General features: G+C 63.8%; 56 protein-coding genes, 2 tRNA genes and 3 pseudogenes (1 of these 61 cut by a window edge). 14 read left to right on the top strand and 47 right to left on the bottom strand.

All coding sequences use genetic code 11. From position 1 onward, the window contains the following. A partial coding sequence (locus tag E3O62_RS10095) for an IS3 family transposase (protein ID WP_166786460.1) occupies positions 1-280 on the top strand: 280 nt, incomplete at its 5' end. Positions 281-392: 112 nt separating this feature from the next. On the opposite strand, the gene E3O62_RS10100 is transcribed toward E3O62_RS10095, so the two are convergent. The 4 genes from E3O62_RS10100 to E3O62_RS10115 form a co-directional block, all read right to left on the bottom strand. Continuing rightward, on the bottom strand, positions 393-1,385 hold the full coding sequence (locus E3O62_RS10100; protein WP_134394147.1) for a magnesium transporter CorA family protein: 993 nt from the start codon (positions 1,383-1,385) through the stop codon (positions 393-395). 223 nt (positions 1,386-1,608) lie between these two features. Continuing rightward, a complete protein-coding gene (locus E3O62_RS10105; protein WP_134398411.1) occupies positions 1,609-2,193 on the bottom strand; it encodes a hypothetical protein in 585 nt (194 codons plus the stop codon). Between the two features lie 34 nt (positions 2,194-2,227). Beyond that, positions 2,228-2,698, bottom strand: coding sequence for a class F sortase (locus tag E3O62_RS10110; RefSeq protein WP_166786461.1), 471 nt, complete (start codon positions 2,696-2,698; stop codon positions 2,228-2,230). 263 nt (positions 2,699-2,961) lie between these two features. After that, positions 2,962-3,732, bottom strand: a complete 771-nt coding sequence (locus E3O62_RS10115) for a hypothetical protein (RefSeq protein WP_134398413.1) — start codon at positions 3,730-3,732, stop codon at positions 2,962-2,964. Between the two features lie 199 nt (positions 3,733-3,931). Between E3O62_RS10115 and E3O62_RS10120 the strand changes: the two genes are divergently transcribed. Beyond that, a complete protein-coding gene (locus E3O62_RS10120) occupies positions 3,932-4,114 on the top strand; it encodes a hypothetical protein (protein WP_134398414.1) in 183 nt (60 codons plus the stop codon). Between the two features lie 44 nt (positions 4,115-4,158). On the opposite strand, the gene E3O62_RS10125 is transcribed toward E3O62_RS10120, so the two are convergent. Genes E3O62_RS10125 through E3O62_RS10145 form a run of 5 tightly spaced genes read right to left on the bottom strand, consistent with a single transcriptional unit; the run spans position 4,159 to position 12,255 of the window. After that, positions 4,159-5,379, bottom strand: a complete 1,221-nt coding sequence (locus E3O62_RS10125) for an MFS transporter (protein WP_134398415.1) — start codon at positions 5,377-5,379, stop codon at positions 4,159-4,161. 27 nt (positions 5,380-5,406) lie between these two features. Further along, entirely contained in the window at positions 5,407-6,162 is a 756-nt protein-coding gene (gene narI, locus E3O62_RS10130; RefSeq protein ID WP_134398466.1) for a respiratory nitrate reductase subunit gamma, read from the bottom strand. Next, a complete protein-coding gene (gene narJ, locus E3O62_RS10135; RefSeq protein ID WP_347232330.1) occupies positions 6,162-6,809 on the bottom strand; it encodes a nitrate reductase molybdenum cofactor assembly chaperone in 648 nt (215 codons plus the stop codon). Before narJ ends, narI begins: the two co-directional genes overlap by 1 nt. Then, on the bottom strand, positions 6,806-8,527 hold the full coding sequence (gene narH, locus E3O62_RS10140) for a nitrate reductase subunit beta (RefSeq protein WP_134398416.1): 1,722 nt from the start codon (positions 8,525-8,527) through the stop codon (positions 6,806-6,808). Before narH ends, narJ begins: the two co-directional genes overlap by 4 nt. Then, positions 8,527-12,255 carry a nitrate reductase subunit alpha gene (locus E3O62_RS10145; protein ID WP_134398417.1) on the bottom strand — a complete coding sequence of 1,243 codons (3,729 nt, stop codon included), beginning with the start codon at positions 12,253-12,255 and terminating at the stop codon, positions 8,527-8,529. Before E3O62_RS10145 ends, narH begins: the two co-directional genes overlap by 1 nt. Positions 12,256-12,606: 351 nt before the next feature. Here E3O62_RS10145 and E3O62_RS10150 point away from each other — a divergent pair, with 351 nt between their 5' ends. Further along, positions 12,607-13,455: an alpha/beta fold hydrolase gene (locus tag E3O62_RS10150; RefSeq protein ID WP_134398467.1), complete on the top strand. Its 849-nt coding sequence runs from the start codon at positions 12,607-12,609 to the stop codon at positions 13,453-13,455. Positions 13,456-13,743: 288 nt separating this feature from the next. After that, positions 13,744-14,154: an ester cyclase gene (locus E3O62_RS10155; RefSeq protein ID WP_134394109.1), complete on the top strand. Its 411-nt coding sequence runs from the start codon at positions 13,744-13,746 to the stop codon at positions 14,152-14,154. A gap of 307 nt (positions 14,155-14,461) precedes the next feature. Here the strand turns inward: E3O62_RS10155 and E3O62_RS17140 are convergent, their stop codons facing one another. The 4 genes and pseudogenes from E3O62_RS17140 to E3O62_RS10170 form a co-directional block, all read right to left on the bottom strand. Beyond that, on the bottom strand, positions 14,462-14,599 hold the full coding sequence (locus E3O62_RS17140; protein ID WP_370448912.1) for a hypothetical protein: 138 nt from the start codon (positions 14,597-14,599) through the stop codon (positions 14,462-14,464). Positions 14,600-14,619: 20 nt separating this feature from the next. Then, a pseudogene (locus tag E3O62_RS17565) lies at positions 14,620-14,886 on the bottom strand (transposase); the annotation flags it as partial. An 81-nt stretch (positions 14,887-14,967) separates the two neighbouring features. Continuing rightward, a pseudogene (locus E3O62_RS10165) lies at positions 14,968-15,513 on the bottom strand (IS30 family transposase); the annotation flags it as partial. Between the two features lie 312 nt (positions 15,514-15,825). Continuing rightward, positions 15,826-16,353 carry a hypothetical protein gene (locus tag E3O62_RS10170; protein WP_134398420.1) on the bottom strand — a complete coding sequence of 176 codons (528 nt, stop codon included), beginning with the start codon at positions 16,351-16,353 and terminating at the stop codon, positions 15,826-15,828. Positions 16,354-16,565: 212 nt separating this feature from the next. Between E3O62_RS10170 and E3O62_RS10175 the strand changes: the two genes are divergently transcribed. Beyond that, positions 16,566-17,072: a hypothetical protein gene (locus tag E3O62_RS10175; protein ID WP_134398421.1), complete on the top strand. Its 507-nt coding sequence runs from the start codon at positions 16,566-16,568 to the stop codon at positions 17,070-17,072. Between the two features lie 154 nt (positions 17,073-17,226). On the opposite strand, the gene E3O62_RS17570 is transcribed toward E3O62_RS10175, so the two are convergent. From E3O62_RS17570 to E3O62_RS10190, 3 genes are all read right to left on the bottom strand, one after another. Then, positions 17,227-17,808 (bottom strand): GNAT family N-acetyltransferase, encoded by a 582-nt coding sequence (locus E3O62_RS17570; protein ID WP_134398422.1) that lies wholly within the window; start codon positions 17,806-17,808, stop codon positions 17,227-17,229. 61 nt (positions 17,809-17,869) lie between these two features. Beyond that, entirely contained in the window at positions 17,870-19,141 is a 1,272-nt protein-coding gene (locus E3O62_RS10185) for an MFS transporter (protein WP_174720132.1), read from the bottom strand. A 24-nt stretch (positions 19,142-19,165) separates the two neighbouring features. After that, positions 19,166-19,753 (bottom strand): helix-turn-helix domain-containing protein, encoded by a 588-nt coding sequence (locus tag E3O62_RS10190; protein WP_134398423.1) that lies wholly within the window; start codon positions 19,751-19,753, stop codon positions 19,166-19,168. A 91-nt stretch (positions 19,754-19,844) separates the two neighbouring features. On the opposite strand from E3O62_RS10190, the pseudogene E3O62_RS10200 reads away from it, so the two are divergent. Both E3O62_RS10200 and E3O62_RS10205 read left to right on the top strand, forming a co-directional pair. Continuing rightward, positions 19,845-20,612, top strand: a pseudogene (locus tag E3O62_RS10200) (tyrosine-protein phosphatase). A gap of 405 nt (positions 20,613-21,017) precedes the next feature. Then, positions 21,018-22,415, top strand: coding sequence for an integrase core domain-containing protein (locus E3O62_RS10205; protein WP_134398426.1), 1,398 nt, complete (start codon positions 21,018-21,020; stop codon positions 22,413-22,415). Between the two features lie 383 nt (positions 22,416-22,798). Here E3O62_RS10205 and E3O62_RS10210 read toward each other — a convergent pair whose 3' ends face one another. The 4 genes from E3O62_RS10210 to E3O62_RS10225 form a co-directional block, all read right to left on the bottom strand. Further along, positions 22,799-23,239 (bottom strand): MmpS family transport accessory protein, encoded by a 441-nt coding sequence (locus E3O62_RS10210; protein WP_134398427.1) that lies wholly within the window; start codon positions 23,237-23,239, stop codon positions 22,799-22,801. Positions 23,240-23,706: 467 nt separating this feature from the next. After that, a complete protein-coding gene (locus E3O62_RS10215; RefSeq protein WP_134398428.1) occupies positions 23,707-23,910 on the bottom strand; it encodes a hypothetical protein in 204 nt (67 codons plus the stop codon). A gap of 93 nt (positions 23,911-24,003) precedes the next feature. Then, entirely contained in the window at positions 24,004-24,285 is a 282-nt protein-coding gene (locus tag E3O62_RS10220) for a hypothetical protein (RefSeq protein ID WP_134398429.1), read from the bottom strand. A 9-nt stretch (positions 24,286-24,294) separates the two neighbouring features. Continuing rightward, positions 24,295-24,585, bottom strand: a complete 291-nt coding sequence (locus tag E3O62_RS10225) for a sigma factor-like helix-turn-helix DNA-binding protein (RefSeq protein ID WP_166786463.1) — start codon at positions 24,583-24,585, stop codon at positions 24,295-24,297. 25 nt (positions 24,586-24,610) lie between these two features. Here E3O62_RS10225 and E3O62_RS16580 point away from each other — a divergent pair, with 25 nt between their 5' ends. Both E3O62_RS16580 and E3O62_RS10230 read left to right on the top strand, forming a co-directional pair. Beyond that, entirely contained in the window at positions 24,611-24,775 is a 165-nt protein-coding gene (locus E3O62_RS16580; protein ID WP_166786464.1) for a hypothetical protein, read from the top strand. A gap of 10 nt (positions 24,776-24,785) precedes the next feature. Beyond that, on the top strand, positions 24,786-25,295 hold the full coding sequence (locus tag E3O62_RS10230; protein WP_134398431.1) for an N-acetyltransferase: 510 nt from the start codon (positions 24,786-24,788) through the stop codon (positions 25,293-25,295). A gap of 665 nt (positions 25,296-25,960) precedes the next feature. On the opposite strand, the gene E3O62_RS10235 is transcribed toward E3O62_RS10230, so the two are convergent. The 3 genes from E3O62_RS10235 to E3O62_RS10245 form a co-directional block, all read right to left on the bottom strand. Next, on the bottom strand, positions 25,961-26,173 hold the full coding sequence (locus E3O62_RS10235) for a hypothetical protein (protein ID WP_134398432.1): 213 nt from the start codon (positions 26,171-26,173) through the stop codon (positions 25,961-25,963). 344 nt (positions 26,174-26,517) lie between these two features. Further along, positions 26,518-26,850: a hypothetical protein gene (locus tag E3O62_RS10240; protein ID WP_134398433.1), complete on the bottom strand. Its 333-nt coding sequence runs from the start codon at positions 26,848-26,850 to the stop codon at positions 26,518-26,520. Between the two features lie 197 nt (positions 26,851-27,047). Continuing rightward, on the bottom strand, positions 27,048-27,770 hold the full coding sequence (locus E3O62_RS10245; RefSeq protein ID WP_134398434.1) for an AAA family ATPase: 723 nt from the start codon (positions 27,768-27,770) through the stop codon (positions 27,048-27,050). Between the two features lie 685 nt (positions 27,771-28,455). Between E3O62_RS10245 and E3O62_RS10250 the strand changes: the two genes are divergently transcribed. Both E3O62_RS10250 and E3O62_RS10255 read left to right on the top strand, forming a co-directional pair. Next, positions 28,456-28,755 (top strand): helix-turn-helix transcriptional regulator, encoded by a 300-nt coding sequence (locus tag E3O62_RS10250; RefSeq protein WP_241973430.1) that lies wholly within the window; start codon positions 28,456-28,458, stop codon positions 28,753-28,755. After that, positions 28,752-29,831 (top strand): hypothetical protein, encoded by a 1,080-nt coding sequence (locus E3O62_RS10255; RefSeq protein WP_134398436.1) that lies wholly within the window; start codon positions 28,752-28,754, stop codon positions 29,829-29,831. Before E3O62_RS10250 ends, E3O62_RS10255 begins: the two co-directional genes overlap by 4 nt. 132 nt (positions 29,832-29,963) lie before the next feature. On the opposite strand, the gene E3O62_RS10260 is transcribed toward E3O62_RS10255, so the two are convergent. From E3O62_RS10260 to E3O62_RS10275, 4 genes are all read right to left on the bottom strand, one after another. Further along, entirely contained in the window at positions 29,964-30,650 is a 687-nt protein-coding gene (locus E3O62_RS10260; RefSeq protein WP_134398437.1) for a hypothetical protein, read from the bottom strand. A 291-nt stretch (positions 30,651-30,941) separates the two neighbouring features. Next, a tRNA-Ile gene (locus tag E3O62_RS10265) sits at positions 30,942-31,015 on the bottom strand. A 99-nt stretch (positions 31,016-31,114) separates the two neighbouring features. Then, positions 31,115-32,371 carry a glycosyltransferase gene (locus tag E3O62_RS10270; protein ID WP_241973422.1) on the bottom strand — a complete coding sequence of 419 codons (1,257 nt, stop codon included), beginning with the start codon at positions 32,369-32,371 and terminating at the stop codon, positions 31,115-31,117. A gap of 174 nt (positions 32,372-32,545) precedes the next feature. Beyond that, a complete protein-coding gene (locus E3O62_RS10275) occupies positions 32,546-33,460 on the bottom strand; it encodes a DMT family transporter (protein ID WP_134398439.1) in 915 nt (304 codons plus the stop codon). A gap of 40 nt (positions 33,461-33,500) precedes the next feature. On the opposite strand from E3O62_RS10275, the gene def reads away from it, so the two are divergent. Further along, positions 33,501-34,067, top strand: coding sequence for a peptide deformylase (gene def, locus E3O62_RS10280; RefSeq protein WP_134394114.1), 567 nt, complete (start codon positions 33,501-33,503; stop codon positions 34,065-34,067). Between the two features lie 40 nt (positions 34,068-34,107). Here def and E3O62_RS10285 read toward each other — a convergent pair whose 3' ends face one another. The 15 genes from E3O62_RS10285 to recO form a co-directional block, all read right to left on the bottom strand. Then, entirely contained in the window at positions 34,108-34,986 is an 879-nt protein-coding gene (locus E3O62_RS10285; RefSeq protein WP_134394115.1) for a sensor histidine kinase, read from the bottom strand. Between the two features lie 88 nt (positions 34,987-35,074). Beyond that, a tRNA-Asn gene (locus E3O62_RS10290) sits at positions 35,075-35,147 on the bottom strand. 64 nt (positions 35,148-35,211) lie between these two features. Continuing rightward, positions 35,212-36,219 (bottom strand): D-isomer specific 2-hydroxyacid dehydrogenase family protein, encoded by a 1,008-nt coding sequence (locus E3O62_RS10295; protein WP_134398440.1) that lies wholly within the window; start codon positions 36,217-36,219, stop codon positions 35,212-35,214. Then, positions 36,203-37,114, bottom strand: a complete 912-nt coding sequence (locus E3O62_RS10300) for an ATP-binding cassette domain-containing protein (protein WP_134394117.1) — start codon at positions 37,112-37,114, stop codon at positions 36,203-36,205. The genes E3O62_RS10295 and E3O62_RS10300 overlap by 17 nt, the downstream gene beginning before the upstream one ends. A gap of 4 nt (positions 37,115-37,118) precedes the next feature. Then, positions 37,119-38,807 (bottom strand): ABC transporter ATP-binding protein, encoded by a 1,689-nt coding sequence (locus E3O62_RS10305; RefSeq protein WP_134394118.1) that lies wholly within the window; start codon positions 38,805-38,807, stop codon positions 37,119-37,121. Then, entirely contained in the window at positions 38,804-39,880 is a 1,077-nt protein-coding gene (locus E3O62_RS10310; protein ID WP_134394119.1) for an ABC transporter permease, read from the bottom strand. Before E3O62_RS10310 ends, E3O62_RS10305 begins: the two co-directional genes overlap by 4 nt. Before the next feature lies 1 nt (position 39,881). Beyond that, a complete protein-coding gene (locus E3O62_RS10315) occupies positions 39,882-40,970 on the bottom strand; it encodes an ABC transporter permease (protein ID WP_134394120.1) in 1,089 nt (362 codons plus the stop codon). A 110-nt stretch (positions 40,971-41,080) separates the two neighbouring features. Continuing rightward, complete coding sequence (locus E3O62_RS10320) at positions 41,081-42,718, bottom strand: ABC transporter substrate-binding protein (RefSeq protein WP_134394121.1); 1,638 nt, start codon at positions 42,716-42,718, stop codon at positions 41,081-41,083. A gap of 166 nt (positions 42,719-42,884) precedes the next feature. Beyond that, positions 42,885-44,747, bottom strand: a complete 1,863-nt coding sequence (gene dnaG, locus E3O62_RS10325; RefSeq protein WP_134398441.1) for a DNA primase — start codon at positions 44,745-44,747, stop codon at positions 42,885-42,887. Between the two features lie 94 nt (positions 44,748-44,841). After that, positions 44,842-46,092, bottom strand: a complete 1,251-nt coding sequence (locus E3O62_RS10330; protein ID WP_241973424.1) for a deoxyguanosinetriphosphate triphosphohydrolase — start codon at positions 46,090-46,092, stop codon at positions 44,842-44,844. Next, the gene (dusB, locus tag E3O62_RS10335; protein WP_134398442.1) at positions 46,085-47,257 is read right to left on the bottom strand and encodes a tRNA dihydrouridine synthase DusB; all 1,173 of its coding nucleotides are present in this window, start codon (positions 47,255-47,257) and stop codon (positions 46,085-46,087) included. Before dusB ends, E3O62_RS10330 begins: the two co-directional genes overlap by 8 nt. A 45-nt stretch (positions 47,258-47,302) precedes the next feature. After that, complete coding sequence (locus E3O62_RS17340; RefSeq protein ID WP_255570036.1) at positions 47,303-47,428, bottom strand: hypothetical protein; 126 nt, start codon at positions 47,426-47,428, stop codon at positions 47,303-47,305. Further along, on the bottom strand, positions 47,425-48,084 hold the full coding sequence (locus E3O62_RS10340) for a DsbA family protein (protein WP_134398443.1): 660 nt from the start codon (positions 48,082-48,084) through the stop codon (positions 47,425-47,427). The genes E3O62_RS17340 and E3O62_RS10340 overlap by 4 nt, the downstream gene beginning before the upstream one ends. 40 nt (positions 48,085-48,124) lie before the next feature. Then, positions 48,125-48,955, bottom strand: a complete 831-nt coding sequence (locus E3O62_RS10345; RefSeq protein WP_134398444.1) for an isoprenyl transferase — start codon at positions 48,953-48,955, stop codon at positions 48,125-48,127. Further along, positions 48,952-49,674: a DNA repair protein RecO gene (gene recO, locus E3O62_RS10350; RefSeq protein WP_134394127.1), complete on the bottom strand. Its 723-nt coding sequence runs from the start codon at positions 49,672-49,674 to the stop codon at positions 48,952-48,954. Before recO ends, E3O62_RS10345 begins: the two co-directional genes overlap by 4 nt. Positions 49,675-49,752: 78 nt before the next feature. Between recO and E3O62_RS10355 the strand changes: the two genes are divergently transcribed. Then, positions 49,753-50,451, top strand: coding sequence for a trimeric intracellular cation channel family protein (locus E3O62_RS10355; protein ID WP_241973425.1), 699 nt, complete (start codon positions 49,753-49,755; stop codon positions 50,449-50,451). 110 nt (positions 50,452-50,561) lie between these two features. After that, positions 50,562-51,302 (top strand): hypothetical protein, encoded by a 741-nt coding sequence (locus E3O62_RS10360; RefSeq protein ID WP_174720133.1) that lies wholly within the window; start codon positions 50,562-50,564, stop codon positions 51,300-51,302. Between the two features lie 137 nt (positions 51,303-51,439). Here the strand turns inward: E3O62_RS10360 and leuA are convergent, their stop codons facing one another. The 5 genes from leuA to E3O62_RS10385 all read right to left on the bottom strand — a co-directional run. Beyond that, positions 51,440-53,212, bottom strand: coding sequence for a 2-isopropylmalate synthase (gene leuA, locus E3O62_RS10365; RefSeq protein WP_134398445.1), 1,773 nt, complete (start codon positions 53,210-53,212; stop codon positions 51,440-51,442). Between the two features lie 217 nt (positions 53,213-53,429). Continuing rightward, positions 53,430-54,332 carry a GTPase Era gene (gene era / locus E3O62_RS10370; protein WP_104099992.1) on the bottom strand — a complete coding sequence of 301 codons (903 nt, stop codon included), beginning with the start codon at positions 54,330-54,332 and terminating at the stop codon, positions 53,430-53,432. Beyond that, entirely contained in the window at positions 54,325-55,641 is a 1,317-nt protein-coding gene (locus E3O62_RS10375; protein WP_134394129.1) for a hemolysin family protein, read from the bottom strand. Before E3O62_RS10375 ends, era begins: the two co-directional genes overlap by 8 nt. After that, positions 55,638-56,105, bottom strand: coding sequence for an rRNA maturation RNase YbeY (gene ybeY / locus E3O62_RS10380; RefSeq protein ID WP_134394130.1), 468 nt, complete (start codon positions 56,103-56,105; stop codon positions 55,638-55,640). The genes E3O62_RS10375 and ybeY overlap by 4 nt, the downstream gene beginning before the upstream one ends. Beyond that, a protein-coding gene (locus E3O62_RS10385) for a PhoH family protein (RefSeq protein ID WP_134398469.1) crosses the window boundary here: on the bottom strand, positions 56,102-56,653 show its 3' portion. 465 nt of this gene lie beyond the right edge of the window; only the last 552 of its 1,017 coding nucleotides appear in the window; its start codon lies off the right edge, out of view — the gene reads right to left on this strand; it ends in the stop codon at positions 56,102-56,104. Before E3O62_RS10385 ends, ybeY begins: the two co-directional genes overlap by 4 nt.

Genomic DNA, 56,653 nt, shown 5'->3' on the forward strand with positions numbered 1-56,653 from the left:
CCGCTCCAACGCGTTCCTGCGGGTGCTGAAGAACGACGGCATCACCGGGTCGATGGGCCGCGTCGGCGCATGCGGTGACAACGCGGCGATGGAGTCGTTTTTCGCCCTGCTTCAGAAGAACGTCCTCGATCGGCAGCGGTGGTCAACCCGGGAGGAACTGCGCCTGGCGATGGTGGTCTGGATCGAGCGCACCTACCACCGCAAGCGCCGGCAACGCCGCCTCGGTAAGCTCACCCCGATCGAGTTTGAGACAATAAACGTGGCCCTCAAGGCCGCCTGAAACCACTAACCCTTTGAGNCCTGAAACCACTAACCCTTTGAGCCAACTGAACTCGGGGCAGTCCCATCAGGATGGGGCGGGAGAGCACCGCACGTGAGTGCGGGCCAGGATCCTAGATCCAGTCGTTGCGTTTGAAGAGGAAAAACAACACCGTGGAGAAGCCCACGATCAACGCTACCGAAGTGAAGAAGCCTCCGATCTCTCCGAAGCCGGGGTAGGGCACGTTTTGGCCGTAGAAGCCGGTGACGGCCGTCGGTACGGCGATGATGGCGGCATAGCCGGTCACCTTCTTGGTGATCACGTTGAGCCGGTTTCCCTGGAGGGCCAGATTCGCTTCGAGGATACTCGTGGCGAGGTCGCGCAGGCTCTCCGTCCATTCCATAGCGCGCAGTACATGGTCGTAAACGTCCTGAAAGTATGGACCCATTTCGTCGGCCACAAGGTGAAGGTCGCGGCGGAGGAGCGTGTTCACCACTTCGCGCATCGGCAGGATCACCCTCCGGAGCGTTACCAGGCTCTTCCGGAGCGCGAAAGAACTTCGTTGCAGGGCTTCCTGGTCGGCCGAGGGCACGAACAGCTGGTTCTGGAGCTCTTCGATTTCCTCGTCGAGGGTTTCTACCGCCTCGAAGTAGCCGTCGACGAGGTAGTCCAGCAGTCCGTGCAACAGGAAGGCGACACCATGCTTCGCCAAGTCGGGGGAAGAGTCCCATCTTGCAACCACAGCGTCCAAATCGATGCTTTTCTCTTTGTGCACGGTAACCAGCGCGCGGGCCGTGATGAAGGCGGCAATCTCGTCGGTGGTAACCGCTTTCGAGGCCGGATCGAAGCCGACAGCGTAAGCAGACAAGAACGAGTGATCGGGATAGTGATCGAGCTTCGGCCGCTGACGCAGTTTTGTAGCGTCTTCGACGGCCAACTCGTGCAACCCCAGCTCCTCGGTGAGTAGTGCGAGGTCGGCACCATCCGGGGTACAGAGGTCCACCCAAACCACGGTGTTGGGCAACTCAAGATGTTCGGACACATCGCCCAGCGCAAAGTTCTCGTCGATGAGGACACCATCGCGGTAACAGCGGGTACGAGGAGTGGGCACGGCACAGTCAACCATGTCCACCCGTGATCTTCTGGGACCTCGATTTCGCGATTCACGAAGGTGCATCGGGCGACAATCCTTGCCCAAACGGCATGGTCTTCGCACTGTTACGTCTCTGGCATGCGCAAGGACCCAGTCCCTGGTGGCCACACGGATCCCCGCCAACCTCCGGCTGGATCATCGGACCCGAGTCCCGCTGGAGGCGGCCGGGGCTTGGCTCATGTGATGCGCGGCCGGATTAGTGTTCGGTCCAGCAGCCCAGGATGGCAGTAGCTACTTGATAGGAAAACGCGGTGCGGGTGACGCCATGCGGCCCGACCTTCTCCGTCAACTTTCTGGCGTCAACTTGTAACGTCATGTTGTCTTTGAGGAAGACGACCACGCCGCCTGTAGTTTCGTAAGCAGGCAATCCGAGATTCGCGAGTCCTTCAATGGGTTGGACTGGGGCGAGGTTTCCCTGCATCGTGTCGAAGTAGCTGCGGGCAGACGCTGCGTCCGAGGATTCCTGCACCGAGATCACGAATTCTCCATCAGTCAGATGGTAGGTGCAGGTGTATTGGCGAGTGATCCAGCTGTCGACGGAGTGTGGCGGGGCGGCGAGAGCCAGCGCACGTGTGATGTTGTCGCGTGTTTCGGTGCCACAAATCATCTGTGATGCTGCGGACGGTCCTGCCTCCGCGGTGTCTGCCGAGCTCGACTGCGGAATCGGGGAGGCCGACGTGCCTGGCATGGACATTCCGGGGGCCATTGTGTTCACGGCGCCGGAGGAGGTGGTGGCGCATCCAACCAGCAAAGCCGTGGAAGCCACCGCGATCGCAAGCACCCAGACACGCCTGTTGATACGCGTCGTCGTCCTGCTACGCCGCATGGCTGGACACCAAGCTGGCATAGACAACAACATTATCCGGGTACGTGCGAGTGGTTTCGTCGAACTCTCCACCGCAGGTGATCAGCCGTAGTCCCGCATGATCGGTGTTGCCGTAGACGGCGAACTGCGGAAAGTCATCTTTCGGGTATTCCTCCACCCCGTCGACCACGAATACCGCCACTGTCGCATCGGCCCGGGTAACCAAAACCTCGTCGCCGGGACGCATCTCACCAAGTCGGTAAAACACCGCGCGCCCCTGCACCCTGGAGTCGACGTGACCCAGGATGACGGAAGGTCCGACCGCGCCAGGGGTGGGCGAACCGGTATACCAGCCGGCCGGAGAGGCCTCATCCAACGACGGCGTCTGCACCGTGCCGTCAGGATTTTGTCCCAATTGCATCAGGACAGAGTCCACTTCAATCGCGGGGACATTGATCTGGATGGGCTCGGAGGCGGTCAAGGTCGGACCGACAACCTGGTCAACCCGCGGAGTCGGCTGAACAGAGATGGGCTCCGGTGAGGGTGTAGCGGAGACGGACTCCGGCGATGGGGCTGACACGGCAGCCGAGGCTGGCGGTCGAGGAGGAGGAGGAGGGTTGCCCCACAGGGCAAAACCGGTCGCCGAAGAGCCGACGATGAAGAGCAGAACCGCCGCCGCGGTAGCCAGACGGCTACCGCGGCGAGGCTTTTCAGCCGGGATAATCACCGGGGATCAAACCGATCTCAGCCTCGGGCGGCAAGGCGCCGACGAATCATCACCGCGCCACCTGCCGCGGCCAGGGCTCCGGCACCAAGGGCGAGAAGACCCATGTCAGCACCGCTTGACGTGCTGCCACCGCCGGTTTCCACGCCACCATCAGGCATGTTCGCCTGCGACGCACTCAGGGCGCCGCACAGAGCCGGCGACGTTGCTGCCAGGGGCAGACTCGGAACCAAGTCACTCTTTGCGTCCTGTGCAGCTTTCGTCAACGTGGCCGGGTCCAGCCCGTGGACCACCACAACCGCCGTGCCTGCCTCAAGCGAGGCCGCGGTGGCGGCATCCAGAGTGAAGGTTCGGTTGTAGTCGTAGTTTGCACCCATCCCGGCAAGAGTCAGATCAGTTCCGGCCGCCGGACTCGTGTCGCCACTCGTGGACAACGTTGTGCCAATCGCTCCGTATGACGGCTGACCTTCGGTCGTGCTGATCACACCATCTCCATCGGCGTCAGCTGCCGTGGTGGGACACTCCCCCTTCGCACCGATGTGGATGTGCTGTACGTGCGGGTACGGCTTACCGTCGAAGGTCTCGGCCAGACCCTTGACGGTCTGAGTGACTGTGGCCTGGTCACCGGAAACCTGGATGGAGAAGGTTCCGCTACCGTTACTGCCGTTGATCGCATCGAGCGTCCCCTGATAGGACGCGTCACCAGTGGCAGCAAGAGCTGGGCCACCAGTCAAGACGGCCACGCCCAGAGCAAACGCCGGCACAAACAACACTGCTGTTTTCTTATTCATCAAAGTCCCTTACTAGGAGGTAGTTTTCGAAAACATATCGGAGCGAAAACATAAAAGAGTAATCGTCAGTTGAGTTTGTGCGTACAGGCCATATATGTCAAGAGTGGCCCTGGCCTTGATGGCCGACAGCTCACAAGACACACAGTTCACTGTGGACGGATCACGTCGGGAGTTCACTTATAGGTACACAGGCGAAGCCGTGAAGCGGGTCATCACCACCGGCAAAGCGATCGCGACCGTCCTCCGAGAGAGCGAAGTCAACGAGGCAACCCTGGTTCGCATGGCGAGATCCGTCCGAAGAAATAGAAAAGCCACCACCACCCACCGAGCTGATGCCTACTCGGTCGACGTCACCGACGATGACCCCGCCAAGGTCGAATAACGCGACGTCCGGCACCAACAAGCGGGTGTAGGTCTTTGGAAATGTCACTCAGTCGTGGTGGCAGACGGTCGGTTTCTCACAAAAAAGATCGTGAAAATGAGAGCGGCCAGAGCCGTACCGGCGAGAAGGATTAGTCCGATCGCGTAGCTGTTTTCCGCAGCGTTGTAGGTGGCCCCCATCACCAGTGGCGGGAAGTATCCGCCTAACCCACCGGCGGCGCTGACGATGCCGCTCACCGCCCCCACTCTGGCGGGCGGTGCGCTCCTCCCGATCCAGGCGAACACTCCCCCAGCTCCGAGACCGAGTGCCGACGCCATCGCGACAAAGGTGAGGCCGGCGGGGATCTCGCCATCGGGACGGAGGTTCACCACCCAGGCGAGAACGGCCACCGCCGCCAGAGACCCGGTTACCACTGGCTTCGGACCGATGCGGTCGGCAAGAATTCCGCCGATGGGGCGGAGAATAACGGCGGCAACAGCAAACCCAGCCGTTCGTGTTCCCGCGGCAGCGAGGTCGAAATCGTATATCTGGCGGAGGTACGTGGGCAGGTAGGTGGAAAATGCGACGAATCCGCCGAAGACCAGCGCATAGAGAAAACTCATCTGCCATGTCACGCCGAGCCGCGCCGCAGCGGTGAGCTTGGGAAGGAAAGGATCAGTGCTGACCGTGAATCCGGGGGCCTCTGCCATCAGAATCCATACGCATGTTGCGGTGACGAGGAGGAGCGTCGCGATGATGAGGTGAGTTGGAACGTATCCGAGCCATTCCACCAAACGTGGAGTGAAAAATGCCGACACTGCGGTGCCGCCCATCCCTGCCCCGAAGACGCCGGTTGCAAAGCCCCGTCGGGACGGTTGGAACCACTGGCTCACGAAGGGAATTCCCACCGCGAACACGGTTCCGGCTACGCCGAGCAGCAGCGCTGCAGCTACCAAGAAGGCAAATGAGTTGAGGGTTCCGGCAAGCGCCACGAGCAAAAGGACCGGGGCGGATGCAAGCAGTACCAGTGTGAACAGGAGGCGTCCGCCGAATCGGTCGGTGAGCACGCCCACTGGAATGCGGCCGATCGATCCGACGAGTATGGGCATCGCAATGAGTACGGACGTTTGAGCCGAGGAGAGGTTCATCGACTCCGTGTAGCGAATTCCGAGCGGCGAGACGCTCGTCCACGCCCAAAAGCACACGACGGAGGTGAGCGTTGCGAGGGTGAGGTTCACACCCTTGCTGCGGTGTGCTCGCTGCAGTGCCGTCATTTTCGAGCCCATTGGTGTGTCCATGGCCCGCAACTCCGATCAGCGTTTTTCCCGGGTGCGGTCCGTGGTTCCGATAGGCGCCCACCCGCGGCGCACCGGTCGAATCAGCCCGGGCTCCTGATCCCTGGACCGATAGACAATGTAGGGCCGGAAAAGGTAGTGCAGAGGTGCGGTGAAGGCGTGCACCAGCCGGGTGAAGGGCCACACAACGAACAAGAGCATGCCCACGAGGGTGTGAATGTGGAAGGAGAATGGAGCTGCGGCCATGGCCGCAACATCTGGTTGCAGGATGAAAAGCGACCGGAACCAAGGCGCCACGGTTTCACGATAGTTGTGGCCATTTTCGCCGCTGAAAACACTAGCGAGGGTGGTCCAGAGCCCCAGGATAATCGCGGCGGTCAACACGACGTACATGATCTTGTCGTTGGTGGTCGTGGCCATGAAAACCGGCCCGGTTTTGCGTCGCCGATAGATCAGAATCACAATGCCACCGAGAGTGCAGACCCCCGCAACGCCGCCGACCAGCAATGCGTTGAGGTGATAGAAGTCCTGACTCATCCCAAAAAAGAGTGTCCAGGAAATTGGGATCACCAGGCCGAAGAAGTGTCCGGCGATAACGGCGAGGAGCCCGAAATGAAATATCGGCGATCCGATGCGCAGGAGCCGGGATTCGTAGAGCTGGGACGAGCGGGTGGTCCAACCGAATTGGTCGTAACGGTAGCGCCAGATAGTTCCACCGATCAGGATTGCCACCATCACATACGGAAGAATTCCCCACAGCAGCACGTCCCACATCATGAGCTAGCGTTCAGAGGAAGCAGGCGCGGGTCGTACGGTTCGAGTCCGACACTTTCCGTCGGAGGGCCGACGCCGGCCATGGCTTGCACGGCCTGCCGGTCGGCCGGCGAGCGTCCTGGCAGCGTGGCGCAAATGCCGTCCATCACGATGGCGTACGGCGACCCGTGATCCGTGAGCGAAAGCCGGAGCATCTCGACGCTGGGCCGATACTGGATGAGCAGGTCCCGGCCCGCAACGGGGCCGGCCACAGCCGCGAACTCGAGTACCAGTGGCAGGAAATCGGGCAACTCACCATGAGTATTGGTCAGAAAGTCACTCCCCCGGTATACCTGCTTGAAGGCCGCCAGCACGTCACCCCTGCGACGGGTGTCGCCATCTGTCCAATAAGACAAGTAGAGCGGATGATGCTTACTGAGATCGAACGTCTCAACGTAGGAGCGCTGCAAGGTGCCGATTGCGGTGTTCTCAAGGTACGCAATGATCGCGGTGAGATCAGGTGCTGCCGGGCTCTGTTCGGCCAGTGCGGACCGCATCAACTCGCACCTTCCCACCAGTTGAGCGTCCGGGTAAGACAGGCACCACGAGGCTGCCTGGTAGAAGACCCGCTGCGCCAGGCTCTGAGCTGCAGCCCGGTCGCGCCTCACGGCGCACCGCCATCCGTCGGCGGGCGCAAGTCCGCTGGTGACGGCGGTGCAGCGCGGGGCCGGTCCCGTTTTTCGGGGAAAAGGCCGACGGGGGTTCCGTTGCCGTCCCAATTCAGGAGGTTAACGCGGTCCCGTAGCGTCCGCTCGCCGGCGGGAGTGTCGGAAGTCTGCCGATCTCGAAGCGCGTAGAAGTTCTCCACGGCGACGGGCGTCGGCCGACCACTCGCCTCCCCGAACGGAGAGTCTTCGTACATGCCCGGCCCGCCCTCGAAATCGACCGAGCAGCCCATCTCCTCCAGGTCGTGCGCCTGCTCAACGTGCGCCTTGGGGATGACGTAGCGCTCGTCGTACTTCGCGATCGCCATCAGTCTGTACATTTCATACATGTTGCCTGGAGACATCCCCACGGCGGCGGGGATCGACGGGTCGGGATCTTGTCCCATCGTGATACCGCGCATGTAGGCCCGCATCGCCGCGAGTTTGCGTAACACCTCGGTGACTTTGTCGGTGTCCCCAGCGGTAAAGAGCTCGGCGAGGTACTCGACGGGAATGCGGAGCGCGTCAATGGCACCGAAGAGGTTGCCGCTGTCTTCGGCATCGTGGCCCTGTTCACTGAGGAGGTCGACAATGGGAGACAGCGGCGGCACGTACCAAACCATAGGCATCGTTCGATACTCCGGGTGCAGCGGCAACGCCACTTTGTATACCTTTGCGAGTGCGTACACGGGCGATTTTCGCGCGGCTTCCAGCCAATCGCTGGGGATGCCTTGATCGAGGGCGGCGGCGGCCACCTGGGGGTCGTTCGGGTCGAGGAGTAAATCCATCTGTGCTTCGTACAGGTCGGTGACATCCGTCACCGCGGCGGCTTCGGTAACGCGGTCGGCGTCGTAGAGGAACAAGCCGAGATAGCGGAGGCGCCCGACACACGTTTCGGAGCAAACCGTGGGAAGACCGATTTCCACCCGCGGATAGCAGAACGTGCACTTTTCGGCCTTGCCGGTTTTGTGGTTGAAGTAGATCTTCTTGTACGGGCAGCCAGTGATGCATTGGCGCCAGCCGCGGCATTTGTCCTGATCGACGAGCACAATGCCGTCTTCCACGCGCTTATAGATGGCACCGGACGGGCAGGATGCCATGCAGGAAGGATTGAGGCAGTGCTCACAGATCCGCGGGAGGTAGAACATGAAGGTCTCTTCAAAGGCGAATTTGATCTTGTCCTCCGATTCCCGCCTGACCTTCTCCACAATGGGGTCAAGGTGGCCCATCTCCGGGGCGCCGCCGAGGTCATCGTCCCAGTTCGCCGACCAACTGATTTTGGTGTCCTTTCCCGTGATCAAGGATTTTGGGCGGGCCACTGGAAAGTCGTCTCCCAGTGGGGCGTCGATCAGGGTTTTATAGTCATAGGTCCAGGGCTCGTAATAGTCCTTCAACTCGGGCTGCACGGGGCTTGCGAAAATTCCGAAAAGCTTCCTTAGGCGTCCGCCCCCCTTCAGTACAAGCCGGCCCTTCTTGTTGAGTTGCCAACCGCCCTTCCACTGCTCCTGGTCCTCGTAGCGACGCGGATACCCTTGCCCCGGCCGAGTTTCGACGTTATTGAACCAGACATATTCAGTTCCAGCTCGGTTCGTCCATGCCTGTTTGCAGGTCACCGAACAGGTGTGGCACCCGATGCATTTGTCGAGATTCATCACCATGCCCATTTGAGCCATAACGCGCATCAGTACCGCACCTCTTGAGATCGCTTTCGGATTGTAGTGACCATGTCCCGCTGGTTGCCGGTGGGGCCCAGGTAGTTGAAGGCGTATGACAACTGCGCATACCCGCCAATGAGGTGGGTGGGTTTCACGAGCAGGCGGGTGACCGAGTTGTGAATTCCACCGCGGCGGCCCGTTGCCTCCGACTTCGGCACATCGATGGTGCGCTCTTGCGCGTGGTATACGTAAACGACTCCTGCGGGCATCCGATGGCTGACCACGGCGCGGCACACATACACGCCGTTGGAATTGACGCACTCGATCCAGTCATTGTCAGAAACCGAGATGGCCGCCGCATCCGTCGGGCTGATCCAAGCCGTCGGTCCTCCCCGCGATAGCGACAGCATGAATAGATTGTCCTGATACTCCGAATGGATTGACCACTTCGAGTGCGGAGTCAAATAGCGCACTGTGATCTCGGTTGTTCCGTTCGGACCGAACCGAGGTTCGCCGAAAAGGCGCTGCATATCCAGCGGAGGGCGGTAGATCGGGAGGGCCTCGCCGAGGTCGCGCATCCAGTCGTGGTCGAGGAAGAAGTGCATTCGGCCGGTGAGGGTGTGCCAAGGCTTCAGCCGCTCGACGTTGATCGTGAACGGGGAATATCGGCGCCCACCAGTCTCCGACCCGGACCACTCAGGCGACGTGATGACAGGGACGGGCCCCGCTTGCGTCTGCGCAAAGGTCACCCGCTTCTCCTCGGAGCCCTCGGCAAGGTCGACGAGCTTCATACCGGTCTGTTCTTCCAGTTCGCGAAACCCCTGCACGGCCAGTTCGCCATTGGTGGTGCCGGAAAAGCTCAGGATGGCCTGGGCGAACTTTGCATCGGTATCGATGGCCGGGCGGCCGTTCCCCGCGCCACCGAGCATCACCCCGTTGCTACGGGCGAGCCGCTCGATCTCGTGCCCCATCCGATAAGTGATGTTCTTCACGGTGAAACCGCGTTCCTCCGCGAGGGGTCCAACCGTGGCTAGCTTCTCCGCGATAGCGGTGTAGTCCCGTTCGACGATCGAGAAGACAGGCATGTTCTGACCGGGGACCGCCGGTATATCGGTGTCCCGCCAGTCGCGCACCACTCCACCCGGCTGCGCAATCTCCCCCGGCGTATCGTGTTGCAGCGGCACACTGACCAGGTCCCGTCGGGTGCCGAGATGCGTTTTGGCCTGGCGGGAGAACTCCTCGGCGAGCAGTCGAAACGTGTCAAAGTCGGTTTTCGCCTCCCACGGTGGGTCGATTGCGGGGCTGAAGGCGTGCACGAAGGGGTGCATGTCGGTCGAGGAAAGGTCGTGTTTTTCGTACCACGTTGCAGCCGGAAAGACGATGTCCGACAACAGCGTGGTTGACGTCATCCGGAAATCAGCTGAGACGAGCAGGTCCAGTTTTCCTTCCGGCGCCTGGTCGTGCCATTTCACATCACGCGGTCGGGCAGCGTTCACGTGGTCGGCCCCCATCACGTTATTGTGGGTGCCGAGAAGGTTGCGCAAAAAGTACTCATTGCCCTTGGCAGATGAGCCGAAAAGGTTGGAGCGCCAGAGCACCAGGGTGCGCGGCCAATTTTCGGGAGCGTCGACATCGTCGATGGCGGGGGTCAGCCGCCTGCTTTTGAGGGCATCGGCGATCCAGGTGGCGGCGTCGGGCGCCTCCCCCGCATCCACCGCAGCTTGCGCCTCATCGGCGAGGTCAAGCGGGTTGCGGTCGAACTGAGGGTAGAACGGCATCCAACCGAGCCTGTTCGACTGCGCGATCGTGTCCGCGGTGTGCATACCGTCGAAGTGCCCATCAGCGAGAGGGGACTTGAGCGAGTCGGCCGAGTACCCATCTGAGCGCCATTGATCGGTGTGCATGTACCAATACCCGGTACCGATCATGGTGCGCGGCGGTCGACTCCAGTCCAGAGCGTTAGCGAGAGAAATCCATCCCGTGATCGGACGGGTCTTCTCTTGGCCGACGTAATGCGCCCAGCCGCCGCCGTTTCGTCCCATGCATCCGGTGAGCATCACGAGCGAGAGCACCGCACGGTAGGTGGCGTCACCGTGGAACCACTGGCAGATACCGGCCCCCATAATGATCATGGACCGCCCCTTCGATTCCTCAGCGTTGCGGGCAAATTCTCGCGCCACCCGGATGCACGCGGCGGCCGGCACGCTCGTGATTTCCTCCTGCCAGGCCGGCGTGTACGGCGTCGACGCGTCGTCGTAGTCGGTCGCCCAGTCGCCCGGCAGCCCTGGACGCCCAACCCCGTATTGAGCGAGCATCAAGTCGAACACCGTGGTTACCAGGTGCCCTGCCACGCGCCGGACGGGAACGCCGCGAGTCACGATCGACCCCTCTCCGGAGGGTGCCTCGAAGCAGGGCATCCGGATCTCAACGGTTTCCGGGGGCAGGCCGGAGACGGACTCGTCGAGAAGGCTCAACGCCGGGTCGACACCCTCGAGGTCGAGGTTCCACTTGCCCTTACCCGCTTCACCGTACCGGTAGCCGATGGAACCATTGGGCACCACGGGAGCGCCAGTGGCTGAGTCAAGCAAGACCGTTTTGAACGCAGCATCCGGAATGTGCGCCTTGTCGGGCAAGTCAGCCGCCATCAAGAATTTCGTGGGCACCAGCCCGCCGCCGGCGTGCTCCTCGAGCCGGACAAGGAAGGGTAGATCTGTGTAACGGCGCACATAGCCGCTGAAATAGGGCACCTGCCGGTCGACGAAGAATTCTTTGAGCATCACGTGCCCCATCGCCATCGCAAGCGCAGCGTCAGTGCCGGCTTGGGCGGGCAGCCACTCGTCGGCGAACTTCGTATTGTCGGCATAGTCGGGGCTGATCGCCACCACCTTTGTGCCGCGATACCGCACCTCCGCCATGAAATGCGCGTCAGGCGTGCGGGTCACAGGAACGTTTGATCCCCACATCATCAGGTAGGTGGAATCCCACCAGTCACCTGATTCAGGCACGTCAGTCTGGTCGCCGAACACCTGCGGAGAGGCCACGGGAAGGTCGGCATACCAGTCGTAAAAAGACGTCATCACCCCGCCGATGAGCTGGATGAACCGGTTACCCGCCGCGTGCGACACCATAGACATGGCCGGGATTGGGGAGAACCCGGAACACCGATCCGGACCGTACTTCTTGATCGTGTGGACGTGGGCGGCGGCGGCGATTTCGATCGCCTCCTGCCACGGAATCCGGACGAGCCCGCCCTTCCCTCGCGCTTGCTGGTAGGTACGACGTCGTTCAGGGTCGTCCACAACGTCGGCCCAAGCGAGCACGGGGTCCTGGAGACGCACCTTCGCCTCACGGTACATTTCGACGAGAACACCACGGGCGTACGGATACCGCACCCGCGTGGGTGAGTAGGTGTACCAACTGAACGCCGCACCACGGGGGCATCCCCGCGGCTCGTACTCCGGACTGTCGGGGCCTACCGACGGGTAATCCGTCTGCTGCGACTCCCAAGTGATAATGCCGTCCCGAACGTAAACCTTCCACGAGCACGACCCCGTGCAGTTCACCCCATGGGTGGAACGCACCACCTTGTCATGGCTCCACCGGTCGCGGTAGAACACATCGCCCTTGCGCCCGCCCTCACGGAACACTGCGCGCCCATCATCTGTTTGGTCCCACCGAGTGAAAAAACGGCCTAACGCCAACATGGTGTCCGACGCTTTTCCGTCCAACCCGGCAGGCACTGGAGTAGCTGCCATGGGGGAATACTATATATCGACCTTTCAGTCCGCTAGTGGTGCCCATGAACCCGGATGGTGGACACGTATCACGCGACCGTTATCACGGGAAACAGGGCCAAACCGGGATTCTCAAAAGCACCTCACTTTGAGCCAGGAAGCCGCAACTACGAGCGACAAGTGATCGCACTGACGTCGGTTGCGAAGACCTACTTCAGCAGCGTCCGCACGAAAGCGCGCCGGCGTGGAGGGCTGCGGCTCGCGAGGCAATTCTTATCGGCGACTGACAGCGTTCTCCCAGCGAACCCCTATTGTCTTGACCGCACTATTTCGATTGCCTCCAACGAACCGTCCCGATTACGAGGAGATAACATGCCCTTCATCACCGCCCCGGATCACAGCGGTCCCGACGTCGAACTGCATTACGAAGACGTCGGAGCCGGTAAGCCCGTCGTACTGATCCACGGTTGGCCCCTGAGTAGTAGGTCCTGGGAGGGGCAGGTACCCGCACTGGTCGAGGCCGGCTATCGGGTCATCACTCTTGACCGTCGCGGGTTCGGACAGTCGTCACAGCCCTGGGATGGGTACGACTACGACACGTTTGCCGCCGACCTGAAGGCGGTCATCGATACCCTCGACCTGCAGGGGGTCACCCTGATCGGATTCTCGATGGGCGGTGGAGAGCTCGCTCGATACGTCAGTACCTACGGCACCGCCCGCATCGCGAAGCTCGTCTTCGCAAGCGCCGTGCCGCCTTACCTCTGGAAATCGGATGATAACCCTGACGGAGGCGTCGACTCCGATTTGGCTCACTGGTTCCACGACGGCTTGACCGGAGACCGGCCGGCGTTCCTGCACGAATTTCTGCAGATGTTCTTCACCGCCGGCAAGCCGTCGCTGGTCAACACTCCAAAGGTTAGCTCCGCGCAGATTGCCTATAATCTCAACATCGCACAAATGGCATCGCCGAAGGGAACGCTCGACTGCGTTACCGCATTCTCCACTACCGACTTCCGCGACGACCTCACGAAAATCACGGTGCCGACTTTGGTCATACACGGTGACTCCGACACCATTGTGCCATTCGAGGTGAGTGGCAAACGTACTCACGAGTCCATCACCGGCAGTGAACTCGTCGTGATCACAGACGCCCCGCATGGTCTCACCGTTTCGCACAAGGACGAATGGAACCAGCACGTACTCGCATTCCTCGCGAAATAGCCAACCGCCTAAGGCCCTCGCCGACGAGGTTAAAAACCCTTTGCGCAGGACCTTGCCTTGTGATCGATCGTAGCCGTGCATAGATTGACCGAAACTGAAACCACTACCGGGTCTGGTCCTGGCCGGCTCGTCTATGGCACGACCACGGGGTCGATCAGCAACTTTTCCTCAGGGCTTGCGTGTCAGAGCTCACGATTGTTTTGGCGAAACCTCGAACCTTAATGGCGGTATGGTCACCCGGGCCCCCACAAGCCTCTCCCTGGTAATTTTCAAGAAGGAAGTAGAAACATGAGTCAAGAAGCGAATATCACCGCACAGCAAAAGTTCCGTGACGCCGTCAACAGCGGGGAACTCGCGCTTATCAACGAACTCGTGGCCGAAAACGTAGTCGATAACGATCCTGCTCCTGGCCAAGGCGCAGGCCCCGCAGGCTATCAGGCGTTCTTCGCCGAAATGATTGCCGCTTTCCCGGACTTGCACATCAGAGTTGAGCATGTCGTCGCGAATGACACCGACGTCGCATTCGCCTACACCCTCACCGGTACCCACCAAGGCCCCCTCATGGGCCATTCTGCAAGTGGAAAATCAATGTCCGTTCGTGGCATGCAGATCAGTCGGTTCAAGGCCGGGAAACTCGTAGAGCGGTGGGGCAGCAGCGACGAAAAAGGCATGCTCGAACAGCTCGGACTCGCTCCGTAACCTGCCGCGCTTTGTGTTCGGTAATTCCGGTGAAACAGAGCTGGTTCGGGCCTGTCGCGGTGAATTTCCGCATGACGTGGTCGTCTTGGACGGGCTTATCGGAGGTAAACCGGCATCCGAACGCGGAGTCGTCTCGGCGAAATCCCAGGCGGCGTTGGTGAGTTGCGGGTCGTCCCTGTTGCGCTGGGAGGTGGGGTCGCGCTTCCACTGGTAGAACGCTCGTTTGGAGGGGCGCAGCACCCGGCAGGTCACCGTGACGATCAGGAGTCCCGCGCGATTTCTAAACTATCTCTCTAGGCACAACCGCCTAGGGCGTGTCTCCTAATGCTTTTGACCAGATAATTATCGCTCGGAGTACAAAACCGCCGCGGTAGGTGAGGGCGAGTTTGTCGTAGCGGGTGGCGATGCCGCGCCACTGCTTGAAGACCTCGAAACACCGTTCAATGACGTTGCGGCGTTTGTACGACGCCTTGTCGAATGTGGGTGGGCGGCCACCGGATGGCCGCGCCGTTTTCGGTTAGCGACCTGGTCCGATCGCTCCGGGATCACGGCCTGAATGCCGCGATCCCGGAGCATCTTCCGGTTCGCTTTCGACGAATACGCCTTGTCACCCATCGCCCGATCCGGCGTCGTACGCGGCCGACCGCCACCGAGCCGCGGCACTCGCAGACTCCCCAAAACCTCCGGGAACATCGGTGAGTCACCGCCCTGCCTTGGCCCTAACAGAATCATGATAACGCCGACCCAAAACAGGGCCAGTAGTGCCGGGCGAGTTCTAGGGCGAATTCCAGCGGTCGTCGCAACACTGATTGGTTAGCTGGATCGTAGTGCGTCGGCGAGGAGTTGGGCTGGTGTTGTCCAACCGAGTCGCTTCCGGGGCCTGTTGTTGATCTTGATCGCGACAGCGGCGAGGTCATCGGCGCTGTGGATGGCGAGGTCGGTGTGCTTGGGGAAGTATTGCCGCAGCAGTGCGTTCATGTTCTCGTTGGATCCGCGTTGCCAGGGCTTGCCGGCGTGAGCGACGAACACGCCGTCGGTGAAGAGGGAGGCGATCTTGTCGTGGCTGGCCATTTCGGCGCCCTGGTCCCAGGTCAAAGTGCGCCTGAGTTCCTGCGGTAGGGCAGACATCGCGGTGATGAGCGATGCGTTGACTTTAGCTGCGGTGTGCCCGCCGGGGAGGTGGAGGAGGACGGCGTAGCCGCTCTTGCAGTCTACCAGGGTGCAGATCGCCGAACGGGTGCGCGTGCCGATGATGAGGTCCACTTCCCAGTCTCCGAACCGAGACCTGTGTTTACGACCTGGGGGCGGTGGTCGATCAGGGTCGCTGGTGCGATGAAGCGTGGGGCGCGTACGTCGGGGCGCCGACGACGCTTGCGCAGTGGCCTGCCCGTTCTTAGGTGTGGTGTCAGTTTCCTGGTCAAACCACTGTTACCCGGCCAGTACAGGGGGTCACGTCCCGCTGAGTGGCGGAGCGCCTCAACCAGCTGAAACCGCTCCAGCACGACGAGCGTTGCGTCATCGACTGTGAAGTCTGAATTGATGAAGAAGTCACGCATCTCCGCCTTGTGCCAGAAGGATTCCCCTTGGGGTACGGCCATCCGAACCACCGTTCTGACGTTCGGTCGAGTCACGAGCTTCGTTCACACAAGCTCTCCTCTATGTGAACCTGCGTTATCCATCCCAGTCGCGATCAATGAGAATCAGGGTCCGCCCTGAGCTGTCGGTCCCTGTGATTACCTCGGTAAAATATCGGCCGTGAGCGAAGGACATCACGCCGTCGGTGGATACAAAACCAAGTCGCTCGAATCGCTCCATTCGGTACGCGTTGAACATTCCGGCAGGAACAGGCGGAAGCTCAGGTGGTTCAGCAGCCTCAGGCAACCGCACGAGCCCCCACTCAGAGCCGGCGAAGAGAAACTTACCAGTCCCGGAATAGAAAACTTCGCTGTTTTCAGGAAGGTCGAGTCGCCCTACGCCCTCAAGAAAAGACAACTTCAGGTCGACGCAGCTGTTCGGGTCATAGACCGCGCATGTTCCCGTGGACGTTTCTTGCATGGGCCAGATGAAAGCTTTGACGGCGAACCAACCAGCGAAAAGCAGCATCACGCACACAGCAACGAGCATGATCACGGTGAACAGGGCCTTGGTTGCCCGACCGGTGTGCCCTGGCAAAGCAGTTTGTTCAAAGGCGTCGGGCATCAGTTCTCTAATGTTTCCCATCAAGCCACAGCATAGAGGTCGAGAAGTCCGAAGGAGCGGCGAGTGCAGATAGCGCCTTACTGTGTCCCACAGAGTGGTGGCAGGACGACCAACCTTGATCGAGGGGCCCTGTCCATGATGGAACGCAGAGCGGGGATACGATCAATTTCAGGAGATCGCCCGCCCAGACCTGTTTCGCCGCCGCCCTTGTCTTGATTCTGGGCACCGGTATCTCGGGAGGCGCGACCCCAAGTCAACCCGATAAGAGCACCAAGACCCCCTTGGCAAGCTGCGACGAAATCCTCCCGGAAAAATTGGCGCCGGATCTCCTCGGCAGGTCCGACAAGTTCGTGCAACTCCACGAAAAGGAGCCAGACGCAGTCGACCCCCGAGTCCACAGAATGGTCATTGATGGCATAGCCTGCGGTGGCATTGTCAACGAGGCCATGATTGGCGATGGTGCTTTGATCATTGGCCAACTGGCGATGAACGAGAATCAGTGGGCTGAGACTCAGTCCAAGTTTGCTGCCGACGGTCATGAGGCGGTCGACGAAGTCGTCGACGGATGGGTATACGTGTCTAAACCCAGCGACGACCCGACAACTGGCAGTGGATTCGCCTGGCGCGACGGGGTGCTCTACTACGTAGAGAATCCTCTTTTGCTCATGCTCGTGCCACCCTTAGCTTCAGAATTTGCCGAGGGTGCCTCACCCTCATGAACTCCTGACTAGCGGAATGGACAGGGATCCCCGCTACACGCAAGGCGGGACGCGAGAACGGGCGGTGTGACAAGGGAAGGTCCCCGTGCGGAACATGGACGGGATCACCAGCCACTCGTCCGTCTCGCGCAAACGTATGCCAGGAGACGTCCGGCTATCGGACACCCGGCAGATCTAGGTCCAGTACATACGTCTGCGACGGACGTCCCAACAGCGAATGCGGGAATAGCTCTCCCCGCGGTCGCCAGCCATTCTTTTCGTAGAGGTGCACGGCAGCGCGATGATCGGCAAGAACGTGAAGAACAGACCGCTCATGGCCATGCCGAGCAAGCGCGGCTGTTGCTCCAGTTAGACGTGTGCCGCCAAGCCCGCGCCCCTGAGCGCCGGGAGTGACAGCGAGCAGTCCCATGACAGGCGAGTCGGGTGGATCACTGGCCAGACCCGAACCTGGTTTCGTTGCCAGTACAAACCCGACGAGCCCAGCGGCTGCATCCTCGGCCACGATCCAACATTCTGAATTATCGAACTTTAGTCGAGCTCGCTCGGCTACTCCATCGACCGCTTCACCATCCCGAGCGACGCACGCCGCGACCCAAAGCGAAACGCACCCCGCCGCATCCTCTGCGGTGCCACTTCGAAACAAGAAATCGTTCTCCCCGCACGGATTTTCCATGCCTCGAGTTTCCCACCCGTTTCGATGATCATTCGCCTCCCGGTTGGTGGACGCGCTGTGCATATCGGGGCTCAGGTTGCCAGGCGTGGACGGGCGAGCGTTCGGGGCGTTCAGTTCGGGGCGTTCAGTTCGCGGCCATCACGACCGGACGCCGCTCCATGTGCCGCCACGCTCCTCCGGTCAGTGGACTCAGCGTGACGAGCGTGTAGACGACCGCGACGATTCCGAAGGCGAGCGACAGGCCGATCGTGTCGGCGGCGATGCCGCCGATCAGGGCGCCGAACGGCACACCCGCCCACGCACCGGCGTTGATCAGGCCGAACACCCGGCCGCGCATGTGTTCGGGAACGCGTTCAAGCTCCACCGTGCCGAGAATCGGATTGATCGCCCCAGCCGCCAAGCCCGAGAGCGCGGTCATTGCGACGAGCACGGGCATCGGCGCACCGACGGCGAAGGCAGCGCTTGACGGGCCACCAGCCAAGGCGAAGCACACAGCCAGGGTCACGCGGCGGGGCACACGGTGAGCGACGAAGCCGAAGGCCACATTGCCCACCAGGGCGCAACCGCCCATGACCGCCACCAGCAGACCGAGAGCGGCCGCGCCTCCCAGACGATCGTTCGCGTAGAGGGGCATCAGGGTCGAGCCGCGGGCGGCGTCGAGCAGGTTCGTGACCAAGACGAGGCCGACGACCAAACGCATCAGTGGGTCGTGGATGACGAAGCGGAAGCCTTCGGCCAGGTCGGCCCAGTAGGAGGAACGGGGAGCGTCAGCACTGTCGACGCTCAGCCTGACGGCGGCAGGCACGGCCGCCACAAACGCCCAGGTCAGCAGTGCTGAGACCGCGAACGTTGCCGCGTTGACGAAGAGGGCTGCGATCGGCCCCAGGAGCGCGACGAGCAGGCCGGCGATCGAGGCGCCGATCAGCTTGGCGAAGCGCTCAGAACCGTCGAGGAGCCCGACACTCTGCTCGATCCGCGCGCCGGCCCGTACCGTCAGCCCGGGCAGCATGACGCGGCGGGCGGTCTGTCCCGGGGTGTCGAGCAGTCCGCCCGCGAATACCAGGATGAGAAGGGCCCAGAATGGCAGCCCGACGGTCAGCGCCAGTACCGGCATGGCCAGCACGGTGGCACCACTCACGAGGTCCGCAACGATCGCCGCTCGTCGGTGACCGACCCTGTCCACGACAACCCCGCCGAGCGCCCCGCCGACCACGACCGGGGCGGTGGCGAAGAATGCCGCGATTCCCACCTCGACGCCTGATCCGCCGAGGCCGAGGACGTAGAAGGGGATGGCGAACGCTGTGATCACATTGCCCGTTTGCGAGATCGCGTGGGCAGCCAGCAGGGCCGAGAGGGCGCCCATTGCGCGGCGGTCGCCAGGCAGCGCCTCCTTCATGTTCTTCCTCCTCGGCGGTCTGACTCAGGGACGGCGATAGGCCTGGTAGACGAGCACCACGGGCTCGGCGCCATCGGCCGTGGCTGGGTCGTGGGCGGCGCTCGCGTCGAGCCATCGGTTGACGAGGGCTTCGAGCTCGGTCCGCATGGTGCCCAGTTCCTCGACGGTGAGAAGCAGGCTGCGGTCCCCGCTCGCGCCTGCCGCGACCCACTCGCGGGGCAGGGCAGGTGTCGCGTCGATGTAGTCGGTATATCGAGCGGCGTAGGCCTGAGCAATCGACTTCTGCAGAACAGAAGACGCCGCCAGCTTGTCGGGGTCGTCGAGCAGATCGGCGGGCTCCCAGCTGGTCAGCAGGGTCGTGGCCTTCCACCAGCGTTCGCGGTGGTCGGTGCTCTGAGCCTCGGCGGGCTCGATCAGGGCGATGGAGGCAAGCTTGCCGAGGTGGTAGCTGATGGTACCCGGAGCCTCATCGACGACGTCGCCGAGCTGGGCGGAGGTCAACGGGCCGCGTTCGCGAAGCAGGCCGAGCAGACGCAACCGGGTTGGATGCGCGAGGACCCGCATGGAGGCAGCCGAGTTGAGCGTGGTGCGTGAAGCGTCGCGGGGGGTCATACCGATGACCCTATAAGAACAACAGTTATTGCGCAACGATTGTTGCGCAATAACTGGTACTCGAGCGTCCTCTCGCTCCTAAGCTGAGCCCATGGTCAACGAGGCTGAACATGAGGGCCGGGCTCTTCGGATCGAAGGTTTGGTGAACGCACGCGATCTCGGTGGCCTCCCACGACAAAATGGAACACTGACTCCCAGAAGCGTTTTCTTCCGTTCCGAGAATGTCGACTAGGTCACCCCAGCGGGGTGGGACCAAGTGCACGACGCCGGCATCCGCACCATCGTCGACCTCCGCCAGGCAGGAGAACGGGCGCGGGACACCCAGCCGCGGCCCGATTGGCTGACCCCTGTCACAGTCGATCTGGACGGCCTCGATGATGCCGTCTTCTGGAAGGACTTCTGGAGCAACGGGCTCAGCGGCACGGCACTGTACTTCTTGCCGCACCTCTACGCGATGCCCGAACGTAGCGTCGCGGTCCTGTCTGCCTTGGCCAGCGCGCCAGACGGCGGCGTTCTCTTTCATTGCATGGGCGGACGAGATCGAACCGGACTCATCGCAATGCTGCTTCTGACTGCCATTGATACGGAACCGGACGCCATCGCCGACGATTATCTCGAAACAGTCAGACTCGCCGATCTGCGGTCGAACCCGGCGGACCGGCGCCCGCGGGGTGTCAGTGACCGGCGAGCAAATGTGGGATCTGCTGGACGTGGCGGGGAAAGTCCGGGCACGGCAGGCCGCGGAACTGGAGCGAGAGCGGGTAGTGGTCGAGGTAGAGGCCGCAGACAACGTCATTCAGATGTGGAGGCGGAGAGCGTGAAGTTCCCGACGCTATTCACGGGACGGGCGTTCCTTTAGACGCGCCTGACTGCGAATTCTCCCGGGCGGAGCAAACGGGACGGTCCCGTCAGCAGAAACTCCGTGGCCATTTCGTGTCGATTCCCATACTAGGCAGCTCAAATTGCGCACTCGAATGCACCGCTCAGGTACGCCACCACGGACCTTGGCTCTATGTTGGCGAGTAGCGCTTGGTGGTAGCGGTAGTCCGGCGAGTTGGTGTGTTATCTCGTGGCTTCGTGGACACTAAATCTCATCACTTCGCGGACGCTGGGTCTCATGGCTTCGTGTGTCCTGTCTCAACGCATCGTGGACACACGATCTCATGACATCGTGGACACCATCTCTCACAGCATCGGAGACACTTGCGCCGGTGATAGTTGAGGAAAGTCGAATTCTCTTTCACCCCAGACTCGTGCCGCCATCATGAACTACGACCCGACTCAGCCTCACGCGCTGTCGATTATCGGGTTCTGCCGCTCTCTGAAGATCTCTCGGAGCGTGTTCTACAAGATCCGTGGGCGAGCTGTCCATGAGGCGGCTGCTGCGCTGCACCCCCGCTCCCGCGCTCCGAACGTTCCGGCCCGACGCTTTGGGCAGGTGGTCGTGAATGAGCTGGTGAAGATCCGCAAACAGCTCAAGTCTGATGGCTGGGATTATGGTCCCCGTTCGCTTTACTACGAAGCGGCCATGGATGACGGGTTCCTTGGAGGGAAGGTCCCCTCGGTGGCGACGATTGCGCGTCTTCTGGCCAGCGTGGGGCAGGTGGACGCGTCGCCGAAAAAGCGGCCAAAGTCGTCCTATATCCCGTTCGTGCGCGCGACGGTGATGTCGCTGTGGCAGCTGGACGCGTTCGAGTACCGGCTGGCTGGTGGGCAGATCGTCACGGTGTATCAACTTCTCGACGACGCCAGCCGATACGACGTGGGCTCCGACGCCTATTCGCGTCATGAGAACAGTACCGACGCTAAGGACGTGCTCGAACGGGCTATTGCCGCATGCGGGGCACCCCGGGAAGTGCTCTCGGATAACTCCCTGGCGTTCAATCAGCTGCGGGCAGGCACGATCGGTTCCGTGGAGATCTTTCTGGCCTCGAAAGGAACCATGCCGATCAGCGGGCTGCCGGGCAAGCCCACCACACAGGGCAAGAACGAGCGCTCCCACCAGACGCTGATCCGTTTCCTCGACGCCGACCGGCCGGCCACTCTGGAGCAGCTCCGTGGCCGGGTCCAGCGATTCCGGGAGCACTACAACAATCGCCGACCGCATCAAGCCCTCGAACAGGCCACGCCGCGGGCGGCGTGGGACTTGCTCGAACACACGCCAGCGACCGAGCCGATCCCGCTGTCGGTGTTGGAAGCGAAAGCCTCTGAGTACCGGCAGGCTCGCACACGACGACAGTCAGACCTTCACCGGGCATCGTTGACGATCTCCAAGACCGGGGAGGTCCTGCCCGACGACAGCGCGCGGCCGCCCACAGCGGATCAGTCACTCGTGGAGGTCACCACGGCGAACAGGCAGGTCTATTTTCAGGGATACCACGTCTCCCTGCCGACGACGTGCGCCGACCGCACGTTCTACCGGACGATCACCGCTGACGCGTTCTTGCTGACCGATCCCGTGACCGCTGAGATCGTGTTCTCGTTCCCGCTGCCGATGGTCGCGCTCAACGTCCGAGGCCGATACATCGCCTCGTACTCTATCCAGGGCGTTAATGTGGCCCACCCGACGAAGCCCTGGGCGCGCAAGAACGCGGAGTATCAGCAACAGTTCGCACAGCTCCAGACCGATCTCCCCGCAGTGCTCGGTGAGCCAGGGCGGTAGCTGTGCACGAAGCCATGAGACCCAGCGTCCGCGAAGTGATGAGATTTAGTGTCCACGAAGTCACGAGATAACACACCAGGTGCCTGGACTAGCGCTACCAACTCGGGCTACTCGCCACTATGCCATGAGGGTCCGGCTTGCGGGCAGCTTATGGCGGACCCAAGGTCCTTCGGTGGTGAAGAAGAGTTAGGACCTCAATCTTTGCTCGTTTGCCAAGCGATCCAAGTCAGCGCGCAGGGTGTGAAGCTCAGACTGGACTTGCTTCGCACCCCGCCGGACAATCACCAACACCACAATGATCAGGATGGTCGGCGCGAGGAGAATCAGTAGCCCGAGAAGCTGCAAGAACGGGTTCATTCCCTGCCTTTCTTTGGACCATTCGGCTACTCGCTGCTACCGGAGCACGCCACGACCGCGTAGGCGCCTGTGGAGGTTTGCTCAGCAATGACTTCTCCATTTGCCGTGATCTTGCACGAAATCATCGTTGCCTCAGCTGACGCCGCTGCGACAAGCGAGAAGATGCTTGAGGAGAACAATTCGCCATCTTCGAGCGTCACTTCATTGGTGAAGGGGAGGGGCGCGTCGGTGGTCTGTTCCTGACCCGCGCCGCCATTATTGAACGTCATGTAGATGATGCTCCCGGCCGTGCCAGCATCGCTGGTCACGTCATAAATCACGGTGTTGCCTGTTGATGTCTCCGCTTCGACGATTGGGCCGTCGACTGCCCCGGCATCGGACTTGGGCGCTGCAGATGAACTGCATCCGGTAAGCACGAATGCCGATAGCAGGATGCCGGTGGTGAGCACGAGCGCGGTCTTCTTCATTGGTCCCCCTGGTTGTTGTGGATGGAATGCCTGCGACAGTCCAAACACAGGCTGGTCCGACCAAACACAGGCTGGTCCGAATTCGACGAGAAGTTGCTGCAGCGTTTGGTGCCTCGCGCTCGAAGCCTCGATCGAAAAAAGGCCCGCGTCGGAAACTCCGCAAAACACAATCTACGCCGTGGCTTACTCATTCTTGACTCATTGGTTTCCCCAATCCGAGGGTCGACCGCTGGCCGGTTCATTGTCCCTCTTGCGGGGAACATCCCGACAGTGGGCACTTCACGCTTTAGTTATGGGGCACTGACGCTCCGGAGCGTCGTGGGCGTACAACTTAATGCGACAAAATACCGATCAAAGAACGCCTCCACAGAGCGCCAAAAAGCAGGGCTACGCAGTTCAAGGTGGCTGCACCAGGTGGGGCCAGACCAGTCAGAGCGGAATCCGCGAAGTCGGCGGAGGTGCGTGACTCACCGTGTGCCTGTGTTGCTGCGTTTCCCGCGCGTCACCATCAAGTAGATTCCGCCGATGGCAAGGAGCATCAGCGCGATGACTACTGCACTCAGCGCCGTGGTTTCGAGCCCAGATAGGACGACGGCGGACGGCCCCGTTCCGATGCTGCAGTGGATCTGCGTCGGCAGAAGCGTCGTGGAAATGTCGAGGGTCTTGCCCACCCCACCGTGGGCGCCGGCGTCGATAAGTGGGTACCAGCAGGCCGAGCGCAGTTCCTCACCACTCGGGAGTACGAAAGCGGTGAGGGCGAACGGTCATGTGGCGAGTCCGAGCGCCCCGCCGCCGGCGGTCAGCGCGCCCGAAACGAAGCGTGTGGTCTGCCCGATATCTGTCGTCCAGACGAAGAATGATGAGATGAACGCAACGCCGACGCCGGCCAACAGGAGGATGAGAGCTAAAACGTTGGTGTTGTTGGTCTCCAGATAGTCGAGGTAGGAGGCGGCGAACGACGCGATGAGGACGGCCAGGCCAACGCAGCAACCGCCGATGGCGACGTTCGCTTCTCGCTGGGTTACCTGCTGTTCTGCAGTCGTCACGGTCGGATCCTACCTGTTCACTATCTGGATGCTGAGGCCGCGCATTGCCCCAGGATCGTGGTCTTCACGGACAGGCTCCTGACTGCGGTCATCGCGGCTTAGGCGTTCCCGAAGGCTGCGGCGTGCTCGGGAGTGCCGGGCCCGAGCCGCTTCTGGTCGGATGCCAATGATGCTGCCGGCCTCCGCGATGCTCAGCCCCTCCCAGACGACGAGGGTGACCAGCTCCTGATCGCGTGCCGAGAGCGAGGCGAGTGCCGCAATGGCTGCGTCGTCGCTGGATTCAGGTGCGATCGGCCACACGCGCAGCTCGTCCCTTAGGCGTCCGGTGAGCGTTCTCTTGCGGTCCCTGGTCCTGATCGGCAGCCGCTCTCCCGTTTCGCGCAAGACGCGTGCCGGCAGACGTCCTTTTGCGCGACAAGCCGCCCAGCAGGTGCTCCGCAACCCGCGCTACATCCTGGGGTCCAACCTCGTCCAGCTTCTGACCCCCTAGGCTCACTTTCATGGGCGCATATGAGTTCTCCATCCGATCAACGGACGATTCAGACTGGCGTGAAATTCGCGACGTGCGCTTGGAAATGATTCGCGATACGCCGACCGGCTACGCAGAAAGCCTCGAGGAAGCACTGCGCCACGAAGAGGCCGAGTGGAGAATGCGCGGGCACCGCGGTGCCAGCGACCAGGGCATCGCTATCGCAGCGATCACCGAGTCCGGGCGCTGGGTTGGAACGATGGCTGGATTTGTGCCCGATCCAGAAACCGGCCCCCTTCTCGTGGGCGTATATGTAGCACCGGATTATCGTGGCAGCAAGGTTGGCCTGACCGATGCCCTATTGACAGCGGTTGAAGACTGGGCCCGCACCGAGAGCCACCAGTTGACTCTCCACGTGCACGAGGACAACGTCCGCGCGCGAAAGGCGTACGAAAATCGGGGCTTCGCGGCAACCGGGCACAGCGTCCCCTACAACCTAGACCCCAGCAGGAACGAACTGGAAATGGTCAAGAAGCTCTAACGCTTCTTGCGATGCTGGTCGCTCTCGTCCCCGTTCTTGGTTCCAAAATGCCACCCAGCTGCTCAACGCCGGCTCGAAGCCCTGGCGGCGAATTCTGTGCCCCATGAAGGTCCGGCTTACAGGACAGCCGATGAGCCCACGCGCGACGGCAGAATGTCACGCTCATTTAGCTGCTGGTGGCACCGGGGAGACGTATAGACGATCTTGTACTTGTGCCTACTGGTCACACGTTGGTCACCCTCGTAGAGTGGCAAGCACGCGCCGAAAAGTAGCGCGATCGTGCAGGCTCACAGCGCCGAGATGCACACGACCTAGAGATCGAGGTACCGCATGACTCAGTCACGTGGCCATGCTGGGCTATGGCAAGTACTTGGGGCAATCCTGTCGTTCCTCGCCAAGGGCATCGGTGCCGGGCTGTCCTCGATCGCCACCATGACTTTCGGAGGCCGAGCTGCCCCAGGCGACCTGCCAACATCGCCGCCGCCGAAAGAGTATCGACCGTAAACGACCAGCAGCGCCTCAGCGGATTCGGCTACTGACCCAGACCGAGGAACTTCGGCAGCTGGCTGGCGTCCTGGACCTTCCCCTTGGGCCCCCTACGACCTGGGCTCAGCACAGCTCATCCTCCACGCTCTCCCGAATTTGTCCGGATGCACCGACGCTTCTCAGCCTTTATGAATCAGGTCTACGATTTTCTGGGCGTTGTCGTCTGGAGAGACGCTGATCTGCACATGACCACTTTCCATGGCCTCCATCACCACGACGGCAGCCTGTATCTCCCCGCCGATCTTGATAATCAGGCGCACCGAATCCCCGGCTTGGACAGCCTTCACCGTGAGGGCGTTAAAGACGACCGCCCCGTCTTCGGTGAACGTCACGTCAACCGCGTTCTGCCCCCCTCACTTTCGGCGATGGTGGCATCCTTCACTCCAGCTCGCTCAAGTACGGATGGGAGAACAACATTCTCGCCATTAACCTGAACGCATTGCGGGTCCGCCCCATCAGCGCAAGTCTGCGATACCGCCAACTCGATCGCTCCCCCGGCAGCCGACGCGGAGTCACCGGTGCCAACTCCAGCCGAACACCCACTGAGGACCAACCCGACAAGTACGACCAGAGAGAGCCTGGGTGTTCGAGAAGCCATGAATAACCTTCCTTCGACGCGGGCTGAGGACCGGCAGAGCTTCCGCGTCCAACTTTTGCCCGACCGCGGATTGGCGATCTATGAATTGTTCAATTGCACCAGCAGAGTCTCAGCAGCACTGGAGATGCTGCCAATTGAGGAAAGAGTAACGATGCCAGCAACGCCCCAGAACCAGTAACGGTCACTGCGACCCGCTTTCATCCGGTTGAACGCCAGCCACCAAGCCGCCACCGACGCCAAGGTGGAGGCGACTACGGTACCAAACGCCATCCGTACGAAGTCTGCTGCGTCTGGTGCATCCCAGGAGTTGGTCGCGAGTACGATGCAGAACGGAACGATGATCATCCCCACGAATCCGATGAGCACCGGAGACACAGCACGTCGTTTCTGAGTACCCGTCTGAGTTGACATGCGGTGAGTCTCGCAGGTCTCGCCCCTGCAGACGACGCAATCGCGCAAGCGATCCGCAGAGGGTTCCCGACTGCCACTCCACCGAAACTTTGGAACCTCGGCGAATTGGTGCGCATCCATGGAGGTCCGCCGTACGTTCCCGCGTGAGGACAGTGAGTCCAGCCGCGGCGTGACGACGAGTGTTGCATGCGTCGAAGTCAGCGAAAGTGCCTGAAATACCGTTCCGGATCGTCCAGGAACGATCGCCAATTCCGAACCAGGTCGAGGTCCTCCCAGGCGCAGCGACTGTATCCCCATGGCCCGACCTCATAGATCTCCGCACCGGGTATTGACGCCAGAATCGGTGAATGAGTGGACAGGATCACCTGAGACCCACCGGCGGCAACAATGTCCCGGAGATCGCTGAGCAGAGCAAGCGATCCGGTGAACGAGAGTGCTGATTCCGGCTCATCAAGGATCCACAAGCCCGGGTAACGAGACCGGGCAGCCACAAGGTCGAGGAACGACTCGCCATGCGAGCGCTCGTGGAATACGGGGTCGTTTCCGCCGGGGTTGTCCTCCAGATAGGTGAAGAACCCGTGCATCGTTTCCGCGCGGAGGAAGAAGCCGCCCCGGCCGGCGCCGAGACCACGGTTCAACCGCAGGTGGTCGGCGAGGGTGGACTCGGACCTGCGGGTGGTGTGTCTGGAGCCGGTCGATCCTCCTTCCGGTCCCATGCCGTAGGCACCTGCGATGGCCTCAACGAGAGTCGATTTGCCGACTCCGTTGTCGCCGACGAATACGGTCACTGGACCCAGTTCGAGACCATCATCGAGGAGCTGCGAGATCGGGGCAAGCGTCGCGGGCCACACATCCCGAGGCAGAAAGGGCGCGTCGGGATCCTGGCTCACCGAGCGCAACGGAGGCTCGTTTCTCGACATGCGATCATTCTGCCTGAACCGCCACTGGAAACAGTTAGACCAACCGTTCAGGGTTCGTTTTCTCGGTCCGTGGGTGCAGCCAGCCCTAGACCGTTTCGCTAGGACTTTCCCGGTGTCTCTCTGCGTCCAGAGGGACTCGCCGACGACTGCTCCCCTGGACCAGCACCAGCCAGCCGCTAGAACGGAAGCAGCTGAAGTGGCGAGCATAACGGTCAACACCACATCGGGTTTCAAGGTCATTGCCCGTCCGGTCATGGACGTGAATTCGCACTGCAGCCCCAGCGGGATCAACGTGATCCGGCCAACGATCGGCTCTCCGGGGTCTACGCTTTCGCGCGCCGCTGGGAGTGCGTCCACAAGGCACGAATAGCTTGGATCTCGGACCGCGTAAATCGCCGCAGCTGGCGGCAATGCCATGAAGATGGCCAGCCCGCACAACGCAGTAGCCGCCCATCCCCTCGTTCCCATTTGGCCATGCAACCACATTCCCTCGCACCCGCCGGGACTTTCTCCCCAAGTCGCGGGAAGTGACCGCACAGGGTTGGTCATGAGGTGATCCTATGTGCCGAGGCACGCACCCCTGAATCGCAAGGTGTTGCCGGATTGCCCTGGCGGAGTCGGAAGATAGACCTTGACCCCTCCAAATCTATATAGATAGATTCGCGATATGAAGCCTTTAGGTCGTATGACCCCTGCCACGGCAGATGTACTCGAGGTGCTCTTGGACGCTGGTGAACCAGTCTGGGGATTGAGAATCGTGAAGGTGACAGGACGGCCCGCGGGAAGTGTGTACCCGATCTTGGAGAGGCTTGAACGCTTGGGCTGGGCTACTTCGCAGTGGGATGAGGACTCTAATCGCACTGGACCGCGCCGTCGGCTGTATTTGCTCTCGGACGGGGCAAAAGCCTCTGCCCTCACTGTCGTAGCCGGAGTTCGAGAGCGACAAGCTCGGTTAACGGCACAAGCAGCGGCGGCCCGGGCATGAGCATCGCAGACACGTTAGTAGCCGTGGTGGCCTGGACGCTTCCCGGGCTCGCGCGACAGCGTTATCGCGAAGAGTGGCTGGCCGACTTGGTCGGTGCCCGCGATCTGGAACTCTCGCAATGGTCAATCGTCGGTGGTGCGGTTATGGCCGCGATCACGATTGACCGCACGGACCCAAGCGTGACCGGCATCACAAGAGCGGACCTCGTAGCCAATCGGATGCGCTGGGCTGCCGCGTTGCTTGGAAGCGCCGCAGTCTTGGGCTTCGGGTTGTTTCTCTGGGGCGGCTACGAAATGCTCGAAATTGCTCCGCTAGGACTTGGGATACAGGTACTCGCCTTTTTCCTCGCAACGCTTGGTCTCTTCGCGTGCTTGGGGACGCTGGTCGTCGCTTTCGACTTTGCCAGCAGACGCACGGGGCTCGCGCTTGCTATCGGTGTCGGTGTGATCCTCGTACTCATGGTGATGGTGATGGTGATGCCCTTCCTCGGCATTCTCGCGGTCCCGGCGTTGCTGGCAGCCATCATTGTTGCCTTCGGCAGCAAGAGGAGACCGGCCGGCTCTCAACAACTGTCAGGGCGGAGCCGAGTCCTGGTGGCTCTTCCCTTCACACTGCTCGCCCTACTGATTGTGGTGGTAGGCGTTCTGCACATCTCAGTGTGGAACCCTCTCGCAAAGGCTCCAGGCCTCAGCCTGGACGAAATCTACTCTGCGATGTCTGCCGCCGGTGAGGCGCCGCTCAACATCTTCTTGATGGTGTGGGCCATCTTCTGGGGAGCCATGGCCGTGACGCTTCCAATACTCTGCGGTCTTCGAGGAGTCGCGAGGTTTTTCACCGCTCGCCGAATCATCGTGGTGGGCCTGCTCCTGGTTGGGACGACGGCTTCCTTCCATTGGTTCGCAGGGTTCAACATGGGTATGTCGCTCGCTGACACCTTCATGACCAGTGGTGGCGACGCAGCAATCAGCGGGCCAGCCATAGCCATAGCCGGCCAAACGGCGCTGGTGGCCGCCCTACTCATCGGTCTGCCTCCTCTTCGCTATACGGCTGAGATGGTGACCGCCGGCCCTCGCTGAGGCGGGGAGCCACCTTCCCGCATAGCGTTCGGCTGGAGGCACACAGAAACCGGGTTGGAACTTGGACTCGGAGTTGCCTTGGACCGACTCCACTACCGAGGTGCGGTTTGGGTGCTAGCTGCGGGCGGGGCTTCAGTGTGGTTGGTTTGCGGTTGTTCGGGCTTGGCGCCATTCGATGAGAGCTAGCGCTCCAGCCGCCGCCGCCGCCACGACGACAGCGCGTCCGACGCTGCTGATCAGACCCGGCAGGCTCCCTACAGCCAGGGTTGCGAGGAATGTGGACGCGCCTGCGACTGCCACTCGCCCAAACCGGCTTGTGCGCACCAGGCGAGCGAGGACGAATCCGATGGCTGAGCCGACGAGTCCGATTCCGCTGGCCAGAGCAAGGCCAAAGGCCAGAAAAGACGCGTCGTCGCCCGATGCGATCACCACAACGATGACGTAAAGGTTGGCGGCGACGACTCCCGCTGCGGTCACGGGGATCATGCTCGTCCAAGCTGGTCGGTTCATCCCGGTAGCCGACGCTGTTTCGCCGGCGCCAACACCCTTGCGCAAGGTGGACTCGACCCACAGGCGCGAGCGCCTATAACCGGGCGAAGCGTCGGCGATGACTCTTGCTTCTCGGGGATCGAGAACTTCGATCGAGTCCAGGCTCTCGTAGAAGGTCGCAGTGGTGTCGCGCACCAGCTCGCTGAGGCCGTAAACGTTGAGGAGCGCGCCGTCGACGGTGTCAGTGACGGACGTGACGAGCCACTCTTCGTCGCGTACCACTACCACTGAGCCGGGCGCGAACGCGAGACCCTCTACTTGCGAAGTCACTGTCTCATCCCCTGCACCCCGAGCTTCATTAATCCGAGCCTAACCGCAGGGGGCGCACTGGCTGAACCGAACCAAAGCACCAGAGATCTCAGGGTGATCGTTTCCATACAACGCTCGCAAAACTCGCGTGCCCAGCACAGCAGTTTCTCTAGGGCCTTGCACGGCGGATAACAGTCATTCTTTGGGGATGAAAAGATGCCCACGAAATGACTTAGGTAGCTGCATAGGTAGCTGACTTCAAAGATGAAATAAGCGAGAACAGAAATATTACTTCTGACCAGCACATTGAAGTAGGGCGGCCGGGACTTGAACCCGGGACCGACGGATTATGAGTCCGCTGCTCTAACCAGCTGAGCTACCGCCCCAATCGACGCGACTGCTCTGACGAGTGGGCGACCGATTCTGTGGTGATCGGATGGATCACCAGATCCAACGATACAGGTTCGAAAGGCGGGCTCGCCCGCCTACTCCGCGCCGCGGGCGGCCGCGTCGGAGGTGACCGCGTCGATAACCGGTTCCCCGCGATACAGGCACTCAAACGTGTTCAGGGTGCGGTTGATGTCGTGCATGCTGATGAGCCGGAGGGAGCTGTTTTTGAGCGCGATCAGGTCGTCGGGTGCGGCCGTCAGAACTGTTGTGAGCTTGTCGGCGAGGTCCTGAGCGTTACCGGGCTCGAACAGGTAGCCGTTCTGGCCATCGTGCACGAGGTGTGGGAGTGCCATGGCGTTGGCGGCCACGATCGGTAATCCAGACGCCATCGCCTCCATAGTCGCGATGCTCTGCAACTCCGCGATCGACGGCATCGCGAACACCGTCGAGCGGGTGTAGGCGGTCGCCAGTTCGGCATCCGTCACATAACCCGCGAACGTGACCCGACCACTAAGTCCGAGCGTCTGCGACAGATGTTCGAGGTTGCGCTTCTGGTCGCCCCCACCGACGATCTCCACCTGCACATTAAGGTCGGGCGACAGGAGGGCCACGGCCTGCAACAACACGTCGATCTGTTTCTCACCCGTCACGCGGCCAACGAACAGAATGCGGTTTTCGGAGCGCGGCGCGAAACTGGACGAATAGTTGTGGGCGTCGATGCCGCAGGAGATCGCCAGCACACCCTCGAGGCCGGTATAGCGTTCCAGGAACTGAGCGGCCCGCAGCGTCGGGGTCGTGACGGCCTCAGCCCGACCAAAGGTGCGCCGGGCGGCCCGCCAGGCACCCTTGATGAGTCGGTCGTGCAGACCTTTGGGAACAAGGGTGAATTCCAGCATGTTCTCCGGCATGAAGTGATTCGTGCCGATGATGCGGATGCCCCGCTTCGCGGCCTCGATCGTGACGGCGCGGCCCACCATGATGTGCGACTGGAAATGCACGACATCCGGTTTGAATGTGTCGAGAATACGCCGGCTCTCCCTGGGGATGAACCACGGCAGCGCATACCGCAGCCAGTCGTGCGGGTACCAGCGCCAGCTCTTGAGACGGTGCACGACCATCGGCTGACCCTCGTGCACCTCGGTCCAGGTGCCGAACTTGCGTGACGCGGCCGGTGCCATGATCTGCACCTCGTGCCCGCGGGCCACCATCCCGGCGGCAAGACGCTCCGCGAACTTGGCCGCACCATTCACGTCGGGCGCGAAGGTATCCGCAGCGATCAGTATCCGGAGCGGCGACTTCGACACCGGCTCGATGCGGGTCGCCTCGCTCGGCAAAACGGTCGAATCTGACAAAAGACACTGTCCCAACGTATGTGAGCCGGAGTTCGTCATCCGGCGATAATTCATGCTTTCGACAGCGCACACGCTGACGAGGTCTTGTAGAACCCTATTCTAAACCGTCCCGGCCACCGCGATACGGGTGGCGACGCGCCCGTGGGAACGCCGATCCCAGTGGCTCGGACCGTGTCAATCGTCGGCCAGTGGGTGAAACCGGGCCAACAGGAAGACCCCGACGATTGCGATGACACCCGCAACGAGGAAGGCGACCGTCGCCCACGGCGGCGCCTGCTCGATCTCGCCCAGGACGACGATGCCGATACCGACGGCGATCAGCGGATCGATCACTGTCAACCCGGCGATGACCAGATCCGGCGGTCCCGATGCATAGGCATTCTGAACGAAATAGGCGCCGAGCCCCGCCGCCAGCAGCAGCCCGACGAGGCAGGTCAGAGTCAGCCACTCGAAGTTGCCGTTCTGGGTGCGGTTGATGACGACCTTGGCCAGTGTGGCGACGAACCCGTAAAGGACTCCGGCGCCCACGATGTAGAAAATCGCCTTGAACCGGGTGCGCAGTCGAACGAACAGGACCCCGAAGACGGACAGTACGACGCCGAGCACGACCAGGATCGTGATCAGGTTGCCATCCGTGACCGGCTTGTCTACCGCGGTGAAGGCGGCCACGGTGACGAAGAGGGCCACCCCGCCGACGCACATCGCGATTGCGATCTTGGAAGCTCGGTTGACGGGTACCCGGGTAATGCGGGAATTCAGGATCGACGTGATCACGAGGGCGACGGCGCCCAGCGGCTGAACCATGATGATGGGGGCGAACGCCAGGCTGGAGAGCTGGAACGCGATCGCCAAACCGAGCATAATCGTGCCGAACACCCAGGACGGTCGCCCCAGAAGCAACATCAGCTGGCGCGGGTTGAGCCCCCCGGTGACCTCCGCCGTCTTGGCCTCGACCTTGGTGACGCCCCGATGCTGGAATTGCGCTCCCAGGGACAGGAAGACAGCTCCGACCAGGGCGAGCGGTATACCGATGGCCTGACGAGGATTGATTGCGATTTCCGCAGTCAGGTCAGCCAGGGAGAGTGTCACTCGACGACTTTACCGAGAACCGGCCCGATATCCTTGCTGAATGGCCGTTCGCTCGATAGTTATTTCAGGAGACCCCGTTCTCCATTCCCCTGCCCTGCCAGTGACCGATTTCGGGAGTGTCCTGCGTGAACTCGTGCAGGACATGTTCGAGACCATGGATGCCGCGCCCGGCGTCGGTCTGGCGGCGCCGCAGGTCGGAGTGCCGCTGCGGCTCTTCACCTTCAACTACCTCGACGACGACGACCACCTCTGGCGTGGCGTGGCCATCAACCCGGAGCTGTGGATCACCCCGGTTTCCGCGGGCGAGGCCGACGAGGACGAAGACGTCGAGGGCTGCCTGTCCTACCCGGGCGAGCGCTTTCCGCTGATGCGTTCTCCCTCCGCCATCCTGAGGGCGGTGGATCTCGAGCAGAAACCCTTCGAAATCCACGCCGAAGACTGGCTGGCCCGAATCTTCCAGCACGAGTACGACCACCTCGACGGCACCCTGTACGTGGATCGCCTCGAGCATTTCTACGCCAAGATCGCCTTCAAGGTGACCCGCAAGCGTGGCTGGGGCACGCCCGGGCTCGGCTGGATGCCCGGCGTCGACAACCTCGAAGATTGACCAGATAGGCCTGGCCTGATTCGCTGGCCCGGCGAAAGAGTCAGCCGCGGTCGAGGTCCACTCCATGGATGCCGTTGTGGAAGCGCAACGACGGGAAGATGGCCGAGACCGTGAACCCGACGCCGGGCACGGTCCCGGCGTTGAAAATGCCACCGAACATCGCGGTGCGCTCGCGCATCTGAGTGATGCCTGCCCCGGCTACGTTCGCACTCAGTGCCTTGAGGTCGTCGTCGATCGTGTACATCGTGCGCGCGGCGAAGTCGGCGGCGTCGGCACTGTCCCGGCGAGCCGCCGCACGGATGCCGTCATCGGCGACCAGCAGCTGCAGCCCGTCCTGAGTCCACGTGAACGTGACCCGAGCCTCCGTGCCTCGTCCGCCATGGGTGAGAGTGTTGGCCAGCGCGCTCTGCAGGATACGGAAGACGGCCAGTTCGGCGCCCTGCTTGAGCGGGAACCGCGCGCCTGACTCGGTGAAGACCACGGTGACGCCCGCGTCACGCATGACCCGGAACAGCTCGTTCGCCGACTGCAGGCCCGGTTGGGCGGCGGCGACAGATTCGCCCTCGCGCACGATCGTCAGCACGCGGCGCATGTCGGCCAGCGCCACCCGACCGTCGTCAACCAATGCCGTCGCCACCCGCACGGCGCTGGACGGGTCGCTCTCGGCCGTGTAGCGGGCACCTTCGGCACGGGTGATCAGCCGCGCAACGGACAGCACGGCCACGTCCTGCAGTTCCCGGATGATGCCGAGCCGGCCCTGTTGTTCGGCAAGAGACAGTTGCAGGTCAATGCGCATCCGCTCGGCCGCCGTGCGGTCGAAGACCACGCGCCGGGCCCGGACAAGGGTGACCAGCCAGAGGGCGAGCAACCCGACGACGAGCACGGACAGAACGGTGCTCACGGTGAGCCAGGACTCCACGGATGCCGCCTTTTCTGCGACCGCGTCGCACGGAAGTGAACGGGATACAAAAAAGGCCACCAGGGGTGGAGCCCTTGGTGGCCTTTCGCTCCCCGACTTGGACTCGAACCAAGAACCTGCGCATTAACAGTGCGCTGCTCTGCCAATTGAGCTATCGAGGAATGTTGCTGGAACAGCTCTACCACTTTATCAAAAGTTGGCGATCTGCCAAATCGGCGTCAACCGTCAGTAACCGATTCGAGGGTCAACGACGCCGACGTACCGCCCATCCGCAAGGAAGGCAACCACATTCAGGCGAATCCGCTCGGCCAGGAGCGGGGCGGTCATCTCGGGCGTGTCGGCCGAATGCGGTGTGATCAGGCACCGCGCCTCGGCCCAGAGCGGATGCCCCTGCGGCAACGGCTCCGGATCGGTCACGTCGAGGGCAGCGCCGGCGATGGTTCCTGCGGCCAGCGCTGCCACCAGAGCGTCCGTATCGACGAGCGGGCCGCGGGCGATGTTGACGAGCACCGTTTCGGGCCGCATCAGCTCGAGTTCGGCCCGGCCGATCAGGTGGCGGGTGCCGCCCGTGAGCGCAGCCGCCACGACGACGACGTCGCTGGTCTGGAGAACGCCGGAGAGGGCGTCCGTCACCACCGTCTGAGCCGCACCGGGCACCGGCTCGGTGCTGCGGCGCACCACTGTGACGTGGGTGCCGAAAGGCTCGAGCAGGCGGATCAGCTCACGGGCGATCCCACCAGCACCGATGATGGTCACATTGAGGCCGTAGAGCGAGCGCCCCTCGGACAGCGTGCTCCAACTTTTGGCCCGGACGCGCTTCGGCAGCACCCGCAGCAGCGCCAGGGTGAGAGCCAGGGCGTGTTCGGCGACGGGCTGCGCGTACGCGCCTTTCGCGCTGGTCCACAGAAGGTCCGGGCGGTCCAGGCCGGCCAGCACCCCGCTGAAGGCGTCGACGCCCGCCCAGGGGAGCTGCACCCACCCGATGCCGGGATACGCGTGCAGGGTGGCGCGCAGCTCGTCGGCCCGGCCGTAGTCCAGCCAGATCAGTCCGCGGGTCTCGCCGGAGAGCTCTGTCACGGTTCCCCCGGCAGCCTCGACCGCCCGGGAGAAGGCCGGTTCCGGCCGCGGCAGGATGGTGATCGGACCGGGGGCCGGCCGTCGGTGCGCCGGAAGGGGCGTGACCTCGTCGGCGAGAACGGCCTGGTGTTGCACGAATTCAGTTTTCGATGACATGTTCGTCGGATTCACTCTCGTAGTCGTAGTTGTCGTCGTCGTTCTCCTCGTCCGGCGCCTCCCCCATCAGAGCCGCAGCCAGGCCGGCGACATACGGGTGCCATGGGTCGTCGAACACCTCGTCGATCGTACCCAGCCCCACCAGCACGCCCTGGTGCAGCACGGCGATTCGGTCCGCGACCCGGCGAAGCACGCTGAGGTCGGAACTGATCACCATCGCCGAGAAGGCCCGCTCGCGCTGCAGCTCGCCGATCAGGTCGACCACGGCGTCCCGGACGGTGGCGTCGACGCCGGCCGTCGGCTCGTCCGCGATCAGGACCGACGGCCCGAATACCAGCGCCCGGGCCAGCGCCACCCGCTGACGTTGACCATTGCTCAGCTCGTAGGGGAATTTGGTGAGCACCGACAACGGAAGCCGCACCGCGTCGATCATGGTCGCCACTTGCTCGTCGAGGGTGTGCCGGTCGTAGCGCCGGTCTCGGTCGAGCACGGGCTCGGCCACGATCTCCGCCACCGTCAGAGTCGAGGGCAGCGTGTCGGCGGCATCCTGGGCGAGGTGCCCCACCCCGAAGGTGAGCCGGGCCAGCTTGCGCCGACGGATGCCACGGAGCCGGTACCCGAGCACCGTCGCCTCTCCCCCGGTGATCTCTGGTCGAACGTCGCCGGTGCCTCCGCCGCCGTGGCTGAACGCGGCGCCCGAGAGAACCCGGGCCAGCGTGCTCTTGCCCGAACCGCTCTGCCCGAGCAGTCCGAGCACCTCACCGGCCCCGATCTGCAGGGTAAGGCCACGCACGGCCGTGAATGCGCCGCTGGCACCGTGGGGCGGGTACTCGACCGTCAGGTCACTGGTGGAGATCGGACTGGTCGGACTTGTCGGTGCGGCGCCGCGGATCATGTGTCTATCCTGCCTCACGCAGCCGGCGCAGTCCCTCCCGGCGCAGGGCCTGCTCGGCCGGGTCCGGCACGGGCAGGGAGGCCAGGAGCCGCTGGGTGTAAGGATCCTTGGGTGCACCGAGAACCTCGGCGCTGGTGCCCTCCTCGACCAGTTTTCCGCGGTACAGCACCGCAATCCGGTCCGCGACGAGGTCGACGACAGCCAGGTCATGACTGATGAACAGCGCGGCAAAGCCGAACTCCCGCTGGAGATCGGCGAACAGCTCCAGCACCCGCGCCTGCACGGAGACGTCGAGAGCGCTGGTGGGCTCGTCGGCTATCAGCAGGGGCGGCTCCAGGGCGAGCGCCCGTGCCAGGCTCGCGCGCTGGCGCTGGCCGCCGCTCAGCTCGTGCGGGTAGCGGTCGCCGTAGGCACGCGGCAGCTGCACGGCCTCGAGGAGCTCGTTGACCCGCGGGCGGGCGTGGGCGGCGTTCTTCGCCCGACCGTGCACCACCAACGGTTCGGCGACGCAGTCGGCGATGGTCAGCAGCGGGTTGAAACTCGACGCCGGGTCTTGGAAGACGAACCCGATGTCGCTGCGGAACTTCCGGAACGCACGTTCCTTGAACCCGTTCATCTCGTGGCCCATCACGGTCAGGGAGCCACCGGTCACCCGGGTCAGGCCGGCGATGGCCCGCCCGATCGTGGTCTTACCGGAACCGCTCTCCCCCACCAGACCGAGAACCTCACCGGGCCGGATCAGGAAGCTCACGCCGTCGACGGCGGTGAAACCGGACCGGCCGAGCCGGCCGGGGTATTCGATTCGGAGCTGGTCGGCGACGACGACCGGCGCCTGCTGCTCCCAGTCGGCCGCGCGGGCCGTGGCACGGGCGGCGGCGTGCACGACCCCCTGGCCCACGTGAGGCACGGCGGCGAGCAGCTTCTTCGTGTAGTCGTTCTGCGGCGAGCGGAAGAGGGTTTGGGCATCCGCCTCTTCGACGACCTTGCCCTGGTACATCACCGCGACTCGGTCGGCGAGGTCGGCGACCACGCCCATGTTGTGGGTGATGAGCACGATCGCCGTGCCGAATTCATCGCGGCAGCGGCGCAGTAAGTCTAGGATCTCGGCCTGCACGGTCACGTCGAGCGCCGTGGTCGGCTCGTCGGCGACGATCAGGCCGGGGTCGAGCACCAGGGCCATGGCGATCACGACGCGCTGCTTCTGGCCGCCGGAGAACTGGTGCGGGTAGTAGTCGACGCGGGTTTCCGCGTCAGGGATACCGACCCGCCCGAGGATCTCGATGGCCTTCTTGCGGGCTTCCTTGCGACTGAACTGGCCGTGCGCGCGGATGCCCTCCATGATTTGCCAACCCACCGTGAAGACGGGGTTCAGCGCGGTCGAGGGTTCTTGGAACACCATGGAGACGTCGGTGCCGCGAACCTGCCGCAGCTGGGCGGTGCTGAGCGCGATGACGTTGCTCTCGCTCGAGCCGTCTTTGCTGCTGAGGATGACGGCCCCGGAGGCGGTCGCCGTCTCCGGCAACAGCCCGAGGATGGTCTTGGCGGTGACGGTCTTGCCGCTCCCGCTCTCGCCGACGATGGCCAGGACCTCGCCGGGAGCGACCCGCAGGGTGACGCCGTCAACGGCCCGAACGGCTCCGGCGTCGGTCGCGAACGAGATGCCCAGATCGGTGATGGTGAGCACGTCGGTCATGGTCGGTCCTCGAGTCCTTCGGTGGGATGGGTTGCGGCGCCTTCCAGTCCGCCGAGCCCGCCGGGGCCGGCGACGAGGGTGCCGCCGGGAACGACCGAGGTCTGCGCGACGATCCCGGCCGACTGGCCGACTGCGCGGCGTCCGCGCAGGCGGGGATCGGCCAGGTCGTTGAGGCTTTCGCCGACCAGTGTGATGCCGAGCACGACGAGCACGATGGCCAGTCCGGGGAACAGTGACGTCCACCAGATACCGCTGGTGACGTCCGAGAGGGCCTTGTTGAGGTCGTAGCCCCACTCGGAGGCGGCCGTCGGTTCAATGCCGAACCCGAGGAAGCCGAGGCCCGCGAGGGTCAGGATGGCCTCCGACGAATTCAGGGTGAAGATCAGCGGAAGGGTGCGGGTCGCATTGCGGAACACGTGCCGGAACATGATCCGGCCGCTGCCGGCACCCAGCACGCGTGCGGATTCCACGTAGGCCTCCGCCTTGATCCGCACCGTTTCGGCGCGGATCACCCGAAAGTACTGCGGAATAAAGACCACGGTGATTGAGATCGCCGCAGCCAGCACACCGCCGATCAGGTTGGATTTGCCCCCGGAGATGACGATCGACATCACGATGGCGAGAAGCAGCGACGGGAACGCGTAGACGGCGTCGGAGACGACCACCAGGATTCGGTCGAGCCAGCCGCCGAAATAGCCCGACACCAGCCCGAGGAACACCCCGGCGAAGATCGACAGCAGGACGGCCACTATGATCACGAACAGGGCGGTCTGGGCACCCCACAGCACCCGGGAGAGCACGTCGTAGCCGCTGACGGTGGTGCCCAGCGGATGCGCGCCCCCGGGCGGCTGCTGGGCTCCGAAGGCGCCGTCGGCGTCGCGCAGCTGGCTGAAGCCGTAGGGCGCGAGCACGGGGGCGAAAATGGCGGTCAGCACGAAGAGCGTGGTGATGATCAGGCCGGCGACCAGCATCCCGCGCTGGAGTCCGATGCTCTGCCTGAGCTGGTGCACGACGGGGAGGCGGGACCAGACGCTGCGCTTCTGCCGGGCGGAGATCGCGGTGGCGTCACTCATCTCAGTACCTCACTCTCGGGTCGATCAGTGCGGCGATGATATCGACGACGAAGTTGGAGAGGGCGACGATCACGGCGAGCAGGGCGACGATCCCCTGCACCGCCACGAAGTCCCGGGCCTTGAGGAACTCGGAGAGCATGAAGCCCAGGCCCTTCCATTCGAAGGTGGTCTCGGTCAGCACGGCGCCGCCGAGCAGCAGGGCGATCTGGAGGCCGATCACGGTGATGATCGGGATCAGGGCCGGCCGGTAGGCGTGCTTCCGCACCAGGCGGAACTCGCTCACCCCACGCGAGCGAGCGGCGTCGACGTAATCGGTGCCAAGGGTTCCGATCACGTTGGTGCGCACGAGGCGGAGGAAGACCCCCGCAGTGAGCAGCCCAAGCGTCAGCGCGGGGAGCACGGCATGCTCGAGCACGTCCCCGAGCACGGTCGGGTCCCCGGTCAGGATGGCGTCGATCGTGTACAGGCCGGTCTGGTTCGGCAACAGCTGCATCTGCAGCTCGGAACTGGTCGAGGCCCGCCCGGAGACGGGAAGCACGTCGAGGTAGACGGCGAAGACGAGTTTGAACAACAGCCCGGAGAAGAACACCGGCGTGGCGTAGCAGAGGATAGCGAAAACCCGGAGGAAGGCGTCCGCGGATTTGTCCCGCCAATAGGCGGCGACCATGCCCAGGGGAATCCCGACGATGAACGCGACGACCAGGGCGTAGAAGACGAGCTCGAACGTGGCCAGCCCATAGGTGACCAGGATCTCGGAGACGGGACGGTTGGTGCTGATGGTCGTGCCGAAGTTGCCGGTGAATACCTGGCCCAGGTACTCGATGTACTGCACGAAGATGGGCCGGTCGTAGCCGGCGGCCTGGATGCGCTCGGCCAGCTGCTCGGGCCCGAGACGCCCGCCGAGAGCGGCCGTGATCGGGTCACCGGTCGTGCGCATCAGCCAGAAGACCATGGACACGAGGATGAAGATGGTGGGAAAGATCAGCAGGAAGCGGATCAGGATGTACCGGCCGATCCCGCCGTCGGTTGCGGGACGTTTCTTGCGTCCCGTCGCGCGGGGCGACGGGGGGCGCGTGGTCACAGTGGTCATTCCTGCCTAACGATTGGACTGTGCGATTAGACCGTGACGGGGGCACCCAGCGCGCAAGCGGCTGGATGCCCCCGGGTTTCAAATTAGAGAAACTCTAACCGGTTGACGTACTAACCTTTGGCCAGCGCCGCGTAACGGAACTTGAACGACGCGTCGAGCGTGTCGCTGGTTCCGGTCACATCGGGGCCGGTGACGGCAACCTGGGCGCCCTGGAGCAGCGGCACGGTGGATAGCTGCGCGGCGACCTTGTCCTGGATCTCCTCGATCAGCTTGGTGCGCTCGGCGGGATCGGCGGTGACGGCCTGCTTCAGGATCAGGGCGTCGACCACCGTGTCGCTGTAGTGGTTCTTGAGGAAGCCGCCTTCGAGGAAGAACGGGGTCAGATAGTTGTCCGCGTCGGAGTAGTCCGGGAACCAACCGAGCTGGTAGACGGGGTAGACATCCGTCGTGCGGTCCTTCGAGTACTGAACCCACTCGGTGGTCTGCAGGTTGACGGTGAAGAGGCCCGAGGCTTCCAGCTGGTCCTTGACCAGGGCGTACTCGTCGCCGGACGACGGGCCGTAGTGGTCGTTACTGTACTGGAGATTGAGCTTTACCGGACCGGTCACACCGGCGGCCTTGAGGGTTGCCGCGGCCTTGTCGACGTCGGGGGCACCCTCACCGTCGCCGTAGAGGCCTTTGAGGGACTCGGTGGCGCCGGTCAGTCCGGCGGGAACGTAGGAGTACACCGGGGTGTACGTGCCCTTGTAGACCTGCTCGGCGATTTCGTCGCGGTCGACGAGGTCGGCCACGGCCTGGCGCACGGCAAGGGCCTTGGCCGGGTCGGCCTCGGCGGTCTTGGCGCCGAACGGCTGGGTGTCGAAGTTGAAGACGATGTAGCGGAGTTCGCCGCCGGGGCCGTCGACGACCTTGACCTTGTCGTTGCCGCGCAGGTCCTCGATGTCGGTGGCCGACAGGCTACGGAACGCCACGTCGATATCGCCCTGCTGCACTTCGAGCTTTAGATTGGAGGCGTCGGCGTAGTACTTCACGTTGACGACGTCGGTCTTGGCCGCGCCCAGGAGACCCTCGTAGTCCGGGTTGGCCTTGTAGCCGACCAGGTTGTTGAAGTCGTAGCTGGTGATGACGTACTGGCCGGCGAACGCGTTGGCGTCGACGATGTCCTGGTCCGGCGTGAGCTTCGTGGCCGAGAAGGTGTCCTCGTCGACGATGGGGCCGGCCGGGCTGGACAGGATCTGCGGGAAGATCTGGTCGTCCGCCTGCTTCAGGGTGAAGACAACCGTGGTGTCATCGGGGGCCGCGACGCTGTCCAGGTTATAGAGCAGCGAGGAGGGGCCGTTGTCGTCTGCGATCGCCAACTGGCGATCGAAGGTGAACTTGACGTCGGAGGAGGTGAGCTCGTTGCCGTTGGCCCACTTCAGACCAGGCTTGAGGGTGACCGTGTACTCGGTGGGGCTGGTGAACGCGGCGGCCGTGGCGATGTCGGGCTCGACGTCCGGGCTGCCGTAGGGCGTGTTCATCAGGAATGGGAAGACCTGGTTCTGCACCGCGAACGAGCCGTTGTCGTAGGAACCGGCCGGGTCGAGCGACGTGATCTTGTCGGTCGTGCCGATCGTGATGGCTTCGCCACCCGAGCTGGTCTCGTTGTCGGTTCCGCCGGCGGAGCAACCCGCGAGGGTCAACGCGGTGACCGCGAAAACCGCTGCGGCGCTGAGCCCTCTCGCGCGTGAAGTGGATGAGAATGCCATAGCCGTGAGCCTCTTCCTCTAGAAAACCGATGCCGGGCGCAGGAATCGTGCGCGGCCAGCATTGCTGTAGGAAAAGAAGTAGCACAGAATGCGCGGTGTCCCGGCGCAATACGATGCATCTTTATCGAGCTGCAACCAAGGAGAAGCCGGGCGAGACGAGCGCGGTCTACTCCTCCCGGAGGTTGCGGCGCTCGGCCTCGACTCGCACCAGCTCCCGCTGGAGTGCCACATAGACGTCGCGATTGGTCGCATCCGCGCGCTGGAGTCGGCCGAGCAGTTCGGCCTTCTGACGCAGCAGGTCCCGGTCGATCAGGGCCACAGTGATGTCGCGCACGTAGCGGCCGATTTCGCGTTCGGAGCGTTCGGGAAGGGAAGCCATCGCCAGCTCCTTGACCAGGTTTTCCAGCGTGGCCGGGACCTCGGCGACGATGCGGTCGAGCCAGTCGACGGCGTCGTGGTGGGGCGCGGTGGCCGCGATGGCGTCGCGCACCACCGCCAGGGAGGTGTTCACGAAGTTCGTCGCCGCGGCGCGCTGGATCAGATCCACCCCGACGACGGTAGGGCGCTGCAGCATGGCCATCAGGCCGTCGCGTTCCAGCCGGGTGACCGGGTCGGTCGCCAGGTCGATCATGGAGAACGGCTGCTCCCGCGGCGCCGGCTCGTTCTCCCCCGGCCGAGATCCCGGAGTGGCCGTACCGGTGCTCCGGGAGCGCGACAGGGCGGCGGAGACGGCCTTGCCAACCTCGCCGAGCTCCATGCCGAGCATGCGCGCCAGCTCGTGCGTGTAACCGGGTCGCAGGGTCGGGTCACGGATGTCGCCGACGATTGGCGCCGCGGCGCGAAGCGCGGCGACGCGACCCTCCACCGTGTCGAGGTTGTATTGGCCGAGCAACTGCCGGATCATGAACTCGAACATGGGCTTTTTTGAGTCGATCAGCCGGCGCACGGCGTCATCGCCGCGGTGCAGTCGCAGGTCGCAGGGGTCCAGTCCCTCGGGCGCGACGGCCACGTACGTCTGGGCGGAGAAACGCTGCTCCTCGCTGAATGCGCGCACGGCGGCCTTCTGGCCGGCGGCATCCGGATCGAACGTGAACACGACCTCGCCGACCCCGCTGTCGTCGCCGAGCACGCGACGCAGCACCTTGATGTGGTCGACCCCGAAGGATGTGCCGCAGGTGGCGACCGCGGTCGTCACCCCGGCAAGGTGGCAGGCCATGACGTCGGTGTAGCCCTCCACGACGACGACCTGGTGGCCTCGGGAGATGTCGCGTTTGGCGAGGTCAAGCCCGTAGAGCACCTGGGACTTGTGGTAGATCGGCGTTTCGGGGGTATTCAGATATTTGGGTCCCTTGTCGTCGTCGAGGAGGCGACGCGCCCCGAAGCCGATGGTCTGCCCGGTGATGTCCCGGATCGGCCAGACCAGGCGGCCGCGAAACCGGTCGTACACGCCGCGGTCGCCGCTGGAGACGAGACCGGACAGCGTGAGTTCCTCGGTGGAGAACCCCTTGGCGCGCAGGTGGTTGGTGAGCTCGTCCCAGCTTTTCGGGGCGAAGCCGACCCCGAACCGGGCGGCCGCGAGGGAGTCGAAGCCGCGTTCGCCGAGGAAAGTACGCCCGACCAGGGCGCCGGGGCTGCCGAGGCGTTCCACGAAGAAGTCGGCCGCGGCCTGGTTGGCGGCGTACAGGCGGGCCCGATTGGTGTGGTCGGGAGCCTCGCCGGCGCCGCCCTCGTAGTGCAACTCGATACCGACCCGGCCGGCGAGCCGTTCGACGGCCTCACTGAAACTGACGTGGTCCATCTTCTGCAGAAAGGAGTAGACGTCGCCGCTCTCGCCGCAACCGAAGCAGTGGTAGAAACCGACCTGGGGGCGCACGTGGAAGCTTGGGCTGCGCTCGTCGTGAAAGGGGCACAGTCCCTTCATCGATCCCACGCCGGCGGACTTGAGACTCACGTAGTCGCCGACGATGTCGGCGATGTTGGTGCGGGCCTTGACCTCTTCGATGTCGTTTTGTCGAATCAGGCCTGCCATAGCTGAATGTTAGTCCTGCCCGTGTCGGTGTTCGGTGTGGTGTCGTCGTTCTGTGCGATGCTGTCCGTGCTGTCCGTGCTGTTGTTCGCGCAGGTCAGTGCTTTACCAGGCGTTCGTACCAGGCCAGCGCGGACTGGTCGGTCAGGCTGGCGACCTGGTCGACGACGACGCGTTTGCGGGCTGCGGCGTCGGCGGCCGCGTGCCAGTCCTCCCGGTATCCCGCGTCCAGGTGTTCGTCCCCCGTCGCGTGCAGCGTGCGCGCCAACAGGGTGAGCACCTGCCTCTGCTCCACGTAGATGGGCTTGCGGGTCTGTCGCGTCATCACGAAGGTCGCCACGATGCCCTTGAGCACGGCGATCTCCGCCTCGACCTCCCGCGGCACGACCACGTGGGCGCCGAACCGAATCAGGTCGCCTCCCGGGTTGGCGTCGCGCGTGGCGCGCACGGCGGCACCGCTGAAGCGGCCGATCAGCTGGCTGGTCAGGTTCTTCAGCAGGCCCTGGTCGCGGCGGCTGCCCGACCACGTCTCAAGCCAGGCGTTGAGCGAGTCGAGCCGGTCGAAGGCGTCGGCCAGGTCCCCCTCGGAGAGACCATCGCCGGTCCACTCGGTCATCGTGGCCAGAAGCGACTCGTGGTTGGTCCGGCTGCCGAGCTGGCCGACGTCGATGTAGCCGTTGACGACGGCGTCCTCGAAGTCGTGCACGGAATACGCGATGTCGTCGGAGAGGTCCATCACCTGCGCCTCGATGCAGCGCCGGCGCTCCGCGGCGCCGGAGCGCATCCACTCGAAGGCCTCCCGGTCATCCGGGTAGAAGCCGTACTTGGCGCGGCCGCTGGGATCGGCGACCGACGAGTCGGCCGGCCAGGGGTATTTGCAGCTCGCGTCGAGGCTCGCCCGGGTGAGATTGAGCCCATAGCTGCGGCCATCGCGGCCGAAGACCTTGGGTTCGAGTCGGGTGAGCAGGCGGAGCGTCTGGGCATTGCCCTCGAAGCCGCCGATGTCCGCGGACCAGGTGTTGAGGGCCTTCTCGCCGTTGTGGCCGAAGGGCGGATGGCCGATGTCGTGCGCCAGGCAGGCGGTGTCGACGATGTCCGGGTCAAGGCCCAGCCGCAGAGCGAGTTCGCGCCCGACCTGGGCGACCTCAAGAGAATGGGTGAGTCGGTTGCGCGCGAAATCAAGGCCGGCGGCCGGGCTCAGCACCTGGGTCTTCGCTGCCAACCGGCGCAGTGCGCTCGAGTGCAAAAGCCGGGCCCGGTCGCGAGCGAAATCGCTGCGCCGGGAGCCGTGCTCCTCAGGCAGCCAGCGTTCCTCGTCGTGCCTGCTGTATCCGGTCTCGTTAGCCACCGCTTGTGTCCCCTTCACCTTCGGTCAGATTGGCGCGCTCCGCCGACACAAGCTCCTGGGAGTCGAGCCAGTGTTCAGGCAGTGAGGTTTTCTTCGGGCTGCCGGCCCGACCCCGGGGTCCCTCGGCGCCCTCGCCGGGATAGTCCTGATCGCCGTCGAGGGTGCCCAGCAGATCGTCGAGCTGCGCGAGCGAGACGACCGAGGCCAGGCTCGCCCGCAGGTCGCCGCCGACCGGGTAGCCTTTGAAATACCAGGCCACATGCTTACGGATGTCCCGACAGGCCCGCTCCTCGCTCTCGAAGAACTCGGTCAGGAGCACCGCGTGGCGGCGAAAGGCGTCGGCGACCTGGCCCAGGTTGGGCTGGATCCTGGCAGCCGGCGCGCCGGACTCGCCGCCGCGGAAGGCCGCGGCGAGGTCACCGAACAGCCAGGGGCGGCCCAGGCAGCCGCGCCCGACGACGACGCCGTCGCAGCCGGTCTCCGCGACCATGCGCAGGGCGTCCTCGGCGGACCAGATGTCGCCGTTGCCGAGCACGGGCACGCTGGTGACGGTTCTCTTGAGGGTCGCGATGGCCGACCAGTCGGCCTGGCCGGAGTAGTACTCGGCTGCCGTTCGGGCATGCAGGGCGATGGCCGCGACACCGGCGCCCTCGGCCGCTTTGCCGGCCTCCAGATAGGTCAAATGGTCGGAGTCGATGCCCTTGCGCATCTTGACGGTAACCGGCACGTCACCGGCCGCGGTGACGGCACCCTCGACGATCTGGCGGAAGAGCCCGAGCTTCCAGGGCAGGGCGGCGCCGCCGCCCTTGCGGGTGACCTTGGGAACCGGGCAGCCGAAGTTGAGGTCGATGTGGTCGGCCCGGTCCTCGGCCACAAGCAGGGTGACTGCCTCGGCGACAGTCTTCGGGTCCACGCCGTACAGCTGGATTGAGCGGATTTTTTCGCTCGCGTGATGGTTGATCAGCCGCATCGACTCCGGCGTGCGTTCGACCAGCGCACGGGAGGTTATCATCTCGCTGACATAGAGGCCTGCGCCGTATTCACGGCACAGACGACGGAACGCCGTGTTGGTAATCCCGGCCATGGGAGCGAGAACGACGGGCACGTCGAGCGTGAGCGGGCCGATCGTGAGGTTCGCCGGGCTGGTCTGGGTTACGGAAGTCATCCGTTCAATTCTCCCCCACGCCGGGACGCCTACCTGACGACCCGGCTAGACGCCGCAGGAACCGCCGCCGCAGCATCCGCCGGCCGCGGTCTGGCCGAGAAGTTCGATCGTGGGGACGGACTCGGCCTCGGCGAGGGCGACCGGGGTGGTGGTGTCGGGTGCGTCGCTCATGTGTTCTTCTCCTCGGATTTTTCGGTGTGCGCCTGGCGGAGGGCCTGGGCGAAGGTGTCGGGGTCCTGGGCACCGGAGATCCCGTATTTGCCGTCGATGACGAAGAAGGGCACCCCCTGGATGCCGTAGGCGTTGGCCTGAGCGACGTCGGCCTTGACATCCGCGAGGAAGTCGTGGGCGGTCAGGGCGCGGATAACGTCGTCACGGTCCAGGCCGATTTCGGCGGCGAGGTCTGCGAGGTCGCCGATCCGGCCGACGTGGCGGCCGTCGACGAAATAGGCCTTCAACAGTCGTTCTTTCATGTCAAGCTGGCGGCCGTGCGCCTTCGCGTAGTGCAGCAGCTCGTGCGAGATGACAGTGTTGGTCTGATGCACGGAGTCGTAGTCGTAGTGCAGCCCGACGCTCTCGGCAATGCCGGTGACGCGCTCGAGCATCTGCTCGACCTCGGCGACCGGCAGGCCCTTGCGCTGGCTGAGGTAGTCGACGGGGCTGCCGTCGAAGTCGACCGGGGTATCCGGGGCGAGTTCAAAGCTGTGATATTCAACCTCGACGTTCCCGTCGAACAGGGCCGCCCCGGCCTCGAACTTGCGCTTTCCGATGTAGCACCAGGGGCACTGAACGTCGGACCAGATGTCTACTTTGATGGTTTCACTCACTGTGGGGTCAACCGATGGTGCCCCACGTTGTATTCCCGGCCTAGACGGTCGGCGCGTCCACGGCGCCGCCGTAGCGGCGGTTACGGGCCGCGTAGAGCTCGATTGCCCGCCACAGGTCTTCACGGCCGAAGTCCGGCCAGAGAGTGTCCAAAAACACCATCTCCGCGTAGGCGCTCTGCCAGAGCAGGAAGTTGCTGGTGCGCTGCTCCCCCGAACTACGCACGAACAGGTCAACGTCGGGGAGGTCCGCGGTGTATAGGTACCGCTGGATCGATTTCTCGGTGATCCCGGCGGGCTTTAACCTGCCTGCGGCCACGTCCTCAGCCAGCGCGCGCACGGCATCCGCGATCTCGGTGCGCCCGCCGTAGTTCACGCACATGGTGAGGGTGAGCACGTCGTTTCCGGTGGTCAGCCGTTCGGCGAACTGCAGTTCCTTGATGACGGATGCCCACAGCCGGGGCTTGCGTCCGGCCCACCGCACGCGCACCCCCCATTCGTTGAGCTGATCGCGCCGGCGGTGCAGAACGTCCCGGTTGAATCCCATCAGGAAGCGAACCTCGTCGGGTGACCGCTTCCAGTTCTCGGTGGAGAACGCGTAGACGCTCAGGTGTTTGACGCCGATCTGGATGGCCCCGGCGACGACGTCGAGTAGCGCGGCCTCCCCCGCCTTGTGGCCTTCCACCCGAGGCAGCCCGCGCGCGTTCGCCCACCGGCCGTTGCCGTCCATCACGACCGCCACGTGCTCGGGAACGGCCTTCGTCGGCAGGGCGGGCGGGTACAGGCCAGTCCAGTCCAAGGGTTTGAACGGCACCGCATCCTTGTGGGTCAGGAGCTTCTGGCCGAAGGGATTGAGGAAGGGCGCAGGGGTCATCGACTCACGTGTTCCAACGATCGAAGGCCGCGTCCGAGGTGCCACTGCGTGTAGGCGGCGACGACCCCGGTGGCCTGGGCTCTGGTTTGGGGCGGGGTGGATTTGGTGTGCTCCCAGTCGCCGGTCAGGAGGGAGCCGAGCAGGGTGATGGTGGCCGGATCGAGCCTCGGCGAACCAGGCGCTGCGCAATCGTCGCAGACGATCCCGCCAGCCTGCACAACCATCGCGGAGTGGGATCCCCGGGCTCCGCACCGTGCGCAGTCCTGGAAACTGGGTGCCCAGCCGGCCATCGACAGTGCTCGGAGCAGATAGGAGTCGAGGGTGAGGCCCGCGCCGTGCTCACGGCGGGAGAGCGACCGGAGGGCACCCACGAGCAGCAGGTATTGCTGCAGCGAACCCTCCGCCTCGGTGAGTTTGTCGGCGGTTTCGACCATGGCGCTGGCTGCCGTGTAGCTCGGGTAGTCGGCCGTGATCAGGGCTCCGTAAGAAGCGATGGACTCCGCCTGCGTGATGACATCGAGGCTCCGCCCCTCCCAGAGCTGCACGTCGGCGACCATGAACGGTTCGAGCCGGGCCCCGAATTTCGACGCGGTGCGGCGCACACCCTTGGCGACCGCGCGCACCTTCCCGTGCTGGCGCGTGAGCATGGTGACGATGCGGTCGGCTTCGCCCAGTTTCTGGGTGCGCAGCACGACGACATCATCACGGTAGACAGGCACCCTTGGATTCTCCCACCTGGCGGGAGCGCGGGGTCGTCAAGCGCGCCGATACCCACCGTTTCAGTGGTTTCATTAGGGGTGCCCTCCACCTCATTCTTCATTCCGCTCTGGCTCGACCTCACGGCCGTGGCCATCGGCGCCGTGCAGGGCGCCATGTTCGCCGGCCGTTTCACCGACCGCCGCTTCGACCTGCTCGGCATCGCGCTGATCGGCGTCACCGTGGGGCTCGGCGGCGGTTTGCTCCGCGATATCCTGCTGGGCGGCGTGCCGGCCGCGCTGCAGAGCAACTGGTACCTGCCGGTGTGCGCGGGGGCGGCTCTGCTCGGCATGCTGCTGCAGAGCCTGTTCAACCGGCTCGGCCCGTTCATCATCGCCCTCGACGCCGTGACCATCGGGCTGTTCGGCGCCCTCGGCACGAGCAAGGCACTCGCCGTCGGCCTGCCGGAGATCCCCGCCCTGTTCGTCGGGGTCGTCACGGCGGTGGGTGGGTCGGCCCTGCGGGACATGATGTTGAACGTGCCGATCGCCGTAATGCATGTCGGTTCGTTCTACGCCGTCGCGGCCGGGGTCGGCAGCGGCCTGCTCGTGGTGCTCTTCATGCTGCAGGTGCCCATCACCATCGCCGGGATCGCCTGCGTCGTGGTGACGACGGTCATCCGGATCCTCGCCGCGCGGTACGGCTGGAGCCTGCCGCAGCAGCGCGCGATCGGCAGTTGGCCCCGGTGGCGGCGCGACAATATCGTCGCCTTCCGGCGGCGCAGGAACCGCGGGGACTGAGGCACCGAACGGGCCCGAAACTGGTCCACAAACGACGGATTCCGCTCTCGCCTTTCATTGCCTCCCGGGTCAGACTGGTGAGAAGTTTTCACGTCGTTTGGAGGAACCTCATGAACATGATGAAGGGCACCGTGCCCGATTCGATGCCGGATTTGATGCCGGTCCTGTCCCGAGGCAAGCACAGAAACCCGCGTTCCGGCGCCTGTTTCATGGAGTTCGCCTCCTATCTCGCCGGAGAGGCCTGGAGTGACCACCCGGCCTGCACTCATCCGTTACTCGCCTCCGCCGCTCGGATGGTGAACGACTGCACGTCGGACACTGCCCGGGCCCGCCTGGTCCCGCTGATCCCGTCGGTGATCGGTTTGCGCGGGGACAACGCACGGGTGCGCCTGCTGATCGCTCTGCGGGCGGCCACATCCGCCCTCCCGGTCACGAGTGCGGACCACCAACGGGCTCTTGCCGTGGGGATCCTCAACTGCGAACGGCACCTGACCGAGGCCAGCGGCACCATTCCCGACGACGTCGCCCTGCGCATCCGCAATTCGTTTGACGCGGCACCGGAGACCGAACGGTGGGCGCGAGAATTCATCGCCTCGATGGGATCCTGGTCTCGGAGCAAGTTCACGGACCGCACGGCGGAGACCATCATCCGGGTGTCCGTGCAGGGCGTCGCGGAAGCGTGCGTTCCCGACCCGGACGGTCAGCTCTACGACCTGCTCGCCGGCGCGATCGACGACTGCACGATGGTGTTGACCCCCGCGGTCAACCCACGCGCTGCCAGGGTGACTGCCGACCCGACTCACGTCACTCCGACGCACCGGACGAAGACGAAGGACACGGCGCGGGTCTAGGGCCGGTTTGACAGCACGCAGCCGGGAATCGACGCTCCGGCCGAGCGCCCTCCTCCCCGGGGAAGGCACTCGGCCGGGCTGACGATTCTCTGCTCACGCGCCGACGGAGTCCACGTGCCGGCCGAGGCTACCCGAGGTCAGGCGGTCGCGTCCGCCAGAGACCGCTTGCCGGCCTCGGCGCGGATGCCGCGGTTGACCGCCGACACCACCGATTTGAGCGAGGCGGTCGAGATGTCCGCGTCAATGCCGACGCCCCAGAACCGCGTGCCGTTGACGTCGAGTTCGACGTAGGCCGCGGCGAGGGCGTCGCCGCCGGCCGACATGGCGTGCTCGACGAAGTCGTAGAGGGTGATGGCGATGCCGCGTTCGGCCATCACGCCGAGGAACGCCGCGATCGGGCCGTTGCCCGCGCCGACGGCGCTGGACACGGTCGTGTCGTCGCGCAGGTCGACGGACAGTTCGACCGAACCGGAGAGGTCGCTCGAGGTGCGCGTGGCGTGCAGCTCGAATCGACCCCACTTGGCGTCGGGCGTGGTGTGGCTGGCCGGTAGGTACTCGTCGTTGAAGATTTCCCAGATCTGCTCACTGGTGACCTCGCCGCCCTCCTGGTCGGTCTTGGACTGCACGACGCCGGAGAATTCGATCTGCAGCTTGCGCGGCAGGTCCAGGGCGTGGTCGGTCTTGAGCAGGTAGGCCACGCCGCCCTTGCCGGACTGGGAGTTGACCCGGATCACGGCTTCGTAGCTGCGTCCGAGGTCCTTCGGGTCGATCGGCAGGTACGGGACCGCCCAGAGCAGGTCGTCGACGCCGCAGTCCTGCGTGGCGGCATCCACTGCCATGGCCTCGAAGCCCTTCTTGATGGCGTCCTGGTGCGAGCCGCTGAACGCGGTGAAGACCAGGTCGCCGGCCCAGGGACTACGCTCGGGCACGGGCAGCTGGTTGCAGTACTCCGCGGTGCGCTTGACCTCGTCGATGTTGCTGAAGTCGATCTGCGGGTCGATGCCCTGGGTGAACAGGTTGACGCCCAACGCCACCAGGTCGACGTTGCCGGTGCGCTCCCCGTTGCCGAACAGACAGCCTTCGATGCGGTCGGCGCCGGCCAGGTAACCCAGTTCCGCGGCCGCGATGGCTGTGCCGCGGTCGTTGTGCGGGTGCAGGGAGATGAGCACGTTCTCGCGGTGGGCGAGGTGGCGGGACATCCACTCGATGGAGTCGGCATAGACGTTGGGTGTGGCCATCTCGACGGTCGCGGGCAGATTGATGATGACCTTACGCTCCGGCGTGGGCTCGAGGACCTCCAATACCTGGTTGCAGACGTCGACGGCGAATCCCAGCTCGGTACCGGTGTAGCTCTCCGGGGAGTACTCGTAGTAGACCATGGTGCCGGGGACGGATGCCTCGGCGGCGCGGCAGAGACGCGCGCCGGCCAACGCGATGTCGATAATGCCCTGCTTGTCTTCGCGGAACACGACCTTGCGTTGCAGCACGCTGGTGGAGTTGTAGAGGTGGACGATGGCCTGCCTGGCGCCCGCGATCGACTCGTAGGTGCGCCGGATCAGGTGCTCGCGCGCCTGGGTGAGCACCTGGATGGTCACGTCGTCTGGAATGGCATTTCCGTCGATCAGGCTGCGCACGAAGTCGAAGTCGGTCTGGCTGGCCGACGGGAAGCCGACCTCGATCTCCTTGTAGCCCATCCGCACGAGCATGTCGAACATGATGCGCTTGCGCTCCGGGCTCATCGGATCGATCAGCGCCTGGTTGCCATCCCGCAGGTCCACGGCGCACCAGCGCGGGGCCGCGGTGATGTGCTTGTCCGGCCAGGTGCGGTCGGGCAACTCGATCGTGAACTGCTCCTGATACGGGCGATACTTGTGGATCGGCATCTGGGATGCGGTCTGATTGTTTTTCATGATCTGGGATCTCCTCGCGAGTGGTGGGTAGCCAACGACGAACTCCGCGACGAGGGAGGCCTCAGATTAGGACTCGTCGCGGCAGCGAAGAAGCAGCTCACCGAAAAACATAAGTGCAGGCTACCACCCTCGGCTGCACCCTTGGCAGCGGATCGGGTCACGCCACCCGATCCGCTACCGAGGATGCTGGCGGTTCGGGCTGCAGGCGGAACGACGGCTAGAAACCGAGGCGGCCCAGCTGTTTCGGGTCGCGCTGCCACTCCTTGGCGACCTTGACCCGGAGCGAGAGGAAGACCCGCTTTCCCACCAGCGGTTCGATCTGTTTGCGGGCGCGCACACCAACATCCTTCAACCGGCTGCCGGATTTGCCGATGATGATGCCCTTCTGGCTGTCGCGCTCGACGAACAGGTTCGCGTAGATCTCGACCAGTTCCTGGTCGTCGCGCTCGATGATGTCGTCAATGGTCACGGCGATCGAGTGCGGCAGTTCGTCGGTGACGCCCTCGAGCGCCGCCTCCCGGATGTACTCCGAGATGCGCGACTCGAGGCTCTCGTCGGTGACCGCGTCGGCCGGGTAGAGCGGGGCATCCGACAAGGGCAGCAGGCGCAGCAGCTCCGCGCTGAGGATATCGAGCTGGATGCGGCTGGTCGCCGAGATCGGCACGATCGCCTCCCAGTCACGCAGCTGTGACACGGCGAGGAGCTGGTTGGCGACACTGGTCTTGGAGGACATGTCGATCTTGGTCACGATGGCCACCTTGCGGGCCCGCGGAAAGTTGTCCAGCTGCTCGTTGATGAACCGGTCGCCCGGGCCGATCGGCTCGTTGGCCGGAATGCAGAGGCCCACCACGTCCACGCCGGACAGCGTCGACTGCACGAGGCTGTTCAGTCGTTCGCCCAGCAGGGTGCGCGGCTTGTGGATACCCGGGGTGTCGACCAGAATCAGCTGGCCGTTCTTCTGGTGCACGATGCCGCGGATGGCGCGCCGGGTGGTCTGCGGCTTCGACGACGTGATCGCGACCTTCTCCCCGACCAGCGCGTTCGTCAGCGTGGACTTGCCCACGTTGGGGCGTCCCACGAACGACACGAACCCCGCTCGGAATCCTTCTACTTCAGTCATGACCGTTCACTCTCTCATCGTCCGACACTCCGAGGAATGCGTTCTGCGCGTCTATCAGCGCTTGATCTCGTTCAACCAGCACGGTGCTGATTCGTTTGCGGCGGCCCTCGGTGCGTTCGGCGGTGAGGACCAACCCGCTCGCCCTGGCGACCGAACCCGCCACCGGCAAGCGCCCGAGGGCCTTGGCCAGCAGGCCACCCACCGAATCGACCTCGTCGTCGTCCAGTTCCAGGTCGAACAGCTCGCCCAGCTCGTCGACCGGAAGCCGCGCGCTCACCCGAAAGCGACCGTCGCCGAGGACCTCGACCTCCACGACGTCGCGGTCGTACTCGTCGGAGATGTCTCCCACGAGTTCCTCGATCAGGTCTTCCAGGGTGACCAGTCCGGCGATTCCACCATACTCGTCGACCACCATCGCGAGGTGGTTTGACTCGAGCTGCATCTGGCGGAGCAGCGCGTCGGCTTTCTTCGACTCGGGCACGAAGACGGCAGGTCGCTCGAGCTCCCGCACCGTGAGGCTCTCCACATTCGGCGGCCGCTCGTAAACGAGCCGAGCCACATCGCGCAGGTACAGGATGCCCGTGACGTCATCCACTTCGCCGTCGATGACCGGAACCCGGGAGAATCCCTTACTCAGGAACAGGCCCATCGCCGCGCCGATCGATGAGTCCGCTTCGATGGTGACCATGTCGGTGCGCGGAATCATCACCTCGCGCACGACGGTCTCGTTGAACTCGAAGATCGAGTGGATCAGTTCCCGGTCGTCCTCCTCGAGGACGTCGAGCTCGGTGGCCTCGTCGACCATGCTGAGCAGCTGGTCCTCCGACGTGAACGTGGCCAGCCGGGTGCGCCCGGGGGTGACCCGGTTGCCGAGGGCGACAAGCGCGTTGGCGATGGGGCCGAGGAGCACTCGGAGGAAGTGCACCAGCGGGGCGATCGCGGAGAGCAACTCCACGGGGTGGGCCCGGCCCACGCTGCGCGGGCTGGCGCCGACGAGCACGAAGGAGACCGCGGTCATCAGCAGGGACGACAGCAGCAGTGCCAGCCACAGCTCCTCGATCGTGGTCGCGAAGACGAGGGTCACCAGCACGGCCGCCGTGGTCTCGGCGATGATCCGTACAAAACTGATCGTGTTCAGGTGCGCCCCGGTGTCGGCGGCGATCGCCGTCAAAGGGCGCTTGGCACGGGACTTCTCGGCCAGGTCGAGAATGTCGGCCCGGGATTGGCTCGTGACGGCGGAGTCCACCGCGGCCATCAGGCCGCCGAAGGCGACCAACAGGATGGCCGCCGTGAGAAACCACCCGATCATCGGTCGCGGAGGCGTTCCTGCAGGGCGAAGCCGATCAGGATGTCTCGCTGGATGCCGAACATTTCCTTCTCCTCGGCGGGTTCCACGTGGTCGAATCCGAGCAGGTGCAGCACGCCGTGCGTGGTGAGCAGCAGGAGTTCCTCGAGGGTGCTGTGCCCGGCTGTCTCGGCCTGGCCCTGGGCCACCTGCGGGCAGAGCACGATGTCGCCGAGCAGCCCCGGCGGGGTCTCGGCGTCTTCGGTGCCTGGGCGCAACTCGTCCATCGGGAAGCTGAGCACGTCGGTGGGGCCCGGCTCATCCATCCATTGCACGTGCAGCTGCTCCATCGCACCCTCGTCGACGAGGACGATCGCCAGTTCGGCGTCAGAGTGCACGTGCATGGAGTCCAGAGCGTAGGCGGCCAGACGTAGGATGGCGGCCTCATCGACCGGGATAGTCGATTCGTTGTTGATTTCGATGCTCAAGAGGATCTCCGTTTCGGAAGGCGGTCGCGGGGAGTGCTGGGGCGGCCGGGTCCGCGACCTGCGAATTCCCGCGCCTGATCGCTTTCGTAGCGCTCGGTCTGCTTCTGCGCGTCGTACGCGGTCCAGGCGTCGACGATCCGGCCGACCAGCGAGTGCCGCACGACGTCGGCACTGGTCAGACGTACGAAACGGATGTCGTCGACCCCGTCGAGCACCCGGCTCACCAAGCGCAGCCCGCTCGAGCCCGCCGGCAGATCAATCTGGGTGATGTCCCCGGTCACGACCATTTTCGAGCCGAACCCCAACCGGGTGAGGAACATCTTCATCTGTTCGGGGGTGGTGTTCTGCGCCTCATCGAGCACGACAAAGGAGGAGTTGAGCGTGCGGCCGCGCATATAGGCGAGCGGGGCCACCTCGATGGTTCCGGCTGCGAGCAGTTTGGGCACGAGTTCCGGGTCCATCATCTCGTTCAGGGCGTCGTACAGGGGGCGCAGATACGGGTCGATCTTCTCGGTGAGGCTGCCCGGCAGGAAGCCGAGTCGTTCCCC

It is taken from the genome of Cryobacterium sp. TMT2-15-1 (genome assembly GCF_004402345.1).
GTDB lineage: Bacteria > Actinomycetota > Actinomycetes > Actinomycetales > Microbacteriaceae > Cryobacterium > Cryobacterium sandaracinum.

What these genes read in the sequence shown, in the direction of transcription:
- E3O62_RS10190 (WP_134398423.1), bottom strand. Translation starts at nt 19,753, where the DNA reads ATGACCCCCCGCGACGCTTCACGCACCACGCTCAACTCGGCTGCCTCC.
- E3O62_RS10205 (WP_134398426.1), top strand. Translation starts at nt 21,018, where the DNA reads ATGAACTACGACCCGACTCAGCCTCACGCGCTGTCGATTATCGGGTTC.
- E3O62_RS17570 (WP_134398422.1), bottom strand. Translation starts at nt 17,808, where the DNA reads ATGCACAGCGCGTCCACCAACCGGGAGGCGAATGATCATCGAAACGGG.
- E3O62_RS10185 (WP_174720132.1), bottom strand. Translation starts at nt 19,141, where the DNA reads ATGAAGGAGGCGCTGCCTGGCGACCGCCGCGCAATGGGCGCCCTCTCG.
- E3O62_RS10115 (WP_134398413.1), bottom strand. Translation starts at nt 3,732, where the DNA reads ATGAATAAGAAAACAGCAGTGTTGTTTGTGCCGGCGTTTGCTCTGGGC.
- E3O62_RS10360 (WP_174720133.1), top strand. Translation starts at nt 50,562, where the DNA reads ATGAACATGATGAAGGGCACCGTGCCCGATTCGATGCCGGATTTGATG.
- era (WP_104099992.1), bottom strand. Translation starts at nt 54,332, where the DNA reads ATGACTGAAGTAGAAGGATTCCGAGCGGGGTTCGTGTCGTTCGTGGGA.
- E3O62_RS10320 (WP_134394121.1), bottom strand. Translation starts at nt 42,718, where the DNA reads ATGGCATTCTCATCCACTTCACGCGCGAGAGGGCTCAGCGCCGCAGCG.
- E3O62_RS10300 (WP_134394117.1), bottom strand. Translation starts at nt 37,114, where the DNA reads ATGATCCGCGGCGCCGCACCGACAAGTCCGACCAGTCCGATCTCCACC.
- narH (WP_134398416.1), bottom strand. Translation starts at nt 8,527, where the DNA reads ATGCGCGTTATGGCTCAAATGGGCATGGTGATGAATCTCGACAAATGC.
- E3O62_RS10315 (WP_134394120.1), bottom strand. Translation starts at nt 40,970, where the DNA reads ATGACCACTGTGACCACGCGCCCCCCGTCGCCCCGCGCGACGGGACGC.
- E3O62_RS10125 (WP_134398415.1), bottom strand. Translation starts at nt 5,379, where the DNA reads ATGGGCTCGAAAATGACGGCACTGCAGCGAGCACACCGCAGCAAGGGT.
- E3O62_RS10145 (WP_134398417.1), bottom strand. Translation starts at nt 12,255, where the DNA reads ATGGCAGCTACTCCAGTGCCTGCCGGGTTGGACGGAAAAGCGTCGGAC.
- narI (WP_134398466.1), bottom strand. Translation starts at nt 6,162, where the DNA reads ATGTGGGACGTGCTGCTGTGGGGAATTCTTCCGTATGTGATGGTGGCA.
- E3O62_RS10295 (WP_134398440.1), bottom strand. Translation starts at nt 36,219, where the DNA reads ATGTCATCGAAAACTGAATTCGTGCAACACCAGGCCGTTCTCGCCGAC.
- E3O62_RS10245 (WP_134398434.1), bottom strand. Translation starts at nt 27,770, where the DNA reads ATGTCGAGAAACGAGCCTCCGTTGCGCTCGGTGAGCCAGGATCCCGAC.
- E3O62_RS10310 (WP_134394119.1), bottom strand. Translation starts at nt 39,880, where the DNA reads ATGAGTGACGCCACCGCGATCTCCGCCCGGCAGAAGCGCAGCGTCTGG.
- E3O62_RS10375 (WP_134394129.1), bottom strand. Translation starts at nt 55,641, where the DNA reads ATGATCGGGTGGTTTCTCACGGCGGCCATCCTGTTGGTCGCCTTCGGC.
- E3O62_RS10155 (WP_134394109.1), top strand. Translation starts at nt 13,744, where the DNA reads ATGAGTCAAGAAGCGAATATCACCGCACAGCAAAAGTTCCGTGACGCC.
- E3O62_RS10305 (WP_134394118.1), bottom strand. Translation starts at nt 38,807, where the DNA reads ATGACCGACGTGCTCACCATCACCGATCTGGGCATCTCGTTCGCGACC.
- leuA (WP_134398445.1), bottom strand. Translation starts at nt 53,212, where the DNA reads ATGAAAAACAATCAGACCGCATCCCAGATGCCGATCCACAAGTATCGC.
- def (WP_134394114.1), top strand. Translation starts at nt 33,501, where the DNA reads ATGGCCGTTCGCTCGATAGTTATTTCAGGAGACCCCGTTCTCCATTCC.
- E3O62_RS10250 (WP_241973430.1), top strand. Translation starts at nt 28,456, where the DNA reads ATGACCCCTGCCACGGCAGATGTACTCGAGGTGCTCTTGGACGCTGGT.
- E3O62_RS17340 (WP_255570036.1), bottom strand. Translation starts at nt 47,428, where the DNA reads ATGAGCGACGCACCCGACACCACCACCCCGGTCGCCCTCGCCGAGGCC.
- E3O62_RS10240 (WP_134398433.1), bottom strand. Translation starts at nt 26,850, where the DNA reads ATGTCAACTCAGACGGGTACTCAGAAACGACGTGCTGTGTCTCCGGTG.
- E3O62_RS10210 (WP_134398427.1), bottom strand. Translation starts at nt 23,239, where the DNA reads ATGAAGAAGACCGCGCTCGTGCTCACCACCGGCATCCTGCTATCGGCA.
- E3O62_RS10100 (WP_134394147.1), bottom strand. Translation starts at nt 1,385, where the DNA reads ATGGTTGACTGTGCCGTGCCCACTCCTCGTACCCGCTGTTACCGCGAT.
- E3O62_RS10255 (WP_134398436.1), top strand. Translation starts at nt 28,752, where the DNA reads ATGAGCATCGCAGACACGTTAGTAGCCGTGGTGGCCTGGACGCTTCCC.
- dnaG (WP_134398441.1), bottom strand. Translation starts at nt 44,747, where the DNA reads ATGGCAGGCCTGATTCGACAAAACGACATCGAAGAGGTCAAGGCCCGC.
- E3O62_RS10170 (WP_134398420.1), bottom strand. Translation starts at nt 16,353, where the DNA reads ATGCCCGACGCCTTTGAACAAACTGCTTTGCCAGGGCACACCGGTCGG.
- E3O62_RS10230 (WP_134398431.1), top strand. Translation starts at nt 24,786, where the DNA reads ATGGGCGCATATGAGTTCTCCATCCGATCAACGGACGATTCAGACTGG.
- E3O62_RS10345 (WP_134398444.1), bottom strand. Translation starts at nt 48,955, where the DNA reads ATGACCCCTGCGCCCTTCCTCAATCCCTTCGGCCAGAAGCTCCTGACC.
- E3O62_RS10150 (WP_134398467.1), top strand. Translation starts at nt 12,607, where the DNA reads ATGCCCTTCATCACCGCCCCGGATCACAGCGGTCCCGACGTCGAACTG.
- dusB (WP_134398442.1), bottom strand. Translation starts at nt 47,257, where the DNA reads ATGACTTCCGTAACCCAGACCAGCCCGGCGAACCTCACGATCGGCCCG.